Below are 57671 nucleotides of genomic sequence, written 5' to 3' on the forward strand. Positions count from 1 at the left end.
AGCATGAATAAGAAGAAAAAGTGATACTATATAGAATAACGAATGAAGAAAATTATCGCAACTATGGCAATTGGAGCTTGTTTGTGTTCTTGTGGCGGAAGCCGGGAGGAAGTATATAAAGACCCTTCGGCCACTGTGAAGGATCGTGTGGAAGACTTGCTGAAACGGATGACCCTCGAAGAGAAGGTGGGTCAGATGAACCAGTTCGTCGGTGTGGAGCACATCAAGGCGAATAGTGCCGTGATGACCGAAGACGAACTGAGAAATAATACAGCCAACGCTTTTTACCCCGGATTTACGGAGAAAGATATAGAGAAGTGGACCGAAGAAGGCCTGATAGGCTCCTTCCTGCACGTGCTTACCATTGAAGAAGCCAATTATCTGCAATCTCTTGCCATGAAGAGCCGCTTGCAGATACCTATTATATTTGGTATAGACGCCATACACGGCAATGCTAATGCGCCGGACAATACGGTCTATCCTACCAATATCAACCTTGCCTGTTCCTTTGACACGCTGATGGCTTACAAGATAGCCCGCCAAACAGCCAGGGAAATGCGAGCCATGAACATGCACTGGACTTTCAACCCGAATGTGGAAGTGGCTCGCGATGCCCGTTGGGGACGGGTCGGCGAAACTTACGGTGAAGATCCTTATCTTGTAACTTTGCTGGGCGTGCAATCCGTTAAAGGTTATCAGGGCAACCTCAATGGCAGCGAAGATGTGCTTGCCTGCATCAAGCACTTTGTAGGTGGCAGCGAACCCATCAACGGAACAAACGGCTCGCCCACCGACCTGTCCGAACGTACTTTGCGCGAAGTATTCTTCCCGCCTTTCGAAGCAGGAGTGAAAGCTGGTGCCATGTCTCTGATGACGGCCCACAACGAACTGAACGGCATCCCCTGTCATAGCAACGAGTGGCTGATGCAGGACGTTCTGCGCAGCGAATGGAAATTCCCCGGCTTCGTAGTGAGTGACTGGATGGACATTGAGCATATCCACGACCTACACGCCACCGCCGAGAATCTGAAAGAAGCCTTTTACCAATCCATAATGGGCGGTATAGATATGCATATGCACGGTATCCACTGGAATGAGATGGTTGTGGAGCTGGTGAAAGAAGGTCGCATTCCCGAGTCACGTATAGACGAATCCGTGCGCCGCATCCTCGACATCAAGTTCCGTCTTGGCATCTTTGAGCAGCCCTATGCCGATGAAGCCCGCACCACGCAGGTGCGCCTTTGCGACGAACATCGTGTCACAGCTCTCGAGGCTGCCCGCAACGGCATTGTGTTGCTGAAAAATGACGGCGTGCTTCCTCTATCCCACTCCAAGTACAAAAGGATAATGGTGACCGGCATCAACGCCGATGACCAGAACATCCTGGGCGACTGGAGCGCCCCCGCGAAGGATGAAAACGTAACTACTATCCTCGAAGGCCTGAAGATGATTTCCCCCGATACCCAGTTTGACTTTGTGGACCAGGGCTGGGACCCGCGCAATATGGACCCGAAGAAGGTGTTCGAAGCTGCTGCACGTGCCCGCACTGCCGACCTCAATATCGTAGTGGCCGGCGAATACATGATGCGCTTCCGCTGGAACGACCGTACCGATGGCGAGGACACCGACCGCTCCGACCTCGACCTTGTAGGCCTCCAGAACGAGCTGATAGAGAAAGTGGCTGCTTCGGGCAAGCCAACCATCCTTATATTGGTTAACGGTCGTCCGCTTGGTGTGTGGGCGGCAGAGAATCTGTCTGCTATTATAGAGGCTTGGGCACCGGGCATGTATGGCGGACAGGCGGTAGCCGAGATACTTTACGGCAAAGTGAATCCCTCGGCCAAACTGGCTGTCACTATTCCTCACAGTGTGGGCCAGTTGCAGATGATTTACAATCATAAGCCTTCACAATACTTCCATCCTTATGTGGCGGGCAAACCAAATAAGCCGCTTTATCCGTTCGGTTATGGTCTTTCTTATACTACATATAAATATGGTGACCTGAAGCTGATGCAGAAAGAAATCGGCACAGACGGTGCAGTAGACGTGAGTGTAAAAGTAACCAATACCGGTGACCGTGACGGAGTGGAAATCGTGCAGCTCTATATCCGCGACAAGTTCAGCAGCGTCACCCGTCCGGTGAAGGAACTGAAAGACTTCGCCCGCGTGTCGTTGAAGGCAGGAGAAAGCAAAGTGGTGAACTTCAGAATCACACCCGACAAGCTGGCTTTCTATGACAAAAAGATGAAGAAGGTTGTAGAACCAGGCGAGTTTATCGTAATGGTGGGTGCTTCCTCCAACGATAAAGACTTACTGACGGAAACATTCACAGTACGATGATGAAAAAACTGACTCTAGTATGTGCAGTGCTTCTGGCAGTGTTGCTTCCCTCGCGGGCACAATCTGTTCGCGAGCGCATCCTGATGGATGAAGACTGGCAGTTCGCCTTCGGCAACGCTTCCTCTCCCGAAAAGGACTTCGGTTGCGGAACAGAATACTTCAATTATCTGACGAAAGCCACTTCTATACACAATGAAGGCCCTTACTCGCCTAAGTTCGATGCCTCCAAATGGAGTGCGACCTGGAAGAACGTGAATCTGCCGCACGACTGGGTAGTAGATTTGCCTTACGCTCGTGAAGCAAGCCATAGCCACGGCTACAAAACAGTGGGTTATAAATACCCTGAAACCAGTGTCGGCTGGTATCGCAAGACCTTTACCGTTTCGCACGAAGACCTCGGTAAGCATCTCTATCTTCAGTTTGACGGAATCTTTCGCGATGCCCGCGTTTGGGTGAACGGCTTCTATCTTGGGCGCGAGCCCAGCGGCTATGCCACGCATACTTACGACATTACTGAATATCTGAACTATGGCGAAGACAACCTGATTACCGTTCGATCTGATGCTACCCTCGAAGAAGGCTGGTTCTACGAAGGCGCCGGCATCTACCGCCATGTGTGGCTCAACAAGGTAGCTCCCGTACATGTAGTCCCTTTCGGTACTTTCATATACAGCACGCTGGAAGCTCCTTTCGACAAAGCTCTCCTGACTATTGAAACCACGGTAGAGAACTCTGGCTTGAAGGTAGGCGATTATCGCCTTCGCCATATTCTTCAGGATACTGAAGGCAAAGAAGTGGGATGTTGCGAGGCAAGTGGCAAAGCTTTGCTGCCGAAAGAACGCCAGTTGGCCACCGGACAACTCCAATTGGACACCCCCAATCTCTGGAGCACAGATGCCCCCTATCTATATACATTGCTTACGGAAGTTTATCAGGAAGACAAACTGGTGGACACTTATACTACCGTAACCGGCATCCGCCACGTCGCCTTTGATGCCGACCGAGGTTTCTTCTTGAACGGTCGACCTTTGAAGTTGAAAGGGGTAAATATGCACCAGGATCATCCCGGCGTAGGTGTAGGCATACCCGATGCCCTGCAAATCTACCGCCTCAAGCAGCTGAAGAGTTTTGGCTGCAATGCCTACCGTTCTTCGCACAACCCGATGACGCCCGAAATGCTCGATGCCTGTGATAGTCTGGGCATTCTTGTCATTGAAGAGAACCGCCTGGTTGGTGTTAACGAAGAGCATACCCGCCTGCTGAAACGCATGATAGAACGCGACCGTAACCATCCCAGCGTAATCCTTTGGAGTATAGGCAACGAGGAGTGGGGCATCGAGTGGGAAGAAAGCGGCACCCGTATTGCAGCAACCATGCGTGAATACTGCCATCGCTTCGATCCCACGCGCCTGATGACTGTTGCTTCGAGCAGCGGACCGACTATCCTGATTCCGGCCGATGTAGCGGGATATAACTATATTCTTCAGAATCCGGTGGAACAGCACCGCAAAGATTATCCGCAGCGTTGTGCCTACGGTTCGGAAGAAACTACGGGTAGCGGTACACGCGGCATCTACTTCGATGCTTACGACAAAGGACATATGATGGCATATAATCGCAAACCTAACGGACCGGACAGCTTGCTGAACTGCATCAGCCGTGGCTGGAAGTTCTACGACGAGCGCTCCTATCTTGCCGGAGTCTTCTACTGGACCGGTTTTGACTACCGCGGAGAACCTACTCCGATGACGTTCCCTGCCACCGGTACGCAATTCGGCATTCTGGATTATTGCGGCTTTCCCAAGGACGAAGCCTGGTACTTGAAGTCTTGGTGGACGGATGAGCCGATATTACACATCCTACCCCACTGGAACCTGCAAGGGCACGAAGGTGAGAATATCGACTTATGGGCATATAGCAACTGCGACGAAGTGGAGCTGATTGTAAATGGCAAGAACTTAGGTCGTAAACCCATGCCGAAGAACGGTCATCTTTCTTGGACGGCCATCTATCAACCCGGTACGGTGAAGGCTATAGGCTATAAAAACGGAAAGAAAATTCTTACCCGTAAAGTGGAGACTACCGGTGCTCCCGCCCGTATCTCCCTCACTGCCGACCGCTCTGTCATCCAGGCTGACAATCGCGATGTGGCTGTCTTCCGCGTGGAACTTCAGGACAAGAAAAAACGCTTTGTCCCTACAGCTTGCGATGATTTAACGATTACGGTCAACGGTCCCGTGCGCATACTCGGAGTGGGCAATGGCGATCCCGCCTATCAGAGTACGGAACGTCCTGCGGACACCAACGCTCATACCTATCAGGTAAAAGCCTTCAACGGTCTTGCTCAGATATTACTGCAAAGCACCGGAGAATCAGGAGAAGCCACGCTCATTGTTGGCGCGGACAGCCTTCCCGCTGCATCTTTCGTATTAAGACTGGAAGAACGATAGGCCTGTATTTATAGCAGGAGATGTGTTACTGTTGCAAGTTTAAAAAGAATGACTATATTTGTCGTATAATACTATTTTAACCAATTGTCATGGAAAACCAGAACTACATTATGAGGGAGATTACTCCTTTGTCGGACCGGGATTGTTTCTACATTGCCGACCGTAGGAAGACAGAATTCACCTATCCTATACACTGCCATGTCGAATATGAACTGAATTTTACCGAACATGCTTCCGGTGTCCGTCGTGTGGTAGGTGATTCCGCCGAGGTTATCGGAGATTATGACCTGGTATTGATTACCGGCAAGGAACTGGAGCACGTGTGGGAGCAGCACGAATGCACCTCAAAGGAAATACGTGAAATCACTATTCAGTTCTCATCCGACCTGTTCTTCAATAATTTTGTGAACAAGAACCAGTTCGACAGCATCCGCCGCATGCTGGAAAGGGCACAATGCGGCATCAGCTTTCCGATGCAGGCCATCATGAAGGTATATAACTGGCTGGACAAGCTGGCCTCTGAGGAACAAGGATTCTATGCCGTGATGCATTTTCTGAGAATTCTGTATGAACTGTCTCAATATGATGATGCAAAGGTGCTTTCCAGCTCATCGTTTGCCAAAATAGAGACCTTCTCGGATAGTCGGCGTGTGCAGCGTGTGCAGAAGTATATTGCCGCTCATTATCAGGAAGACATCAGGCTGAATACGCTGGCGGATATGGTAGGAATGACACCGGTTTCGTTCAGCCGCTTCTTCCGTTTGCGCACGGGGAAGACTCTTTCGGACTATATCATTGATATTCGTCTGGGTTTTGCCACACGATTGCTGGTAGATTCTACGCGGACAATAGCTGAGATCTGCTACGACTGCGGTTTCAATAATCTGTCTAATTTCAACAGGATGTTCAAGCGAAAGAAGGATTGCTCGCCGAAAGAATTCAGGGAGAACTACCGGAAGAAGAAGATTGTAATATGATAATATCGTATCATTCTATTTATAAGAAACCACGTACTTTTGCATACAACGAATAATCTTAGTTTTATACCATGAAAAAGGTTACACTTCTTTTTATATCCTTGCTGTGCGCTTTAGCTGTTGCAGCACAGATACGTGGAAATGAAATCCGCGTAATTGTTTCTCCCGATCATACCGATTGGAATTATCGGCCGAATGAAAAATGTACATTTACAGTCCAGGTGATGAAAGCACAGAATCTTTTGCCGGATGTGACGGTGGATTACGAGCTTGGTCCCGAAATGTATCCCACTGAAACCAAGAAAGGGTTAGTGCTTAAGGATGGAGTACTCAAAGTACAAGTTACCATGAAGACACCCGGCTTTCTGCGTTGTAAAGTGACGGCGCATATAGGAAGCCATAAATATGAAGGTCTGGCTACTGCTGCTTATGACCCTCAACAGTTGCAACCCATCACGCAACTGCCAGATGATTTTCTGGACTATTGGGCAAACACGCTGATCGATGCAAGAAAGACCCCTCTGAATCCTGTGATGACCTTGCTTCCGGAGCGTTGCACGGAAACGGACAATGTTTATCAGGTAAGTTTCCGGACAAAAGCTTGGGGCGGTCGTTTCTACGGAATACTTAGTGTACCGAAAAAAGAAGGGAAATACCCCGCTTTGCTGCGTGTGCCCGGAGCAGGTGTTCGTCCTTATAGTGGGGATACTTATACGGCTCCCGGAAAAGTCATCACTTTGGAAGTCGGCATACATGGCATCCCGGTGACGATGGAACAGTCTGTTTATGATGCCCTTGCCGGCGGTGCGCTGAATAATTACTGGACCTTTGGGCGAGATAGCCGGGATAACATCTACTATAATCGCGTAGTGGTAGGTGCTCTGCGTGCAGTAGACTTTATTTGCTCTCTGCCCCAATATAACGGGAAGGCATTAGGGGTAACCGGCTCAAGCCAAGGTGGTGCACTCTCTGTGATAACGGCTGCCCTTGATCCTCGCGTAACTTTTTTCGCTGCTGTACATCCGGCACTGTGTGACCATGAAGCGTACATAAAGAAGCGTGCCTGTGGTTGGCCACATTACTTTTATTATTATGGAGCTCCGAGTGAGAAGGAACTTCAGACGATTCGTTATTATGATACTGCCAACTTTGCCCGTTGCCTCAAGGTGCCCGGATGGTTCAGTTGGGGGTATAATGATGAAGTCTGCCCGCCTACATCCATGTACGCCGCCTACAATGCTATCACGGCTCCGAAGGTATTGCATCCCTATCTGGAGACAGGTCACTACTGGTACCAGGAGCAATGGGATGAGTGGATGGAATGGTTGAGAAAGCAGTTAGGACTTTAAAATGCCTCATTAAAACAAGTTAATAAAGAGTGCCAGCCATGAGACAACGCTACGTTTCATGGCTGATTCTTTATGACGCTGAACTTTAATGCCATTACGCTAACTAATTGATAAAATAATATCGTTTTCCGCTATCGAAAACCTCTATTTTTGCATTGTCACTTAAATGCTAATAATATGAAACATTTTTTCTTTTGGTCCATCCTTTGGCTGCTTCTCGGAGCGTGTAGCCCTACTGAGGTGAAACGCTCGTTTATAAAGGTAAACGATAAAGGACAGTTTATTCGTGATGGGAAACCTTATTACTACGTAGGTACTAATTTTTGGTATGGCGCCATCCTTGGCTCTGAAGGTGAAGGCGGTAATCGCGAACGCTTGCACAAAGAACTGGATTTCTTGAAAAATATTGGTATCAATAATCTGCGTGTATTGGTGGGATCCGATGGCGAAAATGGAGTGAAAACCCGTGTGGAACCTTCCTTGCAAGTGGCACCCGGTGTATATAATGATACTATTTTAGCCGGGCTGGACTACTTCATGAATGAGTTGCGTAAACGCGATATGACGGCCGTACTCTATCTGAATAATTCTTGGGAATGGAGTGGCGGTTACTCCATGTATCTGCAATGGTCGGGACATGGCAAAGCAGTGGTGCCGGCAGTCGACGGCTGGCCGGCCTTTATGGAGTATGTGAAACTGTTTCAGCAATCAGACAGCGCGAAGTCTTTGTTTGCCAACTACGTCAAGGATATTGTAACAAGAACAAATAGGTATAATAAGATAAAGTATGTGGATGATCCTACACTTATGTCCTGGCAGATAGGCAATGAACCTCGCGCTTTCTCTGATGATAACAAAGAACCTTTCGCCCAATGGATGGCGGATGTGGCTTCGTTGATTAAATCGCTTGATCCCAATCATATGGTATCGTCCGGTAGCGAAGGTTTGTGGGGATGCGAGAATGATATTACTCTCTTCGAAAAGATACATGCCGATGCGAACATCGATTACCTCAATATTCATGTCTGGCCTTATAACTGGGGTTGGGTAAAGGCAGATAGTCTGATGGAACTTCTTCCGCAGGCTAAAGAAAATACAAAAAAGTATATTGACGAACACATGATGGTGGCAAAGAAGTACCACAAACCGATTGTACTTGAAGAATTCGGCTTTCCGCGCGATGGTTTCAAATTCTCTAAAGAGTCTTCCACTAATGCACGTGATGAATATTATCGTTATGTATTCGATTTGATTCGGCAGGACCGTGAAAACGGGGGACTTTTTGCCGGATGTAACTTTTGGGCGTGGGGTGGCTTTGCCGGGCAAGTTCCCGGACACGTGTATTGGGAAAAAGGAGATGATTATATGGGGGACCCTGCACAGGAAGAACAGGGCTTGAACTCTGTCTTTGCCACAGATACAACAGTTGAGATTATTAAGGTTGAAAATGAAAAATTAAAATAAGGAGTCGTGCTATGAAACTTATGAAGTATATTTATCTGGTTGTCTTAATCTCGGTATTGTTTGGTTGTGGCTCTTCCGGCATAACAGCAAAAGATGAAAGTAAATTATCGGTAGAGGGAACTTTCCTTGTGAACGGAAAAGGTGAAAAGATCGTTTTGCAAGGCATCAGTTTTGGCTGGCATAACTGGTGGCCTCGCTTTTACAATGCATCTGTAGTGAAACAGTTGAAGCAAGAATGGAACTGCACAGTAGTGCGTGTAGCAATGGGAGTAGAACCCGATGGAGCATATCTGAATAATCCGGAGAGGGCAATAGCTTGTGTAACGGCAGTGGCCGATGAGGCTATTAAAAATAATATGTATGTCATTATCGACTGGCATAGCCACGGCATACATACAGAAGAGGCAAAGGAGTTTTTTATAAAAATGGCCAATCGCTACAAGGATTCGCCTTATGTGATTTATGAGATATTCAATGAACCGGTAGAAGACTCCTGGGAGACAGTGAAGGCTTATTCGGAAGAGGTGATTCGCGTCATTCGTGCCATAGATACCGATAATGTGATTTTGGTAGGTACTCCTCATTGGGATCAGGATGTCAATCTGGCTGCAGATAATCCTATAGTAGGATATAAGAATATCATGTACACATTGCATTTCTACGCTGCTACCCATGGACAGTATCTACGGGAGCGTGCCGACTATGCATTAAGTAAGGGATTGCCTCTGTTTGTGTCTGAGTGTGCCGGTATGGAAGCCAGCGGTGACGGACCTGTGAACCGACAAGAATGGGATGCTTGGCGTAATTGGATGCAGAAGCATGGCATCAGCTGGGTGTGCTGGTCGGTATCTGATAAAGATGAAACTTGCTCTATGCTTTATCCTGATGCTTCATCTGAAGGCAACTGGGCAGAGAAAGATTTGAAAGACTGGGGGCGTATTGTGAAAAAGGAACTGCAAAAGGTGGAGGAATAAATTATGAAGCTTAAATTGATACTAATAATCTGCCTGCCGTCTTTCTTGGGGCTGAATCTTAAGGCTCAGTCTTTAGTAGATAATGAAGCTACAACCGAAACGAAAGCACTTTATCGGAATCTGTCGGAATTGGCAGGAAAGCATATTCTCTTCGGCCAGCAGGATGCAACCAATTATGGGCATGACTGGTCGGTAGGCGAAAATCGCAGTGATATAAAAGATGTATGCGGGTCTCATCCGGCTATGATTGGAGACGATTTTGACAAGCTGACCGTAAAAGATGAAAAAAGGTTGGAAGAAGGCAGAAAGCATTTGCTGAAAACCATTACGGATACGTATGAGCGTGGCGGAGTGATAACCATCTGCTGGCACAGTGTCAATCCGGTAAATGGTGGTAGCTTTTATTGGGAGAAAAATCCTGTTGAAGCAGTGGCCCACATACTTCCGGGTGGCACAAAACATCAGCAGTATTTGTTGTATCTGGATCGCATAGCCGAAGTGGCTCATGAAGCCAAAGGCAAGGGTGGAGAACTAATTCCTATAATATTCAGGCCTTTTCATGAATTTGATGGTGACTGGTTCTGGTGGGGAAGTGCACATTGCACTAAAAAAGAGTTTATCTGCTTGTGGCGTTTCACGGTAGATTACCTGAAAGATACAAAGCTAGTACACAATTTCTTGTATGCTTTCTCGCCTGACTGTAAGTTTACTACTGAGAAAGAGTATCTGGAACGCTATCCCGGCGATAAATATGTAGATATTCTGGGAACGGATAATTATTGGGATTTCCGTCCAGATGGGGCGAATAACCCGAAATTGGCAGTAGATAAATTAAAAATAGTATCAGATATTGCAAAGAATAAACAGAAACTGGCTGCATTGACCGAGACTGGCTTAGAAGGAGTGACTAACCCGGAATGGTACACTTCAGTGTTATTGCCCATTTTGAAAAATCCCGCTATAAAACTGGCTTATGTTATGGTGTGGAGAAATGCGAACTATAATCCTAACCATTATTATGCTCCCTTCTCCGGTCATCCAGCCGAAGATGATTTCAGGAAATTCAAAGAAGATTCGCAGATTTATTTTGAAGACCGGTTACCGGATTTATATAAATAAGAAATAGAGCAAGTTCTTTTATCATCATTGTATTATTATAGAATGATAGGGTAAAATAGTATCAGTGTGTGATTACGGAATCATGTATTTTTGTAATCGGATAGCTTAATCAATTTTAAAACAAACTTGAATACAAAATTTTAATAACTTTACTTTGATGCTGATGAAAAACATGAAGGTGTTAAAATGGTGGTTTATCATAGCTTTACTTTGCTTGATACCTCAGTTAACTTTTGCACAGAATATTCAGGTGCAAGGTTCTATCACCGATGAAATGGGAGAGACCATGATTGGTGTATCTGTCTTGATTAAAGGAACGGCAAGTGGTACAATTACTGATTCGGATGGTAATTTTACATTGTCGGTTCCTGCTGAAAGTACGTTGGTTGTTTCTTATGTTGGCTATAAAACTCAAGAAGTAAAAGTCGGGAATAGGAAGATACTTAAAATTTCGATGGATACTGATGCGCAAGCCTTGGATGAGGTTGTTGTCATTGCTTATGGACAACAGAAAAAGGTGACTGTAACAGGATCTGTTTCTAATGTTAACAGCAAAGAACTGCTAAAGTCACCTTCTGCTTCTTTAGGTAATGCTATTTCAGGTAAATTACCGGGATTGTCTACCGTGCAGTACTCCGGTCTTCCTGGTGCTGATGATCCTACTATCTTTATTCGTGGTCAAGCCTCTCTGAATGGTTCTACACCGTTGGTGTTGGTAGACGGGGTGGAGCGTTCGTTTACGCAGATTGATCCGAATGAAGTGGCTGATATCACCGTGCTGAAAGATGCTTCAGCCACGGCTGTATATGGTGTACGTGGTGCAAACGGCGTGATACTCGTAACGACTAAACGTGGTGAAGCAGGTAAGACTCAGATATCAGCTTCTACTTCATGGGGTGTTCAGACTGTTACTCAGTTCCTTGATTTTGCCGACTCCTATACGTATGCCAATACGTTCAATAATGCGCGTTTGTCTGATGGCAATAAACCGCGTTTTTCTGATGATGTTGTGGAGCATTTCAGGAGTCATGACCAGCCTCTTCTTTATCCTGATATCGACTGGATAGACTACATAATGAAAGATGCTGCACTTCAAAGTCAACATAATATTTCGGTTACGGGAGGTAATAAGGTTGCACGTTATTTCGTTTCGTTAGGTATGTTAGATCAGGACGGTATGTTTAAGACTTTCGGAGATAATGAGAAGTCCAATTTCTCATACCGTCGCTACAATTACCGCGCTAACTTGGATATTTCCTTAGGTAAGATTCATGAATTATCCATCAACTTGGGCGGACGCTTGGAAAACAAACGCTCTATTGGAAATAATGGAGGCGATAATGGCGAGGAGTACATATTCCGTTATTTGATGGATGCCCAGCCATTCTCGGGTGCAGGAATTGTTGACGGAAAATGGATTAAAACAAATCCTGCTTTGATAGACCCTACAAATTCAGAAAATGTGGTAAGCTCACGTGATGGTCTTGATACTTTCTATGGACAGGGCTATAAGGAAACTGCTACAAATGTACTGAATGTGGACTTGATTTATAAACTGAATATGGATTTCTTGACGAAGGGACTTGATTTCAGGATAAAAGGCTCATACAACTCTACTTATAATCATGTGAAGAATCGGACGAATGGAGCTCCGGCACAATATACACCCTATTTGGATGACAGCGGAAATATTGTGTATCAAAGAAAAGGTGATTATTGGAACCTGGGCTATAATGAAAACTCATGGCCCAACAGAGACTGGTATGCTGAAGCAAGCTTTAACTACAACAGACGATTTGGCGGGCACAATGTAGGTGCACTCTTACTATATAATCAATCTAAGAGCTATTATCCGTGGGATGCCCAAAACAGTACCTATATTTCTATTCCTAAAGGATATGTCGGTTTAGTAGGTCGTGTGACTTATGACTATAAACACAGGTATATGATTGATGCCAATATGGGCTACAACGGTTCGGAAAACTTTGCGAAAGGCAATCGTTATGGATTCTTCCCTTCGGTTTCTATCGGATGGACTGCATCGGAAGAAAAGTTTTGGAAACCGGTAAAGTCGGTTGTGTCTTATTTGAAGTTGCGTGGCTCTTTGGGAACTGTGGGTAATGATAACTGTCAAGGATATCGCTATCTCTATTTGCCGGCTGCTTGGCAAATTACAAACGGATATTATAATAATGTAGGCGACTTTGCAGGATATAACTTTGGTACCACTAATACTACATTCCTGAATGTGGCACGTGAATACTCTTCTGCTTCGCCTGATGTGACGTGGGAAACGGCGGTGAAATACAACTTTGGTTTTGATGCTAAATTCTGGGATGATAAGATTAGTTTGAGCTTTGACTATTTTAAAGAAGATCGTAAGAACATCCTGATTAATAATGAAAATATGATTCAGGCTCCCACAGCCTTGCGCCCCTCTTATATTAACTACGGACGGGTGAAGAACCATGGTTATGAAATTACCCTGAGCTATTCGGACCGCATAGGTAAGGACTTCTCTTTTACGATATCGCCGACTTTATCATATGCCAAGAATAAAATAGTGGAGCAGGCAGAAATAACCAAACCTGATAAGTTGGTTAAGGCCGACAGTTATATGGGCAAGAAATTGGGCTTGAAAGAAGATACAGAAGTTTCCCCGGACTGGACGTATGCTACTGGTAATTCAATAGGCTCCCGAAAAGGATACCTCTTCTTTGAGTTTTATGAGAAAGGGAAAACGGAAGAACGTTACAAAGCTGCTTATGGTGCAGACATGCCGTCTCAGTTGGTGGCAAGCTTGATGAATGGTGATGCAGTATATGTTGATTTGGACGGTGATGGTGTGATATCCGAAGAGTATGACCAGATGCACATGGGATATACGGATAATCCTGAGTATACTTTTGCTTTGAATCTGAGTCTTCAATATAAGAATTTGGATTTCTCAATGTTATGGTCGGGCGCAACGCATGTTTCCAGAAACTTGGATGGCGTATATCGCCAACCCTTCGGGCAGCAATATAACTCTTCTCTGCTGCAATGGGTGGTAGATAATGCCTGGACTCCGGAAACAGCTTCATCGGCTAAGCTGCCTCGTATAACTTTTGCCAATGAAAAGCAAAATCAGGCAAACTCTAATATCTGGTATTATGATGCCAAGTATATACGTCTGAAGAATGTAGAAATCGGATATAATTTCAGGAACATATCATGGTTACCAAAATCAGCTAACCTGCGTTTGTATCTGAACGGAACGAACCTGTTGACTTTTACTCCGCTGGATGCCAATGATCCGGAAAATACAGGCGGAGGTTACGGTTCATTCATTAAGTATCCGTTGATGCGTGTCTTTAATTTTGGTGTAAAGGTTAACTTCTAAAAATGTATCAGATGAAAAAACTTAAATATATTATTGGTGCTGTTATAATAGCCTTTGGAGCCTCCATGTTCTCGGGATGTGTTGACCAGATTAAAGTGGGCGATGGCTTTCTGGAAAAGGCCGAAGGTGAAGATGTGGATGAAGACTTGATTTTCTCTAAGAAAGTATATACGGAATATTTGCTTTGGCAATGCTATGAAGGGCTTTATTCTCCGTTTAAGAATTGCTATACATTGAATTCCGGATTGATGGAAAGTCTGTCGGACATTATGCATTCTGAGTTGGGTTGGGATGATATAGGACGTATGTTCTATACCGGCAATCTTACGGCTGCTAACGCAAACGCAGGCTGGGTGCAGAGCCGTTTTGCCTTCATATCTCAGGGAGGCATTCAAAATATGAGTAACCAGTCCAAACGTTCCATCTGGAATTGTGTAAGAGACTGTGAGTTGCTGATTGACAATATTCATCGGGTGCCCGATATGACCGATGCTGAAAAGGCTCGCTATACAGCAGAAGCCAAAGTAATCCTTGCTACGAAGTATTTGGATGGTATTCGCCATTTTGGTGGTCTTCCTATTGTAGACCATGCTTTTAAAGGAGAAGATCAGATGGAAGAAGGCCGTTCTTCCTTAGAGAAAACGGTAGCATTTACCGTAGGACTTTTGGATGAAGCGATTGCAGAACCTAATCTCCCCTGGAACTTACCGGATGCAGATTTGGCAACTTGGGCAGGACGTATGACAAAAGGTTCGGCTGTGGGCGTAAAGGCCAAACTGCTGCATTATGTAGCCAGTCCGATTTTTAACAATGACACTCCTTATAGCACAGAGCAACCTCAGGATGCTGTTGATGCACGACAGGTATGGTATGGGAACTATGATGTACAGCGCTGGCAGGCTGTGGTTGCGGCTTGTGAACAATTCTTCCAGATGAATGATGTAAATGGCGGCTATTATAAATTAGTAGAAGCATCTTCACCTACTGAAGACGGATATCGCTCCGCTTATCGTAAGGCCTATCGTGCCAGAGGAAATAAGGAAACTCTCGTAGAGGTACATGACCGTGTATATATGACCGATTGGGACCAATCGCCAGCCAATGTTTGGCACTCGGGTGCATGTGCAGCCACGCTGGATTGGATGGAAATGTTTCCTTGGGCAGACGGGAAAGAGTATGACGGGCAGAAATACTATGGACAGAAGCCGGCTGAGAAAGATATCTTTGCTGATAGAGACCCTCGCTTGTATGAAACGATGGTAGTTCAGAAAAGAAATCTTAAATATCAGATTTATGGAGAAGATAACCCTATTCAGATGTGGGTTGGTGGAGAATTTAAAGTTTGCGGTTCAGACTGGGCTTGTAAACCGTGGGGATTTCCTACTTATAAATATGTGCTCGATTTAGGCTCGGATGACCAGGGTGGGCAGGGAACCATTGATGATGAACCGATACAGGTGGCTTATTTGCGTTTAGCTGAGATTTATCTCATTTATGCAGAGGCTTTGGCTGAAACAGGTAAGAATGTGGAGGCCTTGAAACAACTCAATACGGTACGCCGCCGTGTGGGGTTGGGAGATATTGAGGTGATGAATCGTAATTTGAACCTGACTACAGATAAAAATAATTTGATTAAAGAAATCATGCGCGAACGTGCCTGTGAATTGGGATTTGAGTGTGAGAACCGGCTCCATGACATGAACCGCCGTTTAATGGTCGATGACTTTAAAAAACAGCTGCGTGGTATGCGTGTCTATCGTTTGGACGAGCAGGGCAATCGTGTAGAGAAAGCATGGAGTAAAGATAGTGGTGAGCCTTTCCCGACTAATTTTGAATATGAGGCTTATGATATTCAGGGAAGCAACCCTCGTTTTGTGTGGAGTAACCCGGAACGTTGGTCCAATAAATGGATTTTGGCTCCTCTGCCTCCCGAAGAGATCAACAAGAATTATGGTCTAACGCAGAATCCCGGTTGGAATTAATATTTGATTTTAAAATTGCGAACAATGAAAAGACATCATAAAATCTTTAAATTAAGCTTGGCTGCTGTGTGTGCTACAGTCACACTGAATATGAATGCTCAAAGTTCCTTGATTGACTACAAGAATGGTAAAGTCGATTTAGGAATGGGCGTTGAGCAGAGCCAATTGTTTTCTACGGCTGCTACGCAGACTATCAGCGGTGAAGAATTAGAGAAGACTGCTGCAATCTCCCTGAAAGATGCACTTTACGGCAGGTTGCTGGGACTAACTGCTCTGAAGCAGGGTGGCTTCTCAGGCAGTGATGGTTACGGCGCAACGATGAGTATACGTGGTAATCAGACTACCAGCGAGAATAATATACTGATTCTGGTGGATGGGATAGAACGCTCCATTGATTATATGACCATAGCTGAAGTCGAATCTGTGACGGTGTTAAGAGATGCCGCGGCGGTTGCCCTTTATGGTTATCAAGGTGTCAATGGCGTTATTCTGGTAAAGACGAAACGTGGAATAACCGATGGACATCGTTTATCAGTATCTTATGATCATAAATTTACTTTTAATCCTAAGGTGGCCGATTTTGTTGATGCTTATACCTATGCACAAGCCATCAACAAAGCCCGTTCCAACGATGGATTATCAGCAATGTATAACAACTACGAACTGAATGCCTTCCAGACAGGGCTCGAACCTTATTATTACCCCAATGTAAACTGGAAAGACGAAGCCTTCAAGGATATGGGTTCTGAAGATAAACTGAATCTGTCGATGAAAGGTGGTAATGATAAGTTGCAATACTTCGCTATGTTGGATTATACCGATAGTCGTGGTATTCTTGAAGGAACTGACCAAGGTAATTATTCCTCACAACTGAAATTCTCGAAAGCGAATGTACGTGCGAATCTGGACGCTCAATTGACCTCTACTACGACAATGCAGGTAAATGCATTGGGAAGTTTCTTTGAAACGAATCGTCCGAACGGCGCAGACCCTAATGGCTTGACTTGGATGCTTTATCAGACACCGGCTTCCGCTTTTCCGGTGAAGAATGATCCAAATGGGGAGTTGGCTGATGTGTGGGGAGGAAATACGACCTATGGTATGAATAATGTGGTTGCACAGATACAAGGTTCAGGATTCCTGAAGTCTCATGCGCGTATGTTTCAAGGAGATGTTACCTTGAAGCAAGACTTGGGCTTTTGGGTAGAAGGTTTGAGTGTATCGGCCCGTGCCGGTTACAATAACTTCTCGGAGATTTACGAATCAAATGCATTGGGTTATATGTACGGTTACCAGAGATATACATTCGATTCTAATGGTGTACCATCGGGGCTGACAACATATTCTGCAGGTAATAAGACAAACAACCTGGATTATAATTATTACATCAATAAGCATAATCGTTCTTCTTATCTGTCCGTATCTGCCGATTATCAAACTTCTTTCCGTGAAGATGATAACTTCTCAGCATCTTTAATCTGGCATCAGAAGAATACAACATCTAATGGTCAATATATGACTTTTAACCGCATGAATGTGATGGGCTATCTGCATTATGACCTGAAACAGAAATATATGGCAGACTTGGTATTGGCAATGAATGGTTCCAGCCGCTCGTATCCGCAGAAGTGGTCGTTTGCACCGACGCTTTCATTGGGATATATTTATGCTAATAAGGATGATGCTTCGTTCCTGAATTTCGGTAAGGTACGTATGTCGGCAGGCATACAGCATACAGATTATGTACCCATTCAGGGACTTTGGCTGGAGAATTACAATGGTGGCGGTGGCGATTATTATTTTGGTGCCGGTACAGGTTCACAGGGCTGGGGTACTTTCATCGGATATCAGCCGACCCGTACTTTCAATCTGGAGACTGCCTATAAATTCAATATCGGAACGGATCTTAGACTGGCTAAATCTGTGGACGTGAATGTAGATGTTTACTATCAATTGCGTGATGACATTCTGCTTTCTGGTGACGGATTGAACTCATCCGTAATGGGTATTCCTTCCTCGTATGTAAATCAAGGAAGAGTTGCAAGCTATGGTGTTGAAGTGGGAGCTAACTGGGTGAAGAGACTGAACAATGATTTGTTATTTAATGTAGGCGGAAGTTTCACCTGGGGGCGCAATAAGCAACTCCGTACCATTGAGAATGTAGCTTATGATTATTTGTCTGCTGTTGGCGGACGTGTGAATCAGCCCTGGGGACTGGAAGTTGTCGGTTTCTTCAAGGACGAAGAGGATATTGCCAACTCACCCCGGCAGAACTTTGATGTCTGCAAACCCGGTGACTTTAAGTATAAGGATCAGAATGGAGATAAGGTAATTAATGAAGATGATGAAGTGAAGATGGGTTATGATACTTCTATTCCGGAACTGAATTATGCGCTGAATTTGGGCTTTCGTTATAAAAACGTCGGATTTAATGCCATGTTTCAGGGAGCAGGCATGTATACCGCTTATTTGGGAACGACAGGTGTCTGGACTCCCTTGGTAGATGGAGCTAATTTGTCGAAAGAGTATTATGAAAACAGCTGGGATATGAGTAACAACCCTATCTATCCGCGTTTGACGTCACGTACTAACAATAATAACTACCGTGCCAACAACGTGTGGTATAAGAATGTAAATTTTCTGAAACTTAGAAACTGTGAGGTTTATTATTACTTACCGGAGAAATGGACCTCAAAGGTAAGAATGTCTCAGTGCAAAGTATTTGTGAAAGGTGAGAACCTGATGACTTTGACTAACCTGAAAGTGATGGATCCCGAAAATATAGGAACCAATTATCCTACTTTAATGGGAGTGAATCTGGGTGTATCTCTGAAGTTCTAACTGATAAAAATGAATTGATATGAAACTGATTAAATATATTTTAGCAACGGCGCTATTGTCTGTTCTCGGCACAAGTTGTGTGGACTTGAACTATACGGAAGTGACGACAAATGATGAAGATTGGATTTATAAGAGCCCGATTTACGGCATTCAACAATTGGTTACAAGTGTCTATGCCCATTTGCCTAATGGTTTTGACAAGAACTATGAGGGAGGTAGCGGTTCTACTTTGGCTGCGGCTACGGATGAAGCGGAATGTGCTTTGTCCAATTCGAGCGTGCATCGTTTTTACAATGGTGGTTGGAGCCCTAACAATCCTTTCTCGTTCACTTGGGAAAACTCGTATAAAGCTATTGCAGAGGCCAATAACTTCCTGGAGAAGTTGGATAAGATAGACTTGAGTGACTATGCCAGCAATAATGACTATGAAGCGATGAAGAGCAAGTTCGATTTGTTTGAATACGAAGTCCGTTTTTTGCGTGCTTATTATTATTTCGACTTAGTGCGTACTTATGGCGATGTACCTTTCACGCTGAAAACTCTGTCGAATGTAGAAGCAAACCGGATATCACGTACGCCGGCCTTGGATGTGATGAACTGGATTGTGGAAGAGATGGACGCTATAGCAGAATATCTGCCCATCACTTACACCACAGAGCTGAACCCTGAAGTGGGGCGTGCCACTCGTCCCATGTGTCTGGCATTGAAGGCTCGTACACTCTTATATAAAGCATCTCCTTTGTTCAACACTTCCAGTAATAGCGGATGGTGGCTGGATGCAGCAAGAGCTAATCATGATGTGATTAAGTATGCAGCACAATGGGGCATTACGCTTGGCAACTATGCCAAAATCTGGGGTTCTGATAATGGTGACGGTTCAGAAGTCATTTTCGCTTCTAAGCAAGGTGCTTTGAATAGTTGGGAGTCTTACAACTATCCTATTGGTGTAGAGAATGGGCAGGGAGGCATGTGTCCTACACAGACTCTGGTTGATTTATATGAATATAATGATGGCAGTGGACAGACTTTCGGAGAACGTCACGCCAATGCAGATATCAATGTAACCTGTGATAAGCCTTATGCTGAATTGGATCCACGTTTCGGGTTGACTATTGTGAAGAATGGTGATTTGTGGCCCAACTATAACACTACCCCGATTGAAACGTTCGAAGGTGGTATCAATGCTGCTCCATTGCTCAATGCTACTCCTACCGGCTATTACCTGAAGAAGTACTGTGACGGTAACGTAAATATCTCTACCAATGATGCTACTACTGCACCTCACGCATGGGTCATCATGCGGTTGGGTGAATTTTACCTGAACTTTGCCGAAGCCATGTACCGCTATTACGGCAACGCTGAAACTGCCGGTGAATTTGGCCTGACAGCAAATGGCGCTATCAATGCACTGCGCGACCGCGAAGATGTACAAATGCCCCATTGGAGCGGTAATCCTTCCGATTGGTTGCAGCGTTATCAGCGCGAGCGTTTTGTAGAACTTGCTTTCGAGAATCAACGGTTCTGGGATGTACGTCGTTGGAAGTGTGGCTCTGAACTTGCCACAGTGAAAGTGGCTAAGCTACAGAAGAATGCCGATGGTGATGTAGTACTGACTCGCAGGCAAGAGACACGTAATTGGGAAGATAAATATTACTTCTTTCCGATACCGTTCAGTGAAATCAATAAGAATCCGAACCTGGTGCAAAACCCGGGTTGGGGAACTAATAATCAACAATAAATAGAGAAAGAACATGAAAAGAATCATATATAATCTAACTGCACTGGTTTTTGCATGTGTCTATTTAGGTTCCTGTTCTGATGAGGAAGTGATAGGGGCACAGTCATTATCCGTAGCGTCCTTCTATCCGACCATTGTGATGGAAGGAATAGAGGTTACGGTTACGGGTACGGCATTAGAGACAGTCAATGAAGTCGTCTTCCCCGGCGGGGTAACAACCGGTGAGATAACCAAAATTGATGAACGTACTTTGAAAGTGATAACACCGGCAGGAGTAAGTGAGGTAGAATCTGCTCTTGTCTTGAAGTCCGAGAATGTGGAAGTGGCAAGTCGCCAGACGATACGAGAAGCAAAACCTACTTTCTTGTCTTATCAGTTCACAGAGAAAGATGGAGCTATGACCGGCACCGGCATGACGATAAACGGTAAGGACTTGTTGCTTGTGGAAGACGTTGTGTTTATTTTGGGCGACAATAGCCTGACTATTCATGCGCTCGAAATGACGCGTAAGTCGAATACTGCCATTAAGTTGACATTACCTCAGGATACACCTGTAGGCGAAGCCGTGCAGGTAACGATAAGTTTTAAGAACGGTGCAGAGATGGCTTTGCCCGCAATAGACATTCAGAAAGGTTCTGGTGGCGGTTCGTGGGTGCAGCAAGAGGTGCCTATTTATTCCGAAGAGCCTGTTGATGTAGGTTCATGGGCCAACTCTCTACAAATAGCAGCCACTGCTTTTGCCGATGCCAAATTGGATGACTTGATTCGTGTATATATATCCGATTGTGGCGATAATGCTCAGGGTTCATTGAAGAATGGAAGTACTTGGGCGGGATTACTGCCTGAACTTGAATACTTCGATATCATCGGAATGGCAGACATCGGATATTACGAACAGACGGTTACAGAAGAGATACTGTCGCAGTTGCAAGAATCCGGTTTGATTGTTAGCGGACAGAACTATGTAATTCAGAAAGTTTCGCTGTTTACTTCTGTATGGGTAGCAGGGGGAGATGAAGAACTTACCGATCCGATTACTCCGCAGACAATTATGTTGAATGACTTTGAAGAGCATGACGGTCATAACTCATCCTGGGATCATAGCTGGTCGGATGCTGAGGCTACTGAGTTCCCCGTAGACGATAAAGGCAATGTATATCTCCATTTGGTGAAACCTCTTGACGGATGGCTTTTGAACTGTAACCATCAGGATATTGGCACCATATCCGGCATTGAGAACTATGTCATTAAGTTCGACCTCAAGATTGATACCGGTACAATGGGAGCTTCGGAGGCTGCCATGCAGATTGTCTTGGCAGACAAATGGCTTTGGATAGGCCCCGGCCTCTTCCCGGAAACGACGGACGGGAAATGGATAACCGTATCCCGCAACATTTCCGACTTGAGTGCTGACTTGGTAGGTGACTTGGAGATAGGTATGCTGAACAATGGTTTATATGGAGATAAGATACCTCAAGGCTTGTGTATTGACAATCTTCGTTTAGATCCGAAGAAATAATAGTCTGTATAATGAATATTATCACGCGATTTGTAACGAAGTCTAAAGAACTATTTTGTTCTTTATGTAATATAGTGACTGTTCTTGGTTTCTATGCCCTTCTCTGTTCTTGTGGCGGCGGTGATTCTCCGGATACCCCGGTTCCGGATGCACCCCGCCTGCTGGAGAGCAGTCCGGTGAATGGGGAGAAGAACTTGTCTGCCGGTAATTTGACTGTTGTACTCACCTATGACCAGAGGTTAACACTCCCTGCTGATGCCTGTAGTAAAATAACGATAGCAGGTGCTACGGTTTCCGAAGTGTCTGTCTACTTGACAAAGGTGACTATTCTGATTACCGGTCTGGAGAATGGTAAGAACTATGAATTGCTGGTATCGCAAGGAGCCGTATTGGGTCTCGCAGGAGTAGAAGTTCCCCGAACAACCATTTCCTTTAGTACGGCCGAAGCAGCCGGTCCGTCCATAGCCAAATTATGCACTCCCAATCCATTGCCACAGGCTCAGAAGGTTTTTGATTACCTGTTCAGCATCTACGGAGAGAAGGTGCTGTCGGGGGCAATGGCCAACGTTAACTGGAATATAGCAGAAGCGGAACTTGTTAAGCAGACTACCGGAAAATATCCAGCCATTGCATTCTTTGATTATTTGCATCTTTTTGCCTCACCGGCGGATTGGATAGATTATGGCGACATCAAAGTTGTAAAAGATTGGTGGGATGCAGGCGGGCTGATAGGAGCGGGTTGGCATTGGAATGTGCCTAACGTAAAGAACGGCGTAGAATATACGTGTACTCCCGGAGGTGGGAACAAGGGTAGTGACGGCAACTGGACAACCACCTTCAGTGCAAGTAATGCCACGGTAGACGGCACTTGGGAGAACGAAGTGGTGAAGGCAGACCTGGAGAAAATGGCCGGTTATCTGAAGTTGTTGCAAGATAAGAACATACCCCTAATCTGGCGTCCGCTGCACGAGGCTGCCGGCAACATCTATGAATATACAGGTGGAAAGGCCTGGTTCTGGTGGGGATATGATGGTGCCGATGCCTACAAGAAACTGTGGATTTACATGTTCAATTTCTTTAAGGAGAAGGGCATAAACAACTTGATATGGGTATGGACCACACAGACGAAAGACGTTGATTTTTATCCGGGAGATGACTACGTGGACATCGTGGGCCGTGATATTTACAATCAGAAGGATGGAGTAGCCAATGCTGCCCAGTACAGTTCAATCAAGGAGACTTATTCCGGTAAACCGGTGGCATTGAGTGAGTGTGGAAGTGTTGCCACTGTTTCTTCACAATGGAGCGCAGGCGCACGCTGGTCTTTCTTTATGCCTTGGTATCAATATAATGCAACCGGTCTGGATGGGCACGAACATGCCGACGCTGCCTGGTGGAAGGATGCCATGAGCAAGGACTATGTGGTGGCTCGTGAAGATTTGCCTTCGTTCAAGTAGCACTCCGGTGATTTTATTCCGAGTAGAATAAGTTAGGTATAGGATAAAATTGTATTAGAATACGAACAGTCATTCCGCTATCTTTGTGAAGTGAAATGAATAGACCATTGATAAATATGAAAATGAAAACGCTTAGATTAATAACCATGATATTGGCCTCAAATTCTCTTATGGCATGTGGCCCGGCGCAGAAGTCTCAAAAAGACGAGGGCGCCCCTACGCGCACTGCCGAAACGGAGCAGTTGCTTGCCAATCTTAAAAAAGTATCAGCCCGCGGCTTCATGTTCGGTCATCACGACGACACTAACTACGGCATCGGCTGGGATGGTGACGAAGGACGCTCCGATGTAAAGAGCGTCTGTGGAGATTACCCTGCGGTTGTCAGCTTTGACCTGGGGCACATCGAGTTGGGAGACACGGCGAGTCTGGACAATGTCCCGTTCAGCAAAATAAGGAAAGAGATATTGAACCAGTATAAGAGGGGCGGGCTGTCCTCTTTGAGCTGGCATCTGCGCAATCCGAAGACAGGAGGAGACGCGTGGGATGTATCAGATTCTACAGTTGTGAAATCCATCCTTCCCGGTGGAGCAAATCATGGGAAGTTTGTCGGCTGGTTAGAGAAACTGAGCACTTTTATCAACTCCCTGCAAACGGAAGACGGAGTGAAGGTGCCGGTACTTTTCCGCCCGTGGCACGAACATACCGGTAGTTGGTTCTGGTGGGGCGAGAAACTCTGTACGCCCGAGGAGTACAAGCAACTTTGGCACATGACGGCAGATGCGCTTCACGATAACGGAGTGAATAATGTGCTTTATGCCTACTCTCCGGGCTGTGAACCGCAGGATACGGCGCAATATCTGAAGCGTTATCCGGGTGATGATTTGATAGATGTGATTGGCTTCGATACATACCAGTTCGATCGTGATGGATATATTGCCAATTTTGAAAAGTCTCTTGCCATTATAGACAGTATCGGTAAAGCACACCATAAAATCATTGCTATTACAGAGACCGGATACGAAGGCATTCCCGATTCGAAATGGTGGACCGGAACTCTGCTCCCGGCTGTGGAGAAATATCCGATAGCCTACGTATTGGTGTGGCGCAATGCCCGCGAGCGTGTCACCCATTTTTACGCTCCCTATCCGGGGCAAGTCTCTGCCGAAGACTTTGTAGACTTCTACAATCATCCTAAAACTCTTTTTGCGAATGACGTAAACTCTTTGTATAAATAAGAAAAAGACAATCAATATGGAAACTTTTAATGATAAGGTAAACAAACTCTTTCAGGAACACGAGGAGCTGATTGCGAGGAAGAATGAACCCATGGAGGGAGGCAACGGCATCTTCACCCGCTACAAATATCCGGTAGTGACGGCGGCGCACACCCCTGTCTTCTGGCGTTATGATTTAAATGAAGCTTCCAATCCTTACCTGATGGAGCGCATCGGCATGAATGCTGCCCTCAACTCCGGCGCCATCAAGTGGAACGGCAAATACCTGATGATGCTGCGTATGGAAGGCGCCGATCGCAAATCCTTCTTCGCCGTGGCCGAAAGCCCAAACGGCGTGGATAACTTCCGCTTTTGGGACTATCCCGTAACCATGCCCGAAGATGTTATTCCCGCCACCAATATTTACGATATGCGTCTCACCGCCCACGAAGACGGCTGGATATACGGCATCTTCTGCGCCGAACGCCATGACGACAATGCCCCAGTGGGCGACCTCTCTTCCGCCACGGCCACGGCCGGCATTGCCCGCACCAAGGATTTAAAAACCTGGCAACGCCTGCCCGACTTGAAAACCAGGAGTCAACAGCGCAACGTCGTCCTTCACCCCGAATTCGTAGATGGTAAATACGCCCTTTACACCCGTCCGCAAGATGGTTTTATCAATGCCGGAAGCGGTGGTGGCATTGGCTGGGCTTTGGTGGATGATATGACACATGCGGAAGTAAAAGAGGAAAAGATTATTGATTACCGTTACTATCATACTATTAAAGAAGTGAAGAACGGTGAAGGCCCCCATCCCATAAAGACCCCGCAAGGCTGGCTCCACCTCGCCCACGGCGTGCGTGCTTGCGCTGCCGGACTGCGTTATGTACTGTACATGTACATGACGGCTCTGGACGACCCCTCCCGCCTCATTGCCACCCCCGGCGGCTACTTCATGGCGCCCGAAGGCGAAGAACGCGTAGGCGACGTAAGCAATGTACTTTTCACCAACGGCTGGATTGCCGATGACAACGGAAAGGTGTTCATCTACTACGCCTCCTCGGACACGCGGATGCACGTAGCCACCTCCACGGTAGATAAATTGGTGGATTACTGCCTCAATACCCCGGCGGACGGCTTGTCCTCTTCGGCTTCAGTGGAGACGCTGAAGAAACTTATCAGTAATAATTTGCAACTGATGCAAAAATAATATCTTTGCGGTGGTATCAGGCCGTTATTGAACCTATTTCAGTCGTATACTGAATAGGGTTCAATATATGACTGATTGCCCCCCGCCGAGAAGGCATTCGGACACTGTTTTTAAGTTCCGCGTGCGCATGGTTATAAATCTTGATTTTTAATAGTATGGCAACACTGAAAGAGAAAATTGGTTATGGCTTTGGTGATATGTCTTCCTCTATGTTCTGGAAGATATTCTCCTATTATTTGCCTATATTCTATTCTAATATATACGGGCTGAGTCTGGCGGATACGGGCGTCCTGCTGTTGGTAACGCGCATTTGGGATGCGGTGTCCGACCCGATGATGGGCATCATTGCCGACCGAACCCATACGCGATGGGGGAAATACCGTCCTTATCTGCTGTGGATTTCTCTTCCTTTTGCTGTCTGTGGTATATTGATGTTTACCACGCCCGACTTCGGACCTACGGGGAAACTCATCTGGGCATACGTCACTTACATTCTGATGATGACGGTTTATACAGCTATCAATGTTCCATACGGGGCTATGCTGGGAGTGATGACGGATGACTCGGACACGAAGACGGTGTTCTCTTCCTACCGGATGTTCTTTGCATACGGCGGTAGTTTCATAGCCTTGTTTGCCTGGGAGCCGCTTTGCAGGTGGTTCAGGGAGATGACTGGCTCGGTGACCGTCAGTTGGCAATATTCCATGATTGTGATTGCTGCGTTGTGCTTCGTCGTGTTCCTGTTATGTTTCAGCATGACGAGGGAATACGTGAAGAGCGTATCTACGGTTTCTATCGGTAAGGACTTCAAGTCGTTGCTTGCCAACGTGCCTTGGTGGTTGCTTATCGGAGCGGCATTGTGCTCCAACTTGTTCAATACGGTGCGTGGTGCTACGGCCGCCTATTTCTTCAAAGATTACATAGGCGACAGTATATTCCTGAACCTGGGTGATTTCACAATCCTGTTTTATGCCGGGCTGTTCCTGGGTGTGGGAGAGGTTTCCAATATGATAGGCGTGGTACTGGCAGTTCCCCTTTCGCGCGGACTGGGCAAGAAATCCACCTATATCGCCACGATGGCGGCACTGGCGGTATTGAGCATTCTGTTCTTCTATCTGCCTTGCACACCGACGGGCTTCTGGGTGATGCTGATTATGCAAATCGTTATATCTATTTGTACGGGTATCGTTTCACCGTTGATATGGAGTATGTATGCCGACGTTTCGGATTATGCCGAACTGAAAGACGGGACGGCTTCGACTGGGCTTATATTCTCATCTTCATCGATGGCACAGAAGTTTGGCGGCGCATTGGGCGGTGCGGCTGTGATGTGGATATTGGCGTCATTTGGCTACAATACGGCGGAAGGTGCCGTGCAGACAGCGGAAGCGCTGACGGGACTGAATCTGCTGATGAGCTGGATACCTGCCACTGTGGCAGTGGTGGCAATGATAGTCGTGTACTTCTATCCATTGACGAAGAAGCGTGTGGCGGAAATTAATGAGAAGCTGAAAGCAGTGCGGGCAACAGACATAACGGTACAGTAATGAGCTAAATTTATATTCATAACCGGAAAAGAAATAAATGAATCTCGTCAGAAGTTAAACTAAAAACAAAATCTTATGAACATCACGAATCTGCGAAAAGAGATGGAAGAAGAGTTAGTAGGCAACATTCTTCCTTTCTGGCTGAACAAGATGACAGATGAGGTGAATGGTGGCTTTTATGGTCGTATCTCGGGAACCGGAATCTTGATGCCGGAAACAGAAAAGGGCGCTGTATTGAATGCCCGTATTCTCTGGACTTTCTCGGCAGCCTACCGTTTGCTGAGGAAAGAAGAATACCTGTCTGCGGCAACGCGTGCCAAACGCTATGTGATAGATCATTTCTATGACCGGGAGTTTGGCGGCGTCTACTGGTCGCTCGATTATAAAGGTCATCCATTGGATACAAAGAAACAAATCTATGCTATCGGCTTTGCCATCTATGGACTGAGCGAATATCATCGTGCCACGGGTGATGCCGAGGCTTTGGAATATGCTGTCCGTCTGTTTGAGGATATCGAAAAGTATAGTTTTGATTCTTTGAAGAATGGCTATTGCGAGGCTCTTACCCGAGAATGGGGAGAGATTGCCGATATGCGTCTTAGCGATAAAGACGAGAACGAACGTAAGACAATGAACACCCATTTGCATATCTTGGAGCCCTATACCAATTTGTACCGTGTATGGAAAGATAATCGCCTCAAGAAGCAACTTCGCAATTTGATAGAATTATTCACGGATAAGATTCTTAATCCTAAGACAGGACATCTGGAATTGTTTTTCGATGACAATTGGCGGAGTAAGTATCGCATTGTTTCTTACGGACATGATATAGAAGCTTCCTGGCTGATACATGAAGCCGCTTTGATTCTGGATGATAAAACTTTACTGGAAAAGGTAGAACCTTTAGTTGAGTTTATTGCCGCCGCGGCTGATGAAGGACTGACACCTGACGGTGCCATGATTTATGAAACTTTCCTGGATAGGCAGAAGACCGATACCGACCGTCATTGGTGGGTACAGGCAGAAAATGTGGTGGGACATGTCAATCTTTACCAATATTTTGAAGATGAAGTAGCATTGCAGAAAGCATTCCGTTGCTGGGACTTCATCAAGAAGCATTTGGTGGATTACGGGAACGGTGAGTGGCATTGGAGTGTACGTGCTGACGGCACGGTGAATATTGAGGATGACAAGGCCGGATTTTGGAAATGCCCGTATCATAACGGACGTATGTGTATGGAGATAATGGAACGTTTTTCATAAAATGGTTTAGAGGTTAGAATGAGAAGATTGATTGGATTTTGTGTTGTGTTATGGATAGGGATTGCGTTACAGGCGCAATCTCTTTATCCTGATTTCAGTAAGATGAATTTCGGTTGTGATGGGAATAGCATCACGGCAGGTGAACAATGGTCGAAGACGGTGGTTGATCTGCTTGGATTTGCCACCCATCATAATGTAGCGGTAGGTTCTGCAACCTGGGCCTGTCATTCCGATACACAGGATTATGGAAGTGCAGGTTTTGCAGGGATATCCGGTGGTTGGCGTCCCACAGAAGACAGCCATGAATTGCAGATGCGGCATAATAATGTTTCTAAGGTTCACATCCAGAAATTCATTGCCGAAGTGGAAAACGGGCAATATCCCGTTCCCGACGTCTTTGTCTTCTCTATGGGGACAAATGATAAGAACCTTGGTTCTGCCGAAGAGTCCTTGAAAGGTAAGACTCTTGCTGAAGTGGACGTTACCACTATGGCAGGTGGTGCCCGTTGGGCTATACAGACCATTCTGGAACATTATCCTAAATGTCGTGTTTTTGTTTGTACCCCTATTCAGACCGGTGATGTAACCCGCAATGAACGTAATCTGGAGAAGATTGCCATTCTGCGTGAAATCTGCCGTGCTCTTTCCGTACAACTGATAGATTGTTACTCCAATAGTGGTATAACCGAGAAATTCGAACAGCCTTCGGGCAGAGGACGATATCTGCGCGATGGCTTACATCCCGATAAAGAAGGGCAGGAGTTGATGGGGCGTTATATTGCGAAAGAAATACGGAATAATTTCTTTTAGGTGCGGGCTGATTTCTTTCTGTAGGGTTATGAGTTAAATGATAAATAATCTTTTAGACGCGGATGACACGGATGACGCGGATCTTTTTTTATTTTTTATAGCGCAGCCTTTTAAATCCTCGTCATCCGCGTCTAAAAAATAACATACCGAATGGCGCTAATCACTTATCACTAAACACTAATCACTTTTGTTCTTTTCTAATACATTATGAATTAATTCCGCCAACAGGTTATATAGGGAATCTTTTCAAGACGCTTTCTTAAGCCACTTTTCGTCAAGCAACCGGAGTGCTTCCGCCTTGTCCGTTGCCTTGACCACCAGCGACACATCATTCTCATCACTTCCGTAAGAAATCATCTTCAGCGGAATATTCTTCAATGCGTCCATAATCCGTGCTTCGGTTTCGATGCACGATGATTTCATGTTTCCTACCACAGAAATGATACTCATCTTATCTTCCACCCATATCCGGGCATACTTATTCAGTTCCCGCAGGATGAGAGAAAGAAAGTTCCTGTCATCTGTGGCTACGGATATGTTATCGTTGGATGAAGTCAGCAGACAGGGCATCGTCTTATATTTGGCGAAGATATCGAAAATCTTGCTGATGAACATATAAGGCCGGAGTGTATGGTTCGATTCGAACCGGATGTATGTGATAGAATCTTTGGTAGCGACTGCCTTTACCATGTTTCCGTTCAATCTGTTGGCGGATATATAAGTCCCTTCTGATGCCGGATTCATTGGGTTGAGCAGACGGATGGGAATATTCTCTTTCCATGCTGTAGCCAGACAAAGCGGGTGCAGGATTTGGGGATTAAAGTAGATGAGCCGTTCAGCTTCACTGAAACTCAGTTTTTTTATGGTGTCGGCATCTTTCACTATCAGTGTATCGTTGCTGTGTATATCGATATCTGTCCATATCCGTATTTCCTCTGCCTGTATAGCTGTCCCTATTAGGGCGGCGGTGTAGTTACTTCCACCTTGTTTCAGATAATCGGTCTCACCAAAAGCATTCCTGCAAATGCTTCCCTGTGTGAGAAACAGATGTGTATTGGGGTATGCTTTACATATCTCTTTCACCTTTTGGCTGATATATTCCTCATCCGCTTCCCCGTTCATACCGGTGCGTATGAAGTCGAAAGCACAAATCACGCTGTTGTCCATTCCTTGCTCCTGTAAGTAGAATCCCAGCAAGGTGGATGTCAGTAACTCTCCTTGTGCCAGAATTTCTTTTTCATCGGTAGAGTAGAAAGGTTCCATACTGTATTTCCATATTGCTTGGAAACAGTCAAGAATGCCCCGGGTGGCTTCGTGCTTGATAGTGTCGTTCGTAAGTAGTTCATTGGCAAAGTCAATGAACTGGAATTCCAGTCGGGTTATTTTGTCGTGTGCTTCCTCTATGTTTCGGTTGAAGAAGCTGGCAGTTACCTCGCCCAAATGTTTGGTAACATCTTTGGGAGCGGATAGTACGACTATTTTAGACGTATTGTCTTGAATCAGTTTTGCCACATGTTGCATACCTCTTACGGATGCGGTTGCATTTCCATCGAATTTGTAGATTTTCATATTCTTCTTTTTTTTAGTTATTAATCAAATCTTTTTGTGAAGCCCCCTTGCCATTTCAGAATGATTTTATCAAAATGGAAGGGAAACTCCCCGCTGCCTGTTTGCTCTTTTCTGCTCTTATCTCCTCTTATCTCCTTGTACTAATGGAGTTAAGTTGTAAAATCAGTTTCGAGGTTTTCAAGCTCTCTACTATAAAAGTTCAAAAGATGTGCCGCTCGTATTCGGGAAAAGTTTTATATTTGCACACCCTGTTTTTACCATTATCAGTTTAAATACTTATCCAAATAAGATATGAGTAAGATTTTAATCGTTGATGACGAGGTACAAATCCGTACCCTTTTAGCGCGTATGATGGAGTTAGAAGGATATGAAGTCTGTCAGGCTGGTGATTGCAGGGCTGCCCTGAAACAGTTGGAACTGCAAAGTCCAGATGTCGCTTTGTGTGATGTTTTTCTGCCCGATGGAAATGGGGTAGACCTGGTGTTGGCTATCAAGAAAGCTGCACCCAATGTGGAAGTCATTCTCCTGACGGCTCACGGCAATATTCCCGATGGCGTACAAGCCATCAAAAACGGAGCTTTCGACTATATCACCAAAGGAGATGATAATAACAAGATTATTCCCCTTATCAGTCGTGCGGTAGAGAAAGCCGCGATGAATGCCCGTCTTGAAAAGCTTGAGAAGAAGGTAGGGCAGGCGTACTCTTTTGATTCTATCCTGGGAGAGTCCAAATCTTTGAAAGATGCTGTTTTACTGGCGCAAAAGGTGTCGGTGACTGATGTACCTGTATTGCTGACCGGAGAGACGGGAACAGGTAAGGAAGTGTTTGCGCAGGCCATCCATTATAGTAGCAAGCGTGCGCGGCAGAATTTTGTGGCTGTAAACTGTTCTTCGTTTAGCAAGGAGTTGTTGGAAAGTGAGATGTTTGGTCACAAAGCAGGTTCCTTTACAGGGGCGTTGAAAGATAAGAAAGGGCTTTTTGAGGAAGCGAACAATGGAACGATCTTCCTGGATGAAATAGGTGAAATGGCCTTTGAATTGCAAGCCAAACTATTGCGGATACTCGAAACGGGAGAATATATAAAGATAGGAGACACCAAGCCGACACGCGTCAATGTGCGTATCATAGCCGCAACGAATCGTAATTTGCCGGAAGAAATAGCCAAAGGACGTTTCCGGGAAGACCTGTTTTATCGTCTTTCTGTATTCCAGGTGCATCTGCCGCCATTGCGTGAGCGTGCAGGAGATATCCGTCTGTTGGCAAAGGCTTTCGTGAAGAACTTTTCCACACAACTTTCCCGCCCGGTAACTGAAATAACTCCTGACTTCCTCGCTACTTTGGAGTTACAACCGTGGAAAGGAAATATCCGCGAACTCCGTAATGTGATAGAACGCAGTCTTATTGTTTGCGAAGGCGAACAGCTGACTATTGCCGATCTGCCACTTGACATCCAGAATGCCCACTACGAACTGTCGGATGAAGAGACACCTGGCAGCTTCGAGCTTTCGGCTATGGAACGTCGCCATATTGCGCGCGTGTTGGAGTACACGAAGGGGAATAAGACGGAGGCCGCCCGCTTGCTGAAAATAGGTTTGACTACGCTGTACAGGAAGATTGAGGAATATAGAATATAGCTTGTATTCACAATCAGATCTGATATGACAATAAGATACCAAAACGGGATGTTTTGCTGCTGTATGTTGGACTTTCATCGTTGTTAATAATAAGCGCTCCCGCTGGAAAGCTGCTTCTGGAAGAATATAACATTAGTTTATAAGGATTATATCATCTATTGGCAGCCCACAGATGATCTATTCAGCCCATATATATCATCTGTTTTAATCAAACAGATCATCAATTTCACTCAAACGGATGATGTAATTCGCAAAAGGGCTACACCTTTTGCTTCATAAGGCTACACCATCATCACCAAAAGGCTACACCATCTTCCCAAAAGGGTGTAGCCCTGTCAAAAAGCGGCCGATATTTCTCTATTTCAAATAAGATAAGCAACGGAGCTAAATAATCGATTTTATGGAAATACACCATATGTGTAATTAATAAGAATGAAATAAAGAGAAATAAGTTTCTAAAACATGCTTTCTTTTATTGTTTTGAATCATACGGTATTTTCCTGATAGTAAATTCTTGCGTTTTTTTGAAGCACAACAAGGATGGGCACGAAAGAAAGAAATCTCAGATATTACGATTTACATTTTGACATTTTGATCAAGTTGCACTAAGTTCGATAGAAAAGTTCGATGTATGCATTGGGGATATCGGGCGATTCGGAATCAGACGGAAGTCGCCCAATGATATTGTTTCTTTTCCTTATTCTTTCCCTCTATTCTTTTCAAAATAGATAATACCTTTTCATTTTGAAAGGGTGCTCTTTAAGGGAGTACCCTGATTCGCTTGTTGCATGAATCTGTTTATTAGATATTTATGAATTTACCCATCCTTCTGGCACGCTATTGGCACATTACCTTCCGATAAAATAAATAGTATTAATTCAATAAAGGTAAAAACATGGGAATAACGATTTCATTTATTTTCTGCCTGCTGAGCGGCTTGTTCGCTTTCTGGCTGTTTTGGAAATGTGTGGACTGGTTTGAAAAGATTTAAGAAGGAGAGAGAATTATGTATACAGCATTATTTGTATTGGGTATTGCGGTTTTCGGGTATTTGATTTATGTACTTGTGAGACCGGAGAAGTTTTAAAGTAGAAAGAAAATGAACACAGAAATTTTAGGCGTAGCGTTGCAAGTCATCCTGATGGTGGTATTGGCTTATCCGTTGGGAAAGTATATTGCAAAAGTCTATAAAGGACAAAAAACATGGTCGGACTTCATGAAGCCGGTCGAGAGATTGATATTCAAAGTTTCCGGCATCAACCCACAGGAGGAGATGAACTGGAAACAGTTCTTGAAAGCATTGCTGATATTGAATGCTTTCTGGTTTGTGTGGGGCATGGTACTGCTGGTTACTCAACACTGGTTGCCTCTGAACCCCGACGGTAATGGGGCGCAGACTCCGGATCAGGCATTCAACACTTGTATCAGTTTTATGGTGAACTGTAACTTACAGCATTATTCCGGTGAAAGCGGATTGACTTACTTTACGCAATTGTTCGTCATCATGCTGTTCCAGTTTATTACGGCGGCAACGGGTATGGCGGCTATGGCAGGTATCATGAAATCCATCAGTGTAAAGACAACGAAGACAATAGGTAACTTCTGGAACTTCCTTGTATTGAGTAGTACACGTATCCTGTTGCCTCTTTCCCTGATTGTGGGCTTTATCCTGATTCTTCAGGGCACTCCGATGGGATTCGACGGCAAGATGGAGGTGACTACGCTGGAAGGACAGGAACAATTGGTATCGCAGGGACCTGTGGCAGCCATTGTGCCTATTAAACAACTGGGTACCAATGGTGGCGGTTATTTTGGTGTAAACTCTTCGCATCCGTTGGAGAATCCTACGTATCTGTCCAATATGGTAGAATGTTGGTCTATCCTGATCATACCGATGGCAATGGTTTTCGCACTTGGTTTTTATTCCAATCGTAAGAAACTGGCTTATAGTATATTCGGTGTAATGCTCTTTGCCTATCTGGCGGGTGTCGGCATCAATGTCTATCAGGAGATGAACGGCAACCCGCGTATTGACGAACTGGGTATTGCGCAGGATGGCGGAGCGATGGAGGGAAAAGAGGTGCGGCTTGGTTCTGCCGCAACAGCTTTGTGGAGCATTACGACCACTGTTACTTCCAATGGTTCGGTGAATGGTATGCACGACTCTACGATGCCGCTCAGTGGTATGATGGAGATGCTGAATATGCAGATAAATACCTGGTTCGGTGGTGTCGGGGTAGGTTGGATGAACTACTATACGTTCATAATCATAGCTGTGTTTATCAGCGGACTGATGGTAGGACGTACACCGGAATTCCTCGGAAAGAAGGTGGAGGCACGCGAAATGAAGATTGCGACCGTTGTGGCGTTGCTTCATCCGTTTGTGATCCTGGTAGGAACGGCTCTGTCTACGTATCTGTTTGCCCATCATCCCGATTTCGTGGCGAGTGAGGGCGGATGGCTGAATAATCCGGGTTTCCACGGGCTGAGTGAGCAATTATATGAGTTTACTTCGTGTGCAGCTAATAACGGTTCCGGCTTCGAGGGACTGGGAGATAATACTTATTTCTGGAATTACGCTTGCGGTTGGGTACTTATCCTGAGTCGATTCATTCCAATCATCGGTCAGGTGGCCATTGCGGGATTACTGGCGCAGAAGAAGTTTATCCCTGAAAGTGCCGGTACGCTGAAGACGGATACGGTGACATTTGCTGTGATGACTTTCGCGGTTATCTTCATTGTGGCTGCCCTGTCATTCTTCCCGGTGCATGCGTTGAGTACGATTGCCGAACATTTTAGTTTGTAATTCATAATTAGTAATTAGTAATTTCATAAGATGAAAGATAAGAAATCAGCTTCTTTGTTTCAAGAGGAGCAAGTTATGGAAAGCTTGAAGCAATCATTCGTGAAGTTGGATCCACGGGTGATGATTAAGAATCCGATTATGTTTACGGTGGAACTTGTGACGTTGGTGATGCTGGTGGTCTGCATCCTCTCGCTGGGGACTACGGAATATGGAACATTCGGGTACAACTTCCTGGTGTTCGTTGTTCTCTTTGTTACTCTGTTGTTCGCTAACTTCGCTGAGGCTATTGCCGAGGCTCGTGGTAAGGCCCAGGCCGACAGCTTGCGCAAGACGCGTGAGGAGACTCCCGCTAAAATTCTGATTGATGGCAAAGTTTGCAATATCAGTAGTGCACGCCTGAAGAAAGGCGATTACTTTATTTGCGAAGCCGGCGATACGATTCCGGCTGATGGTGAGATTGTAGAAGGACTGGCTTCCATTGATGAAAGTGCTATTACAGGCGAATCTGCTCCGGTAATCCGTGAGGCGGGTGGAGATAAGAGTTCTGTAACCGGTGGTACGAAGGTGCTTTCTGATAAGATAAAGGTATTGGTAACCCAACAGCAGGGTGAGAGCTTCCTGGATAAGATGATTGCATTAGTGGAAGGTGCTACCCGGAAGAAAACACCGAATGAAATAGCGCTGACTATCCTGCTGGCAGGTTTCACACTGGTATTCGTGATTGTTTGTGTCACACTGATTCCAATGGCGGATTATACAAATATAGATCATCCGGGAACGTACATCTCGATTGCAGCTATTCTCTCCCTGTTTGTTTGCCTGATACCGACGACAATCGGTGGTCTGCTTTCCGCTATCGGCATTGCAGGTATGGACCGTGCGCTTCGTGCCAATGTGATAACGAAATCGGGTAAGGCAGTGGAAACGGCCGGTGATATTGACACGTTGCTGCTGGATAAGACGGGAACTATTACAATCGGTAACCGTAAAGCTACGAAGTTCTATGCAGCTCCCGGTGTGGACGAACGTGATTTTATTGAGGCTTGCCTGCTGTCCTCCATCTCCGATGAAACGCCGGAAGGTAAATCAATTATAGAACTGGGACGGGAAACAGGTCGCCGTATGCGTGACCTGAATACTACGGGTGCCCGGATGATTAAGTTCACTGCTGAAACAAAGTGTTCAGGCGTGGATTTGCAAAATGGTACTCAGATACGTAAAGGTGCTTTCGATGCTATCCGTAAGATTGCGGAGAGTGCCGGAAACAGTTTCCCGAAAGAGGTGGAAGATGTGATTGCTGCAATTTCAAGTAACGGCGGTACACCGTTGGTAGTGTGTGTCAACCGGCAGGTGGCTGGCGTTATTGAGTTGCAGGATATCATTAAACCGGGTATTCAGGAACGTTTCGAACGCCTTCGCAAGATGGGAGTGAAGACGGTAATGGTGACCGGAGATAACCCGCTGACTGCAAAGTACATCGCAGAAAAGGCTGGTGTGGATGATTTTATAGCTGAGGCTAAGCCGGAAGACAAGATGGAATATATCAAGAAAGAGCAGCAGTCCGGTAAACTGGTGGCAATGATGGGAGACGGTACAAATGATGCTCCGGCATTGGCACAGGCAAATGTGGGTGTTGCTATGAATAGCGGTACGCAGGCTGCAAAGGAAGCCGGTAATATGGTGGACTTGGACAATGATCCTACGAAGTTGATTGAAATCGTGGAAATCGGTAAACAGTTGTTGATGACGCGTGGTACGCTGACTACGTTCTCTATAGCAAATGACGTGGCTAAATACTTTGCGATTATTCCCGCTTTGTTTATGGTAGCCATCCCTCAGTTGGCACCGCTGAATATCATGGGGCTGCATAGTCCTGAGTCAGCCATCCTTTCAGCTATAATCTTTAACGCTATCATTATTCCTATATTGATTCCGTTGGCACTGAAAGGAGTACAGTATAAACCGATTGGTGCCAGTGCATTGCTTCGCCGCAACTTGCTGATTTATGGCTTAGGCGGTGTCATTGCACCCTTTATCGGAATTAAATTAATAGATATGATTGTCAGTTTATTCTTTCAATAAATAAAAACAGTAATGAAAACATTATTCAAATCCCTTAAAATAACACTTGCATTTTGCGTGTTCTTCTCTGTATTCTATATCCTTATCCTGTGGATATTTGCCCAGATGGCAGGTCCCAATAAGGGTAATGCGGAAGTAGCGACCCTGGATGGTAAAGTTGTCGGTGCCGCTAATGTTGGGCAGATGTTCACAAAAGACATCTACTTCTGGGGACGCCCTTCCCATGCCGGTGACGGTTATGATGCTACCAGTTCTTCCGGTAGTAACAAAGGCCCTACCAACGAAGAATATCTTTCGGAAGTAGAAGCCCGTATCGACACTTTCCTCGTACACCATCCTTATCTGAACCGTAAAGATGTTCCGGCAGAAATGGTAACCGCCAGTGCTTCGGGGCTTGATCCGGATATTACTCCCGCCAGTGCTTATGTACAGGTGAAACGCGTAGCCCAGGCACGTGGCATGGATGAGGCACAAGTAAAGGCTCTTGTAGACAATGCAGTGCAGAAGCCGCTTCTCGGCCTTTTCGGTACGAAGAAGGTGAATGTACTGAAACTGAATATCGCATTGGAAGAAGCGAATAAGAAATAACTTTAGGTTGGTAGAGAGGCGGACAGATTCCATTCATATTTTGCCATGGTGATGTCTAAAACAGGGTGAATGGAACGCTGCCTCTCTTTTTAAAAGACAACTTTACTTTAAAAAAGATTGAATGAATTATGAAAAGATTAAGAAACAATATTTTTGCGACAGCAGCAGTTGCTGTTGCCTGTATTTTAGGAACTACAAGTGCAAAGGCTCAGGAATTTACTGTGCAGGGTGATTTAGTCAGCTCTTACGTCTGGCGTGGTGTTTATCAGACCGGAGCAAGTTTCCAGCCGACTTTAGGATTCAGCATAGGTGATTTTTCTGTGACAGCCTGGGGCTCGACAGACTTCGATGGTAATAAATCTTCAGAAGGACTGGCAAGCAAGGAGATAGACCTGACGGCTGCTTATGCTTTAGGTGAATCAGGACCCACACTGTCCGTAGCAAGTCTATGGTGGGCAGGTCAGGGAGCCGGGAAGTACTTCAACTTCAAGAGCCATGAGACTGCTCACTTCTTTGAAGCAGGTTTGGCTTATACGTTGCCTTGCGAGAAACTTCCTTTGTCTATGGCATGGTATCTGATGTTTGCCGGTGCCGATAAGAATGAGGAAGGTAAGCAAAATTATTCTTCCTATTGCGAACTGAACTATCCGTTCAGCGTGAAGTCGGTAGATTTGAATGCAACTGTAGGATTCGTTCCTTATAAAACTTATACGGTAGGATATGGAAATTCCGGTTTTGCTTTTACCAATGTAGCGTTGAAAGCTACCACGGCTATCAGGATAACAGATTCGTTTTCATTGCCTATCTTTGCGCAAGCTATCTGGAATCCATGTTTGGAGGACGCTCATTTGGTATTTGGTATAACGTTGAAACCGTGATAACTAAAGATTAGGCACGGATTACGCGGATTACACGGATTAATAACTGCATACAGTAAGAAATTTGTGTAATCCGCGTAATCCGCGCCTAAAAATGAAAGTATGGACAGAGAACAAAGCGTACAGCACTTCCTCGACCTGATTAAGAAGTCCCGTCGTGGCAAGTTCAAGATCTACATCGGCATGATTGCCGGTGTAGGTAAGTCGTATCGGATGCTCCAGGAAGCCCATGAATTGCTGGGCAACGGTGTAGACGTGCAAATCGGCTACATCGAAACCCACGGACGTGCTGGGACGGAAGTATTATTAGAAGGGCTCCCCGTTGTCCCCCGCCGTCGGATATTTTATAAAGGCAAGGAACTGGAAGAGATGGATTTGGAGGGTATTATCCGTATCCATCCCGATATTGTCATTGTAGACGAACTGGCGCATACCAATGTAGAGGGCAGCCGAAACGAGAAGCGCTGGCAAGACGTGATGGCTCTGCTGGACGAAGGTATCAATGTGATTTCCGCCGTCAACATCCAGCACATTGAAAGCGTCAACGAAGAAGTTCAGGGTATCTCCGGTATCGAAGTCAAAGAGCGTATCCCTGACAGTGTATTACAGGAAGCGGATGAAGTGGTGAACATCGACCTCACTGCCGAAGAACTCATCACCCGCCTGAAAGCCGGTAAAATCTATAAACCGGAGAAAGTACCCATGGCGTTGAATAACTTCTTCAAAACCGAGAATATCCTTCAATTGCGTGAATTGGCTTTGAAGGAAGTAGCGTTGCGTGTGGAGAAGAAAGTGGAGAATGAAGTGGTCGTTTCCAGTGTAGGAGTCCGGCATGAGAAGTTTCTGGCATGCATCAGCAGTAAGGAGAAGACGCCCCGACGCATCATTCGTAAGGCGGCACGTCTGGCAACCCGTTACAATACTTCTTTTATAGCCCTATATGTACAAACACCCCGCGAGAGTGCTGACCGTATCGACCTGGCAAGCCAGCGCTATCTGTTGAATCACTTTAAGTTGGTCACTGAGTTGGATGGTGAAGTGGTTCAGGTACAATCCAAAGATGTATTGGATGCCATCATCCGTACTTGTAAAGAGAGACAGATCACTTCTGTTTGTATGGGCAGTCCTTCTTTCCGTTTACCTCAATCCTTGTTTATGGTGTTGAAATACAGAAAATTTGTGAATGATTTAGCTCAGGCAAACGTAGATTTGATTATACTTGCATAAAATTTAATTCATCAGTGCATTATGAATATTCGTACTAAATTAATACTCAGTGTAGGCATTCTGGCCGGTATGATCATTCTGCTGGTTGCTCTCTCCGTAGTGAATCTTCAGATACTGACAGCTACCGAACCGGACAGTCCTGCCGCCATGCCCGGACTGGAACGTGCTTTGCTGTGGATTTCCGTTACAGGTGCTATTTGTATTCTTGCCAGTATCGTGTTGCTGGTCTGGCTTCCCCGTTCCATCAATAAGCCGATTCAGGAACTGACGCGTGGTATTCTTGAAATCGCCAATCATAACTATGAGAAACGTCTGGATATGAGCGGACACGAGGAATTCCGCCAAGTGGCCGATAGCTTCAACAGTATGGCTGAGCGCCTGGCAGAATATCGTGCCAGTACGCTGAACGATATTCTTTCTGCCAAGAAGTTCCTTGAAGCCGTTGTGAACAGTATTCATGAACCTATTATCGGTCTGAATTGCGAGCATGAAATACTCTTTATCAATAAAGAAGCACTCACCGTGTTGAATCTGAAGCGTGAAGATGTAATTCGCCACTCTGCCGAGGAACTTTCCTTAAAGAATGACCTTCTTCGCCGTCTGGTTCGGGAGCTGATTACTCCGGGGGAGAAGAAAGAACCCTTGAAAATTTATGCGGATAATAAGGAAAGCTACTTCCAGGCTTCTTACATCACCATTATGAATACGGATGCCGATACGGATGAACCGCAGAACCTGGGTGATGTGATCCTGCTGAAAAATATCACCGAATTTAAAGAGTTGGATTCTGCCAAAACTACCTTTATCTCCACCATCTCCCATGAACTGAAAACGCCAATTTCAGCTATTCTCATGAGTTTGCAATTGTTGGAAGACAAGCGGGTAGGCGCTCTGAATGATGAGCAAGAGCAATTATCAAAGAGTATCAAGGAAAATGCCGACCGCCTGCTGGGTATCACCGGTGAACTTCTGAATATGACGCAAGTAGAGGCAGGAAAGCTTCAGATGATGCCGAAGATAACCAAACCTATCGAACTTATAGAATATGCTATTAAAGCCAATCAGGTTCAGGCAGATAAGTTCGGTATACAGATAGAAGTGGAATATCCGGAGGAAAAGATGCCCAAACTGTTTGTGGATAGTGAGAAGATAGCCTGGGTGCTGACGAACCTTCTGAGCAATGCAGTCCGTTATTCAAAGGAAAACGGACGTGTTGTTATTGGTGCCAAGCGTGATGAAGACTTTGTTGAACTGTATGTGCAGGATTTCGGTAAAGGTATCGATCCCCGTTATCATCAGAGCATTTTCGACCGTTATTTCCGTGTGCCCGGCACAAAGGTACAAGGTAGTGGATTGGGACTTTCCATTTCAAAAGATTTTGTGGAGGCACATGGGGGAACACTGACGGTGGAAAGCGAATTGCGGAAAGGAAGCAAGTTTATTATGCGGCTGAAGGCATAAGAAATAGTGATAAGTGATTAACTGGTTGAATGATATGACCTGATGGGAGAGTTAATCACTTATCACTAAACGTTAAGCACTATCTTTTCACTTCATCCCACTTCGGCGGATTCCCGTTCATCAAATGACGTACAAAGAAATCATAGCGTTTATGTTCCCCGAAGTCTTCTCCCATCGTGTGGTGTGCACCGGGAATCACTACCAGTTCAAAATCTTTGTTGGCTTTTATCAGTGCGTTCACTACCTGCATGGTTGAGGCAGGATCTACATTGTCGTCCAGTTCGCCTACCACCAGCATCAGGGGGCGGCTCAGCAAATGGGCATTCTCTACATTCGATCCTTCCTTGTATTGATCTCCTACGGGATATCCCAGCCAGAGTTCGTTCCACCAGATTTTATCCATGCGGTTGTCGTGGCAGCCACAGGCGGAATAAGCGGCTTTGTAGAATTCGGGATGCAGCAGCACGGCAGTGGTGGATTCCTGACCTCCGGCAGAACAGCCGTAGATACCTACGCGATCCATATCCATATACTGATACTTCTCTCCGGCAGCTTTAATCCAGGCGATGTGATCGGGAAGTCCTGCATCTTTCAGATTCTTGTAGCATACGTTCTCGAATTCACGTGAACGGAAAGAAGTTCCCATTCCGTCTACCATGACGACGATAAAACCGAGTTCGGCAAGGGAAGTCATGTACCAGTTGTACGGAATGAATGTTTTGGGGACATACTGGTCGCCGGGACCTTGATAGATATATTCAATCACCGGATACTTCCGGTTCGGGTCGAAATTGGTAGGGCGTACAATCAATCCCCACATATCCGTTTTCCCGTCGCGGCCCTTGGCGGTAAATACTTCCGGTGCTTTCCAGCCTTCTGCTTCCAGACGACTGATATCGGCTGTCTCCAGCGGCATCACCACCTTGCCATCTTCGGCACTGCGCAATACGGTAACAGGAGCTTTGTTTATCATAGAGTAAACGTCTACCAGATAATTCATATCTCCCGAGAACCAGGCACGGTGCATTCCTTCTTCCGGAGTAAGGCAAACCAAGTCTTTCCCGTCGAAACCAATGCGGTAATAGCGGATGAGATAAGGGTCCTCACCGGGTTGTACACCATTTGCGGAGAAATAAATCTGTCGGTTGTCCTCGTCTACGCGGAGCACTTCGCGCACATACCATTCGCCGCGGGTTATCTGATGGATGGGCTGTGCGGTAGTGCGGTCGTACATGTACAGGTGGTTCCAGTTATCCCGTTCGCTCATCCAGATGATGTGCTTGTTGTCCTTTAGGTCGTGACGGAAACGGCGGGTATAGTTCACGTATTTGTCAGAGGTTTCTTCTATCAGAGGACGCACGACGCCTGTCTCGGCAGAGAGTTCAAGTACACGATATGCCTGATGTCCGCGCTGGTTGTACTCGAAGGTAACGGAACGGCTGTCCGGGTTCCATTCGGGACCGTATATTTCATACTGCCGGTCGAAGAGGTCGGTGCTGGGGATGATGCCTCGTCCTGTTTCAACTTCATAAATGCAAGGTATCTTGAAAGGAAGTTCGTCTCCTGGTTTGGCATATTCCTGCTTGTGCAGCTTCGGTTGGAGTTGATCTGCCGGAGAAGACTCTACATAGTACACATAGCGTTTCTCTACCGGGCGGATTTTGCAGGATGCCACCTTCTTGCTGTCCGGAGACCAGCGGATATAAGCTGAGTAATAGTTGCTGAGTGTACCGTCAAGGCTCAACTGCTTCTCTTTTCCCGTGGCAAGTTCCTTCACATATACATTCTGATTTTTGATATAGGCGGTATACTTTCCATCGGGTGAAGTTACGGGAGCGGCTTCTTTTTCGTCATCCCGCTCCATCCAGTGCTTCTGTGGTGCATTACGGTCGGGCAGGCTGCCTTCATTTACCAACTGATTCTTGCGGGTGGTGTACATCCAGCGCTGGTTGCCGAATACAAAACGAAGCGTATCTAAGCTCGGGTTCACCCGTAGCCGTTCCAGTTGGATTGCCTCGGGCTTTACTTCTTTGCCGGATGCGTTGCTCAGTGCACTTGCCAGACGCTTGTGGTCGAACAACTCCTTTCTGTTTTTCTTGTCTGCGTTCACCGATACGTAGATACGGCCTTCGGGCGTATTGCGTACATACCAGAACTGATGTGTGCCTTCTATCCACTGCGGCGTGACGTTGGAGTAGAAAACTTTGTTGGCACTGAATTTCTCTCTCAATGCGTAGGCACGGTTATAATCGTCCACCGTGCCTTGTGCGAAAGCCATGCCCCCGCTAAGGAGCATGGCTATCGACAAACCTAACTTACAAACATTCATATCTAACTAACCTTTATTGTACTTCCCATTCATAAACACCTGCTGCATGTTTGTCCGGCAGGGTGATTTCCAGTTTTACTGATTTAGTCTTCACGGGATCAAAGTTTACGGTGTTTCCCGCACCTTTTACAACGCCATATTTGTCGGCACCTGTGACGGGGTGCCACTGGCCTTGTGCATCTTTATAATATACCTTCCAGCTTTTCGGTACACGGCAACCGCCCCAGGGAGCATCATCGAACCAATATACGGTGGAACTTGATACGGTAGCTTCTGCCGGGAACTCATACGTGATCCATTCCGTAGTTCCCTGTTTGGGCCACCAATGATAGTAGGGCAGGGAGCGGTCGTTTTCATCTTTCGGAACCAGGCGGTCGTTGATGGCTGAAATGGAGCTTGCGCGGTGGGATGCGTCTATTTTACTTTCCGAAGCCAGTGTGGCAGGCATGGCAGGGCGGGATGCGCTCAGCTCTTGCGGCAACCATACTTCCATAGCTCCCGAACCACGGTGGGCCCATGCGTAGTAAGGTATCAGTGTCAGGTTCACATCGGTAGTGGTCAGGCGACCCTGATCGTCATAGCCAAGTGTCTGTGCGCCGGTCTTCAATTGGTTGATGCCATACAGCAGATCGGGCTTTTCTACCACTTCAAACTTAGGGTTGCGGTTCATGAATACGCTGAAGATGTCGAAGTTGTTATCCGGGAATTCTGCACAGTATACAATCGGTCCGCGTTCTACGGCAATGCGTCCGCGGTCGGCTTCCACCTTATTGTTGGCTTTCACGGTGCGCGGTTCCATGTCGAAGTGTACTTCCACCTTATCACCCTTTTTCCAACGGCGGTCGATGCAGAAATAGCCATCCTTCAGTTCATTCTGTACGGCTTCTCCGTTTACTTTCACTGTGTACTTCAGACGCTTGCCGTCACTATAGGTATACAGGTCGCTGGGAACTACCTGACCCCGAACCCATCCGGGAATACGGACTTTCAGGTTGAAGGGGCCGGCGTTATTCTTGTTGATGTCGATGGTGATGTCACCGTTCCACGGGTATTTGGTGGTTTGCTCGATAGAAACAGCTTTGCCACCCACTTTCAGGTCGGAAGTATTGGACATGAAGAGGTTAACGTAAACGTCTTTATCCTTCACTGCGTAGATATACCCCGGCAGGGATGGAATGAAACGGCAGATGTTGGACGGGCAGCAGGCACAACCGAACCAGGGCTGACGTTGATGCTGTCCCATACTTTCCAGTGGGTTGGGATAGAAGAAACCGCCGCCATCTAAGGATACGCCTGAAATCAGACCATTGTATAAAGTGCGTTCCAGTACATCGTAGTATTTGGATTCACCGTGCAGGAGGAAGAGACGGTAGTTGACGTACACGTTGCCGATGGCAGCACAAGTCTCGCAATAGGCTGACATATTGGGCAATTCGTAGTTCTTGCCGAAAGCCTCTCCGGCTGCTGTGGCTCCGATACCGCCGGTGATGTAATATTTCTTGCCCACGATATTATCCCAAATGCGGTCGATGGCATGAATATAGGCAGTGTCTCCCGTCAGGGCGGCTACATCGGCCATACCTGCATACATATAGGCAGCGCGAACGGCATGTCCCACAGCTTCATCTTGCTGAACCACCGGTTTATGTGCCTGGCTGTATTCATCGGTACGGCTGGTATATCCACGCTGGTCGAGGAAGAACTTGGCCTGGTCGAGGTACTTTTGGTCTCCGGTGACCAGATAAAGTTTGGCAAGTGCCATTTCAGCGATCTGGTGTCCGGGAACGCGGATTTGCTGTCCTTCGCCTGTACCGATTTCACGGCATACGCAGTCGGCATATCGGATGGCGATATTGAGGAAGTTCTTCTTCCCGGTAGCCTGGTAGTGGGCGATGGCGCCTTCCACCATGTGTCCCAGGTTGTAGAACTCGTGGCTCAGGTCTTCTACCTTTTCCCAACGTTTGCTTCCCGCCCATTCATGGGGATGTTTCGGATTCATGGTTCGGCTGGTGTAGAGGTAGCCGTCCGCTTCCTGTGCGGCGGCTACGATGACGAGCACGCTGTCGATGTATTTGGCCAGTTTCTTATCGGGATATGTCTGCAACAGGTAGCTGGCACCTTCGATGGTTTTGTATACGTCCGTATCGTCGAAAGCCAGTCCGCCTACTTTAATGGTATCACTGGGGTGGGCTGCGTTGACGAAGTTCTGGTATCTTCCGGTTTCCTCGCACTTGCTGAATGCCAGGGGGATGGTTACCTCTCGGCTCGCGTTGAGGCGTTGTCCCCAGAAGGAGTCGGTTACTTTCACCGAGGTGAAAGGTACGGGATCGATGGGATACCCGTGCGATTGGTTTTTCACTTGCGCCTGGCTGCCTACGGTGGCGGCAACCAGCAGGGTGGTAACTAATACTTTTCTCATGGTTATTATTCGTTTTATGGTATTATTTCTTGATTGGAATATATTCGTCCCATAGTTTCAGTGAATGCAGGTAGCCCGTGAACGGCCAGTTGCGTTCTGCATTCCGTCCCAATGTTACGTATTGTGATGGCTTTATTAGTAACTGAATGTCTTTTTCGCTAATTAATTTACCATTGATATATACTTGTTCCATGCGGCCGTCGAAACAAATATAGATATGCTGCCATTTGCCTTCAAGCGACTTCATGTCCTTGTAACCGGCATCCTCGTACCAACCATAGTGGTTGATGACACCGCATCGGGGTTCCGTACCGCTTACGAGCATAATCTTTTCCAATTCGTCATGCGAAGTCGTGAAGTCGACTACACATTCATTTTCAGCAATGGAATCATTCAGTAACCAGGCTTCCAATGTATAGGGGGCATTGTCCAGCAAGGTTGCAGGCAGGGAGAAGTTGGACTGGAATACCTGCTGCCCATCAAAGCTGAAACTTTTCTTCCCTTCCACTTCCTTGATGATGGAGGGGGCTTTGTGGGCTTCGAAGTATCCTTCTATTCCATGATTGGAAAGATAATGTACGGTGTCTCCTGCGGCGAAGTCATCAGCGGTGATGCTTACTACCAAGCCATGCTTTTGCTGGTCGGCAGCCGGTAAGCGGACGATATCCGTAGTGGTATCATATTCCTGTTCGGCAGGTGCCTGTTTCCAGTTATAGTAGCGCAGATTAGTGATGATTAAGGGTTCGGCTCCGCTTTGAAGCGAAATCACACCGGATGAAAGGGCGGGTTCCGCTTCGTAGCTTTGCCATCCACCTAACCTATGAACTAACCCACTAATTGTATGCTCTTTGGAGGGAGAAAGTAACGGATGACGGTATTCCAGCGTAGTGCCCGGTTCGAGAACCAGTGCGTCGCGTCCGTCAATGCGCTCGGTGCGGGCTGATCCTGCTTTCAGGATAAAAGCACCTCCTAACATTCCTTCATTGTTCTGCCATTCGCGGCCATTCCAGTCGGCGGCTGTCAGTCCGAGCCACTGTTGGGGGGCGGAATCTTCGATACCGGAAAATATCTTGATGTTCCAGATAGCGCCACCGAAGCCATTCTTCTGTCCACCGGTATAGGTGAGGCGTACAAAGCGGGCTTTGGCTTTGCCGAAATCTACCATCGGGCTGCCTGCCAGATGATTGTTCCGCTTGTCGGCAAAGATATTCCAGCGTTTACCGTCTGTTGAAGTTTCAATCAGGTATTGATAGAACTGAGTGCCATATTCAAATTGTGTCCAGATCGTTTGTATCTGCTGGGGGCGTCCCAGGTCTATTTCAAGCCATTCCTGTCCCATGCCGCGCGGACGCCATAAAGTTCCGTTGTTATCATCTACGGCATATTCGGGACGGAAGTTGTCATCATAAGAGGAAGAGGCACGCACGCTTTTACCAAAGGCGAGGTTGGTTGATTTAACAACGGAAGGAGCCAGTGCACCTACGCCTTCATGGGTAGGGGTAATTTTTTGAATCGTTCCGTCTGCATTGAATGTCATGCGGTCGATGCAAAGCTGGCGGTGGAAGCCACGGTTGGAGTGTGGATTATCGTGGCGGTGATAAACGATATAGTAATCATTACCTTCCTGGAGGATACTGTGATGTCCGGGACCGTGAATGGTTCCGTCAGTATTGGTTTCGAGGATGCAGCCGCCATAGGTGTAAGGACCCAGAGGCTTGTCTGAGGTGGCATATTGCACACGGTATGTGTGGTCGTGGCAGGAACCGGAGGAATACATAAAGTAATAGGTTCCATTGCGTTTGATTACAAAAGGTGCTTCGAAGAAATCGGTGGCTTCGGTATTGGGGATGAGGCGGGTTTCGGTAAAACTCTTCAAATCGGGAGCTAATTTTCCGGCACCGCAACCGAAACCTTTGTAAATGCCCCAGGTTCCCCAGTACATATAGACTGAACCGTCATCGTCCACAAATGTTTGTCCGTCCAGAGTGATGGCATTTGTTACGAAACGGTCGGGGATAAGGACCGCTTCGCTATCGCCCAGGATATTCTTCCACGGACCACGGGGAGTTTCACTGACTCCACAGTGGATGATACAGGGCTGGCAATAGAAGTAGTAGTACTTTCCGTCAGAGTGCTGCATCACATCGGGTGCCCATATCCAGTGGCTGTCGGGCCAGTTCATGGGCATCAAGGTCCAGTTTACGAAGTCCTTGCTTGTCCATACTTGTGCGGGGCCAAAGCCTGCACCACTGCCATCGGTAGTGGCGTACATATAATAAGTATCACCAAACTTTTTGATAGTAGGGTCGGCGAAATATCCGGGAATTACGGGATTGCCGGCACCGGGAGTATTGAAAGCGGCCTGCGCGAAGGCGGAAATGACTCCTATTAAGAGGGAGGCGATTACAAGGACAAGTTTGTTCATATTTGTTTTTGTTATTTGATAAATGATAAATTAGTAGGAAAATGATAATTAGAAGTATCTCAGTTCTCCTCCTTCCAGGAGGAGTACCCGCAGGGGGAGGTGGTAGGTGCAACAATAGCTACGTGACTAATTTATCATTTGTGTATTTTATTATTAATTGGTATCTCTATTTCATAAAAATATTCTTTCAACAGCTTGTACATTTCCGAATCGTAGGCTTTCAGCTTTACGCGACGATTCATAGAATTGTGTATACCATTGGCAGGATCAGCGTAACGGTTACAGTTGAAGAAAGACTGTACACATTCCGCAAAGTATTCTTCTTTGTTGCTTAATGCGTAAGTACCGGCCCATAGTCCTTTTTCTCCAGCGCTTTTCCACAATGCTTCCAGTCGGTCATTGAAATCCGGTTCCACACCTGCAATTCCTACCATATGTATCAGATGGGCAAATTCATGAATCAGAATATTTTCGCCCGTATATTTATCTTGTGATAAAGCCAACAGATTCTCTTCCCCGCAACTGGCGGAGAATTCATCTTCCGGTGCCCCACCGAAACCACGGGCACGCCAGTTCCAGTATGCAATGCTGTCCGGCGAATTGCAGATATGTGCAAACTCCGGTAAATCACAAGTTTCTTCGTCTTTACCGATAACCATCACATGGCACCCTTTTTTCACCATATGCGCTTTTACATCCGGACGTTTTGATAGCATCAGACTGATGATATCACATGCTTTTAGTAACGCTTCATCACTTACCCTTTCGGAGGAAGTGACATACAATCCCTCAGTTTCAATGTATTTCTTATAAAAAGAAGGGATATTCTTTCCCTCGGGTATGGACGTTACTTCACCCCGCACCGGACACCATTCAAGCTTCATCGCGAATCCCCCGCCCGAAGCTAAATGTATCTTTATCCGGCTGTTTTTATCTATAATCAGTTTCTCTGTACGATAATCTTCCGCTTGTTTATTCGCATTAATACCATCAGCAAAAAGCGTGGCTGTATAGCGAACATTGGAAGGCAGGAACGAAAAGGCAAATTCTATATCACGTTCATCCCAGTTTGTCATCCCGCCAATGTACCAGTTGACATCTTTCTTTCGTACACTAACGATATATTCTCCCATTTTACCTGCGGCGATAAAGGTGGAATCCGTCTCTACGGGAATTGAAGTGATGAAGTCCACACATTCCTGTTCATTCAGATAATTCGTCGGAGCATCGCACAGCATGGTGAGCGGAGAATCGTGTACAATATAGGTGGCCAACTGATGACAACGGGTTCCCATACTCATCGGTGAGTAATAGACGGCGCGCCAGTCGGCTTTCGTTGCATTGCGCATGGCACCCGGAGTATAGTCTACCGGACCTGCCATCATACGGATATACGGAAAGGTCACATTGTAAAGTGGCATGTTATTCTTGATATCCGTCCACTTCACTTCTTCCATACCGAACAGGCTCTCAAAGTTGATGATATTCGGATAAGTGCGATTGATGCCTGTAGGTTTGTAAATGCCATGGAGGTCGAGTGTCAACTTATGTTTTGCCGTAGCATCAGCGATGCGATATACCATTTCAACAGCAGTCTGATCATCACGATCCAGAAAGTCTACTTTGAAGCCTTTGATACCCATTCCGGAGTACTTCTTGCAGGCAGCTTCCAGTTGTTTGTCGAGTACATTGAATACTGTCCAAAGAATAATATCAACTCCTTTCTGTTTTCCGTAGGCGATTAGTTCCGGAAGATTCAGTTCGGGTACAACGATCAGCATATCACCACTTTTCGGGTTATACCAACCCTCGTCGAGCACTATAAACTCTATATCATTCCTGCTGGCAAAGTCTATGTAATATTTATAGGTATCCATATTGATACCTGCTTTAAAGGGGACACCTTTCAGATTCCAGTCATTCCACCAATCCCAGGCTACTTTTCCGGTTTTTATCCACGACGTGTCGCCTATGCGGTTGGGAGATGCCAATGCATACACCAGATTATTAACAGGCATATCCGTATCCTTTTCAGTGACAGCCAGTACGCGCCAAGGATAAGTACGTGCACCACTACTGCGTGCTATGAAATCACTGGTTTCTGTTACATACTCCTGCATACGCCAGGGATAGAAATCTGTTTGGGTAGGGTAGGGGGCAAAAACACCTTTTAGCCCATATCCATCTTTCTGAGATTCTACAAACATTCCCGGATATGCTTCAAGATCAGATTCCAGTAGAGTTAATTTGGTTTTACCGCAGTCCACTGTAACGGGTAGGAAAGCTACTTTCGGCTGTGCCTTCGACAATGGGGTAACATCGTATATATTTTGAAAAGCCATTGCCATTGGCTTTTTGTCATTCGTCGTATAAGGAAGATAAGCTGTATAATCTTGATTAAAGTTGAAATCGGCTATTTCATCTTTGATTGTAACATCTGCTGTACGTGTGGTATAGAAACGGTAGGCTACTCCATCATCATAAGCGCGGAAAGTAACTCCAAAACCACCTTTCAACTTCAAGTCGAGTTCATTGCATGTAGCAACGAACTCCTTGAAGCGGTAGAAAGGGGATTCTACATTATCTCTGATCTTTTTCCTTTTTATACCTGTTACCTGAGAATTGTTTCCTATTTCGGTTCCGTCGGTCAGAACCAAGCCTATGTTAGAAAGAGAGAGAATTGTATCCTTTTCGTGCATCACCTGATAAGATAGTTTGTCTCCGGTACTGATTTCTACTTTCAGTTTTCTGTCGGGAGATGCCAGTGCGTATTTCTTTCCTGTTGCTGCCTCGATTGAATTATTTCCGCAATACAGAAATAGGGAAATAACGACTAATTTGAAAGAGAGGTTGTTTTTCATGATTCGGTTAATTCTTATTTGTCTGTCTGCAAAGTAAAAGAAAAAAGAGCGAACGGAAGGACTGAATAATATAATGTAATAAAAGAATAGTCCAAAAGATGCCTTTCTGTAGCCCTCTCAATGGCTGTTTGTAGTATTCTTGTATTCGATTGGATTATTTTTTCATCCATTTGCGTGTGCTTATCTGATTCTTATTTATCTCGTATTTAGGGCGTAGCTTCTTTGTACCTTCTCCTTGTATATAGAAAGGAGTAGGTAGGGAGAAGATAGGGAGTAAGTAAGGAGAAGGTAAGGGGAAAGTGAAGAGGTGATGTGAAATGAGGGAAATTTAAAATATCGTCCAATGGGATAAAACAATAATCCAAATCTTCTTTTGGAGCTTCATGCTTCGACTATTCTTTTATCCTTATAGATTATTTTTTCATCCTGTTAACAGGAAATCCCTTTCCTTTGCCGTACACTAATGCTAATGATTTAAAAGCACATATATAGTATGATGAAGAAACGAATTCAATTCCTTTTCGGTAGCATTGCCCTTCTGGGCATGAGTGCTTGCAGCAATTCCTACGTTAAGCCCGATGCACCGATAAAAGAAGTTCCCTTTACTCAAGTTCACCTGAATGATAACTTCTGGACTCCACGCATTGAAACCAACCGTACTGTTTCTATTCCTTCCGCATTTAAAGAATGTGAGAAGAACGGGCGCTTCGATAACTTTGCCATAGCCAGTGGTCTGATGAAAGGAGAACATCGCGGTGACTTTTCTTTTGATGATACCGATCCTTATAAGATTATAGAAGGAGCCTCTTATTCGCTGGCTGTGAAATATGATAAAGCGCTGGATGCTTATCTGGATAGCGTTATTACCTTGATTGCTGCTGCTCAGGAACCGGATGGCTATCTTACCACTTGTGTTACTAATAAATGCTATCGCCTTTCCGGTTGGTGGGGAAAGAGCCGTTGGGAAAAGATTAATAGTCATGAACTTTATAATAGCGGTCATTTGTATGAAGCTGCCGTTGCTCATTTTCGTGCGACGGGGAAGCGTAATCTCCTTGATGTAGCTATCAAGAATGCCGACTTAGTATGTCAGGTCTTTGGTCCGAATGAAGGACAGAAGCATGTTCCTTCCGGTCATCCTATCGCTGAAATGGCCCTCGCTAAATTATATAAGGTGACAGGGGATGAAAAGTATTTGAAGATGGCTAAATACTTTGTAGAGGAAACCGGTCGCGGAACAGACGGACATCGTCTTAGCGAATACAGCCAGGATCACAAACCTATTCTGCAACAAGATGAAATAGTAGGTCATGCCGTACGTGCAGGATATCTTTATTCCGGTGTTGCCGATGTAGCTTCATTAACTCAGGATACAGCTTATTTCAATGCTTTAAGCCGTATCTGGGAAAATATGGCAAGTAAGAAGCTTTTTATAACCGGTGGTATCGGTTCACGTCCGCAAGGTGAAGGATTTGGTCCTAACTATGAATTGAATAACCATACCGCATACTGTGAGACTTGTGCTGCCATTGCCAATGTGTATTGGAATCACCGTATGTTTCTGGCTACGGGTAATGCCAAGTATGCCGATGTACTTGAGCGTGCTCTTTACAATGGAGTTATTTCGGGTGTTTCACTCAGTGGCGATAAGTTTTTCTATGATAATCCGCTTGAGTCTATGGGGCAACATGAACGCCAGCATTGGTTTGGTTGCGCTTGCTGTCCGGGTAATGTAACGCGTTTCATGGCTTCTGTACCTTTTTATATGTATGCTACTCAGGGCAATGATATTTATGTCAATCTCTATATCCAGAGTAAAGCCGAATTGAATACGGAAACTAACAATGTAAAATTGGAACAGACCACAACTTATCCGTGGGATGGTAAAGTCAGCATTTCCGTTAATCCCGAAAAGGAACAGGAATTCGCTTTGCGCGTTCGTATTCCGGGATGGGCACAGGATGCTCCTGTACCTACGGACCTTTATTCGTTTACTGATAAGGCAAAGGCTTACACTATCTCCATTAATGGCAAGAAAGTAAATGCCGCGCAGCTGGATGGCTATGCTACGATTCTCCATGACTGGAGGGCTGGAGATATTGTGGAAATTAATTTCCCGATGGATGTCCGCCGTGTGAAAGCGAATGATAATGTAGAAGATGACCGTGGTAAGCTTGCTATTGAGCGTGGTCCAATAATGTTTTGCCTGGAAGGTAAAGATCAGGCTGACAGCATTGTCTTTAATAAGTTTATTCCTGACGGTACTTCAATGGAGGCAACTTACGATGCTGATTTATTAAACGGTGTCATGGTATTGACTGGTACAGCTAAGGAAATAGAAAAAGATGGTAGCGTCAAGGATGTTCCTTTCAAAGCCATTCCTTATTCCACTTGGAACAATCGTGGTGCCGATCAGATGGCGGTGTGGATTCCTGAAGCTGCAGAATATGCCCGTCCTACTCCGGAGCCAACAATCGCCAGCAAGGCACATACACTGATGATACAAGCACCTATTCAGAAAGATGCTCCTGAATCAGCTTCAATTGAAACCTGGGCATGGGGTGTGAATGACCAGTGGGAACCAAAGCGCTCATCGGATATTTCTAAACCTTATCACTACTGGTGGTTGAGAAATGGAACACAGGAAACTTTGGCTTATCAATTTGACCAACCTTATACGATTTCAAACGTAGAAGTGTACTGGCTGGATTTAGATCATTATGACGGGGATTTCCGAGTGCCGGAAAGTTGGAAACTCTACTATAAAGATGGCAAAAGCTGGAAAGAAGTAGAAGCTTTGAACGAATATACGGTAAAGAAAGACTGCTACAACAGCCTTGATTTCAAACCGGTGAAAACGACAGGACTGAAAATAGCTGCCCAATTGCAGAAAGGTGCATCGGGTGGGGTTATTGAATGGAAAGTAAACTAATCCATTTTTAAAAATTAAGAATTTGTAACTTGTAATAAAATATTAACCTTTTAATTAAAGATGTAATATGAAGACACATGAAAATCGAGCCTTGTTCAGCAAAGCTGTCTTAAAGGCGACAACCTGTCTTTTTCTTGCAGCAGGTGCCAGTGTTAGTCCGGCATTTGCATTTCCGGAAATGACAGAAACTATGGGGACTGAGATTGTACAGCAACAGACTATTACAATCACAGGTGTTGTAAAAGATAAGGAAGGTGAACCAGTTATTGGTGCTAATGTTCTTGAGAAGGGGACATCTAACGGTGTAATTACCAATATTGATGGAGAATATACGCTGAAAGTAAAAGGCCCTAAGTCTGTTTTGGTAATCTCTTACATTGGTTATGAAACGCAGGAATTTTCAGTAGGAGCTAATAGAAAAATAAATGCAACTCTTCAGGAAGATTCTAAAATGATTGATGAAGTTGTGGTTATTGGTTATGGTACGCAACGTAAAGGCGATGTAACGAGTGCTATTACGAGTGTGAAAGCGGAAGACTTTACAATTGGTAAGATTGGCGATGCTGCTGAGTTGGTAAAAGGTAAAATCGCAGGTTTGAGTATTGTAAAATCGTCAGGTGATCCAACAGAAACTTCCAGCATCATGTTACGTGGTCTTACAACAGTTAAAGGTAGTGTTACTCCATTAGTTTTAGTAGATGGTGTAGAAGGTTCACTGACAACAGTGGCTCCTGAAAACATTGCTTCTATTGATGTGTTGAAAGATGCTTCAGCTGCTGCAATTTATGGTACGCGTGGTGCAAATGGTGTGATTTTGATTACTACGAAAAGTGGAAAACGTGATTCTCATGCGAGTGCTAACTATTCTGGATATGTTTCTTTCTCTAACTGGACAAAGAAATCAGATTTTATGGATACGCATGATGTGCTCTATGGTATGACTTCTTTCAATTATGAAGGTTATGATACAGATTGGTTGGCTGCTATTACTCGTAAAGCAGGTTATAGACAAAATCATTCATTAACTTTGGATGGAGGTTCTAAAAATTCTACTTATTCTGCCAATGTAACTTATAGTGATGAGCAGGGAATTATGCGTAAGAGTGATAACCGTAATTTGAAGATGCAACTTGACTTCACACAATATGCATTAAATGATTGGTTAAAGTTTAATGTAAATGCTTTGGTTACCCGTCAAACTTACACACTGAATAATAATACCTATGCTTATCGTCAGGCTATTATTCGCAACCCATCTTCTCCGATATATAATGAAGATGGTTCTTATAATGAAAATCTGAATTTATTGTATTACTATAACCCGCGTGGAATTCAAGATGAGTATATTGGTGATGGGCGTAACCGTTTTTATCGTTTAAGTGGTAACATCACTTTTGAACCTATCAAAGGTTGGCAAACGAATTTGATGGTATCAATGAAAGAAAATGTTTATACTGGAGAAAGCTATACTACCAGTAAGCATTATTCATTAGTGACACAGAATGACTACAATGGCTCTGCCAGCAAAAGTGAATCAGCTTCACGTAATGATAATATAGAATTGACTTCTAAATATGATTTTAATATTGATAAACATCGTGTATCTGCATTGGTAGGTTATAGCTATTTGTATAATGTGTATGATGGTTTCGGTGCAAGTAACGGTAATTTTCCGACTGAAGCATACTTATACAACAACTTAGGTATAGGAACTTTGCTTACAGAGGAAGATCGTCATGCGGGTATGAGCTCCTCAAAAAGTGATGATAAATTGATCGGATTTTTCGGTCGTGTAAGTTATGGTTATGATAATCGTTATAACGCTTTGATTAGCGTACGTCGTGAAGGTTCTACTCGCTTTGGATCAAATCATCGTTGGGGTACTTTCCCATCAGTATCTTTGGGTTGGACTATCAGCAATGAAGAATTTATGAAAGATCAGACTTGGCTGAATAATTTGAAGTTGCGTGTAGGTTATGGTGTTACGGGAGTAATCCCAACTACTAATTACCTATCTCAGTATACTTATAATTATGATTCCTATGGTGATATAATGAATAAGGAAGGGGATTGGATACAGACTCTTAAAGTTGCTCAAAATCCGAACAAAGACCTGAAGTGGGAAACGACAAAGGAATATAACTTTGGTTTGGACTGGAGTTTGCTGAATGAGAGATTGAGTGGTAGTGTAGATTATTATGTGAAAACAACTTCTGATTTGTTGTATGATTATAGTGTACCCGTTCCGCCCAACTTGTACAGTTATACTACAGCCAATGTTGGTAAGATGCGTAACAATGGTATTGAAATAATGATTAATGCTATTCCTGTACGTACGAGAGATTTTGAATGGAATACCACATTGACATTATCTCATAATAAGAATAAACTGTTAAGTTTGAGTAATGATTTATATGAAACGGAAACATTTCATGAGGTTGGTGGATTAGGTGAGCCTATTACCGTTGCTACTCACTGTATGGAGGTTGGTAAAAGTCTCGGTGATTTCTGGGGATTGAAATCTGTAGGTGTTAGTAAAGATGGTGTTGTTTTGGTCGAAGTATCTGACGGTAAAGGTGGTTGGACTGTTAAAGAATTCAATACGAATTTGAATGTGAAAGAAAATCGTCAACGTCTGGGAAGTGGCTTACCCAAAGTATATGCAGGTTGGGCTAATAATTTCAGGTATAAAAGTTTTGATTTGAGCTTACAGTTTACCGGACAGTTTGGATATAAAATTTTAAATGCGCAACGTTGTTATTACGAAAATAACTCTGTAGCTTACAATCGTCTGAAATCAGCAGCCAATTATTATTCGGC

At 45.3% G+C, this 57671-nt stretch carries 34 protein-coding genes (2 of these 34 cut by a window edge); 29 read left to right on the forward strand and 5 right to left on the reverse strand.

Going from position 1 to position 57671, the window contains the following annotated elements:
- The 19 genes from DW036_RS02300 to DW036_RS02390 all read left to right on the forward strand — a co-directional run.
- Nucleotides 1-24, forward strand: the 3' end of a protein-coding gene (locus DW036_RS02300; RefSeq protein ID WP_118460979.1) for a glycoside hydrolase family 27 protein. The gene continues 1197 nt to the left of window position 1, outside the view; only the last 24 of its 1221 coding nucleotides appear in the window; its start codon lies beyond the left edge, outside the window; it ends in the stop codon at nucleotides 22-24.
- A gap of 18 nt (nucleotides 25-42) precedes the next feature.
- A complete protein-coding gene (locus DW036_RS02305; RefSeq protein WP_118460981.1) occupies nucleotides 43-2340 on the forward strand; it encodes a glycoside hydrolase family 3 N-terminal domain-containing protein in 2298 nt (765 codons plus the stop codon).
- The gene (gene galA, locus DW036_RS02310) at nucleotides 2337-4790 is read left to right on the forward strand and encodes a beta-galactosidase GalA (RefSeq protein ID WP_233560224.1); all 2454 of its coding nucleotides are present in this window, start codon (nucleotides 2337-2339) and stop codon (nucleotides 4788-4790) included. The genes DW036_RS02305 and galA overlap by 4 nt, the downstream gene beginning before the upstream one ends.
- 89 nt (nucleotides 4791-4879) lie before the next feature.
- Nucleotides 4880-5767, forward strand: coding sequence for a helix-turn-helix domain-containing protein (locus DW036_RS02315; RefSeq protein ID WP_118460983.1), 888 nt, complete (start codon nucleotides 4880-4882; stop codon nucleotides 5765-5767).
- 71 nt (nucleotides 5768-5838) lie between these two features.
- Nucleotides 5839-7116: an acetylxylan esterase gene (locus DW036_RS02320; protein ID WP_118460985.1), complete on the forward strand. Its 1278-nt coding sequence runs from the start codon at nucleotides 5839-5841 to the stop codon at nucleotides 7114-7116.
- 177 nt (nucleotides 7117-7293) lie between these two features.
- Entirely contained in the window at nucleotides 7294-8580 is a 1287-nt protein-coding gene (locus DW036_RS02325; RefSeq protein WP_118460987.1) for a beta-galactosidase, read from the forward strand.
- 20 nt (nucleotides 8581-8600) lie between these two features.
- Entirely contained in the window at nucleotides 8601-9554 is a 954-nt protein-coding gene (locus DW036_RS02330) for a glycoside hydrolase family 5 protein (RefSeq protein WP_118461188.1), read from the forward strand.
- Nucleotides 9555-9557: 3 nt separating this feature from the next.
- Entirely contained in the window at nucleotides 9558-10673 is a 1116-nt protein-coding gene (locus DW036_RS02335; protein WP_118460989.1) for a glycoside hydrolase family 26 protein, read from the forward strand.
- Nucleotides 10674-10836: 163 nt separating this feature from the next.
- Nucleotides 10837-14055, forward strand: coding sequence for a TonB-dependent receptor (locus tag DW036_RS02340; RefSeq protein WP_233560226.1), 3219 nt, complete (start codon nucleotides 10837-10839; stop codon nucleotides 14053-14055).
- Nucleotides 14056-14066: 11 nt separating this feature from the next.
- The gene (locus DW036_RS02345) at nucleotides 14067-16037 is read left to right on the forward strand and encodes a RagB/SusD family nutrient uptake outer membrane protein (protein WP_158585935.1); all 1971 of its coding nucleotides are present in this window, start codon (nucleotides 14067-14069) and stop codon (nucleotides 16035-16037) included.
- Nucleotides 16038-16061: 24 nt separating this feature from the next.
- A complete protein-coding gene (locus tag DW036_RS02350; RefSeq protein WP_118460993.1) occupies nucleotides 16062-18878 on the forward strand; it encodes a SusC/RagA family TonB-linked outer membrane protein in 2817 nt (938 codons plus the stop codon).
- A gap of 19 nt (nucleotides 18879-18897) precedes the next feature.
- On the forward strand, nucleotides 18898-20616 hold the full coding sequence (locus tag DW036_RS02355; RefSeq protein ID WP_118460995.1) for a RagB/SusD family nutrient uptake outer membrane protein: 1719 nt from the start codon (nucleotides 18898-18900) through the stop codon (nucleotides 20614-20616).
- Nucleotides 20617-20629: 13 nt separating this feature from the next.
- A complete protein-coding gene (locus DW036_RS02360; protein WP_118460997.1) occupies nucleotides 20630-22135 on the forward strand; it encodes a glycan-binding surface protein in 1506 nt (501 codons plus the stop codon).
- Between the two features lie 11 nt (nucleotides 22136-22146).
- Nucleotides 22147-23592, forward strand: a complete 1446-nt coding sequence (locus tag DW036_RS02365; protein ID WP_118460998.1) for a glycosyl hydrolase — start codon at nucleotides 22147-22149, stop codon at nucleotides 23590-23592.
- A gap of 122 nt (nucleotides 23593-23714) precedes the next feature.
- Nucleotides 23715-24827 carry a glycoside hydrolase family 26 protein gene (locus tag DW036_RS02370; RefSeq protein WP_118461191.1) on the forward strand — a complete coding sequence of 371 codons (1113 nt, stop codon included), beginning with the start codon at nucleotides 23715-23717 and terminating at the stop codon, nucleotides 24825-24827.
- A gap of 16 nt (nucleotides 24828-24843) precedes the next feature.
- A complete protein-coding gene (locus tag DW036_RS02375) occupies nucleotides 24844-26019 on the forward strand; it encodes a glycoside hydrolase family 130 protein (RefSeq protein WP_118461000.1) in 1176 nt (391 codons plus the stop codon).
- A 155-nt stretch (nucleotides 26020-26174) separates the two neighbouring features.
- Nucleotides 26175-27566 (forward strand): MFS transporter, encoded by a 1392-nt coding sequence (locus DW036_RS02380; RefSeq protein WP_118461002.1) that lies wholly within the window; start codon nucleotides 26175-26177, stop codon nucleotides 27564-27566.
- Nucleotides 27567-27641: 75 nt separating this feature from the next.
- On the forward strand, nucleotides 27642-28829 hold the full coding sequence (locus DW036_RS02385; protein ID WP_118461004.1) for an AGE family epimerase/isomerase: 1188 nt from the start codon (nucleotides 27642-27644) through the stop codon (nucleotides 28827-28829).
- An 18-nt stretch (nucleotides 28830-28847) separates the two neighbouring features.
- The gene (locus DW036_RS02390) at nucleotides 28848-29639 is read left to right on the forward strand and encodes a GDSL-type esterase/lipase family protein (protein WP_118461006.1); all 792 of its coding nucleotides are present in this window, start codon (nucleotides 28848-28850) and stop codon (nucleotides 29637-29639) included.
- 246 nt (nucleotides 29640-29885) lie between these two features.
- Here DW036_RS02390 and DW036_RS02395 read toward each other — a convergent pair whose 3' ends face one another.
- Nucleotides 29886-31208: an aspartate kinase gene (locus DW036_RS02395; protein ID WP_118461008.1), complete on the reverse strand. Its 1323-nt coding sequence runs from the start codon at nucleotides 31206-31208 to the stop codon at nucleotides 29886-29888.
- 291 nt (nucleotides 31209-31499) lie between these two features.
- Here DW036_RS02395 and DW036_RS02400 point away from each other — a divergent pair, with 291 nt between their 5' ends.
- From DW036_RS02400 to DW036_RS02435, 8 genes are all read left to right on the forward strand, one after another.
- Nucleotides 31500-32843 (forward strand): sigma-54 dependent transcriptional regulator, encoded by a 1344-nt coding sequence (locus tag DW036_RS02400; RefSeq protein ID WP_118461010.1) that lies wholly within the window; start codon nucleotides 31500-31502, stop codon nucleotides 32841-32843.
- Nucleotides 32844-33849: 1006 nt separating this feature from the next.
- Nucleotides 33850-33930 carry a K(+)-transporting ATPase subunit F gene (gene kdpF / locus DW036_RS26220; protein ID WP_081450799.1) on the forward strand — a complete coding sequence of 27 codons (81 nt, stop codon included), beginning with the start codon at nucleotides 33850-33852 and terminating at the stop codon, nucleotides 33928-33930.
- Nucleotides 33931-33942: 12 nt separating this feature from the next.
- Nucleotides 33943-35649, forward strand: a complete 1707-nt coding sequence (gene kdpA, locus DW036_RS02410) for a potassium-transporting ATPase subunit KdpA (RefSeq protein WP_118461012.1) — start codon at nucleotides 33943-33945, stop codon at nucleotides 35647-35649.
- Between the two features lie 30 nt (nucleotides 35650-35679).
- Nucleotides 35680-37731: a potassium-transporting ATPase subunit KdpB gene (kdpB, locus tag DW036_RS02415; RefSeq protein WP_118461014.1), complete on the forward strand. Its 2052-nt coding sequence runs from the start codon at nucleotides 35680-35682 to the stop codon at nucleotides 37729-37731.
- A 12-nt stretch (nucleotides 37732-37743) separates the two neighbouring features.
- Nucleotides 37744-38319 carry a K(+)-transporting ATPase subunit C gene (locus tag DW036_RS02420; RefSeq protein ID WP_118461015.1) on the forward strand — a complete coding sequence of 192 codons (576 nt, stop codon included), beginning with the start codon at nucleotides 37744-37746 and terminating at the stop codon, nucleotides 38317-38319.
- A 128-nt stretch (nucleotides 38320-38447) separates the two neighbouring features.
- The gene (locus tag DW036_RS02425) at nucleotides 38448-39197 is read left to right on the forward strand and encodes a TorF family putative porin (RefSeq protein ID WP_118461017.1); all 750 of its coding nucleotides are present in this window, start codon (nucleotides 38448-38450) and stop codon (nucleotides 39195-39197) included.
- A gap of 102 nt (nucleotides 39198-39299) precedes the next feature.
- Nucleotides 39300-40424, forward strand: a complete 1125-nt coding sequence (locus tag DW036_RS02430) for a sensor protein KdpD (RefSeq protein WP_118461019.1) — start codon at nucleotides 39300-39302, stop codon at nucleotides 40422-40424.
- Between the two features lie 21 nt (nucleotides 40425-40445).
- On the forward strand, nucleotides 40446-41885 hold the full coding sequence (locus tag DW036_RS02435) for a PAS domain-containing sensor histidine kinase (protein WP_118461021.1): 1440 nt from the start codon (nucleotides 40446-40448) through the stop codon (nucleotides 41883-41885).
- A gap of 79 nt (nucleotides 41886-41964) precedes the next feature.
- Here the strand turns inward: DW036_RS02435 and DW036_RS02440 are convergent, their stop codons facing one another.
- From DW036_RS02440 to DW036_RS02455, 4 genes are all read right to left on the reverse strand, one after another.
- Nucleotides 41965-44214, reverse strand: coding sequence for a S9 family peptidase (locus tag DW036_RS02440; protein ID WP_118461023.1), 2250 nt, complete (start codon nucleotides 44212-44214; stop codon nucleotides 41965-41967).
- A gap of 13 nt (nucleotides 44215-44227) precedes the next feature.
- Entirely contained in the window at nucleotides 44228-46633 is a 2406-nt protein-coding gene (locus DW036_RS02445; protein ID WP_118461025.1) for a beta-L-arabinofuranosidase domain-containing protein, read from the reverse strand.
- Between the two features lie 22 nt (nucleotides 46634-46655).
- Entirely contained in the window at nucleotides 46656-49058 is a 2403-nt protein-coding gene (locus DW036_RS02450; RefSeq protein ID WP_118461027.1) for a family 43 glycosylhydrolase, read from the reverse strand.
- 134 nt (nucleotides 49059-49192) lie between these two features.
- Nucleotides 49193-51919 carry a glycoside hydrolase family 97 catalytic domain-containing protein gene (locus DW036_RS02455; RefSeq protein ID WP_118461029.1) on the reverse strand — a complete coding sequence of 909 codons (2727 nt, stop codon included), beginning with the start codon at nucleotides 51917-51919 and terminating at the stop codon, nucleotides 49193-49195.
- A 496-nt stretch (nucleotides 51920-52415) separates the two neighbouring features.
- On the opposite strand from DW036_RS02455, the gene DW036_RS02460 reads away from it, so the two are divergent.
- Complete coding sequence (locus DW036_RS02460) at nucleotides 52416-54851, forward strand: glycoside hydrolase family 127 protein (protein WP_118461193.1); 2436 nt, start codon at nucleotides 52416-52418, stop codon at nucleotides 54849-54851.
- Between the two features lie 67 nt (nucleotides 54852-54918).
- On the forward strand, nucleotides 54919-57671 hold the 5' portion of the coding sequence (locus DW036_RS02465) for a TonB-dependent receptor (protein WP_118461030.1). The gene runs 349 nt beyond the window's last position; the window shows 2753 of its 3102 coding nt (coding positions 1-2753); it begins with the start codon at nucleotides 54919-54921; its stop codon lies off the right edge, out of view.

Source organism: Bacteroides sp. AF39-11AC (genome assembly GCF_003474285.1).
GTDB lineage: Bacteria > Bacteroidota > Bacteroidia > Bacteroidales > Bacteroidaceae > Bacteroides.

Coding starts and splice junctions, on each gene's coding strand:
- DW036_RS02305 (WP_118460981.1), top strand. CDS start 43: ATGAAGAAAATTATCGCAACTATGGCAATTGGAGCTTGTTTGTGTTCT.
- galA (WP_233560224.1), top strand. CDS start 2,337: ATGATGAAAAAACTGACTCTAGTATGTGCAGTGCTTCTGGCAGTGTTG.
- DW036_RS02315 (WP_118460983.1), top strand. CDS start 4,880: ATGGAAAACCAGAACTACATTATGAGGGAGATTACTCCTTTGTCGGAC.
- DW036_RS02320 (WP_118460985.1), top strand. CDS start 5,839: ATGAAAAAGGTTACACTTCTTTTTATATCCTTGCTGTGCGCTTTAGCT.
- DW036_RS02325 (WP_118460987.1), top strand. CDS start 7,294: ATGAAACATTTTTTCTTTTGGTCCATCCTTTGGCTGCTTCTCGGAGCG.
- DW036_RS02330 (WP_118461188.1), top strand. CDS start 8,601: ATGAAGTATATTTATCTGGTTGTCTTAATCTCGGTATTGTTTGGTTGT.
- DW036_RS02335 (WP_118460989.1), top strand. CDS start 9,558: ATGAAGCTTAAATTGATACTAATAATCTGCCTGCCGTCTTTCTTGGGG.
- DW036_RS02340 (WP_233560226.1), top strand. CDS start 10,837: ATGAAAAACATGAAGGTGTTAAAATGGTGGTTTATCATAGCTTTACTT.
- DW036_RS02345 (WP_158585935.1), top strand. CDS start 14,067: ATGAAAAAACTTAAATATATTATTGGTGCTGTTATAATAGCCTTTGGA.
- DW036_RS02350 (WP_118460993.1), top strand. CDS start 16,062: ATGAAAAGACATCATAAAATCTTTAAATTAAGCTTGGCTGCTGTGTGT.
- DW036_RS02355 (WP_118460995.1), top strand. CDS start 18,898: ATGAAACTGATTAAATATATTTTAGCAACGGCGCTATTGTCTGTTCTC.
- DW036_RS02360 (WP_118460997.1), top strand. CDS start 20,630: ATGAAAAGAATCATATATAATCTAACTGCACTGGTTTTTGCATGTGTC.
- DW036_RS02365 (WP_118460998.1), top strand. CDS start 22,147: ATGAATATTATCACGCGATTTGTAACGAAGTCTAAAGAACTATTTTGT.
- DW036_RS02370 (WP_118461191.1), top strand. CDS start 23,715: ATGAAAACGCTTAGATTAATAACCATGATATTGGCCTCAAATTCTCTT.
- DW036_RS02375 (WP_118461000.1), top strand. CDS start 24,844: ATGGAAACTTTTAATGATAAGGTAAACAAACTCTTTCAGGAACACGAG.
- DW036_RS02380 (WP_118461002.1), top strand. CDS start 26,175: ATGGCAACACTGAAAGAGAAAATTGGTTATGGCTTTGGTGATATGTCT.
- DW036_RS02385 (WP_118461004.1), top strand. CDS start 27,642: ATGAACATCACGAATCTGCGAAAAGAGATGGAAGAAGAGTTAGTAGGC.
- DW036_RS02390 (WP_118461006.1), top strand. CDS start 28,848: ATGAGAAGATTGATTGGATTTTGTGTTGTGTTATGGATAGGGATTGCG.
- DW036_RS02395 (WP_118461008.1), bottom strand. CDS start 31,208: ATGAAAATCTACAAATTCGATGGAAATGCAACCGCATCCGTAAGAGGT.
- DW036_RS02400 (WP_118461010.1), top strand. CDS start 31,500: ATGAGTAAGATTTTAATCGTTGATGACGAGGTACAAATCCGTACCCTT.
- kdpF (WP_081450799.1), top strand. CDS start 33,850: ATGTATACAGCATTATTTGTATTGGGTATTGCGGTTTTCGGGTATTTG.
- kdpA (WP_118461012.1), top strand. CDS start 33,943: ATGAACACAGAAATTTTAGGCGTAGCGTTGCAAGTCATCCTGATGGTG.
- kdpB (WP_118461014.1), top strand. CDS start 35,680: ATGAAAGATAAGAAATCAGCTTCTTTGTTTCAAGAGGAGCAAGTTATG.
- DW036_RS02420 (WP_118461015.1), top strand. CDS start 37,744: ATGAAAACATTATTCAAATCCCTTAAAATAACACTTGCATTTTGCGTG.
- DW036_RS02425 (WP_118461017.1), top strand. CDS start 38,448: ATGAAAAGATTAAGAAACAATATTTTTGCGACAGCAGCAGTTGCTGTT.
- DW036_RS02430 (WP_118461019.1), top strand. CDS start 39,300: ATGGACAGAGAACAAAGCGTACAGCACTTCCTCGACCTGATTAAGAAG.
- DW036_RS02435 (WP_118461021.1), top strand. CDS start 40,446: ATGAATATTCGTACTAAATTAATACTCAGTGTAGGCATTCTGGCCGGT.
- DW036_RS02440 (WP_118461023.1), bottom strand. CDS start 44,214: ATGAATGTTTGTAAGTTAGGTTTGTCGATAGCCATGCTCCTTAGCGGG.
- DW036_RS02445 (WP_118461025.1), bottom strand. CDS start 46,633: ATGAGAAAAGTATTAGTTACCACCCTGCTGGTTGCCGCCACCGTAGGC.
- DW036_RS02450 (WP_118461027.1), bottom strand. CDS start 49,058: ATGAACAAACTTGTCCTTGTAATCGCCTCCCTCTTAATAGGAGTCATT.
- DW036_RS02455 (WP_118461029.1), bottom strand. CDS start 51,919: ATGAAAAACAACCTCTCTTTCAAATTAGTCGTTATTTCCCTATTTCTG.
- DW036_RS02460 (WP_118461193.1), top strand. CDS start 52,416: ATGAAGAAACGAATTCAATTCCTTTTCGGTAGCATTGCCCTTCTGGGC.